This window comes from Picosynechococcus sp. PCC 73109 (genome assembly GCF_001521855.1).
In the GTDB taxonomy this organism is placed as follows: Bacteria; Cyanobacteriota; Cyanobacteriia; order Cyanobacteriales; family MRBY01; genus MRBY01.
Genome location: NZ_CP014002.1, coordinates 1 through 47076, shown reverse-complemented (window position 1 = coordinate 47076; position 47076 = coordinate 1). Strand labels below are relative to the sequence as shown.

General features: G+C 45.3%; 50 protein-coding genes. 36 read left to right on the top strand and 14 right to left on the bottom strand.

Annotation, left to right across the window (positions count from 1 at the left end; translation table 11 throughout):
- Positions 1-755: 755 nt before the first annotated feature.
- Positions 756-1175, bottom strand: a complete 420-nt coding sequence (locus tag AWQ23_RS14910) for a hypothetical protein (protein ID WP_062436943.1) — start codon at positions 1173-1175, stop codon at positions 756-758.
- A 197-nt stretch (positions 1176-1372) separates the two neighbouring features.
- Here AWQ23_RS14910 and AWQ23_RS14905 point away from each other — a divergent pair, with 197 nt between their 5' ends.
- From AWQ23_RS14905 to AWQ23_RS14870, 10 genes are all read left to right on the top strand, one after another.
- A complete protein-coding gene (locus AWQ23_RS14905) occupies positions 1373-1717 on the top strand; it encodes a hypothetical protein (protein WP_062436941.1) in 345 nt (114 codons plus the stop codon).
- A gap of 14 nt (positions 1718-1731) precedes the next feature.
- Entirely contained in the window at positions 1732-1929 is a 198-nt protein-coding gene (locus AWQ23_RS14900; protein WP_062436940.1) for a hypothetical protein, read from the top strand.
- Positions 1930-1990: 61 nt separating this feature from the next.
- A complete protein-coding gene (locus AWQ23_RS14895) occupies positions 1991-2545 on the top strand; it encodes an antirestriction protein ArdA (RefSeq protein ID WP_062436938.1) in 555 nt (184 codons plus the stop codon).
- Between the two features lie 41 nt (positions 2546-2586).
- Positions 2587-2802, top strand: a complete 216-nt coding sequence (locus tag AWQ23_RS16085) for a hypothetical protein (RefSeq protein WP_198158737.1) — start codon at positions 2587-2589, stop codon at positions 2800-2802.
- A gap of 128 nt (positions 2803-2930) precedes the next feature.
- Positions 2931-3440 carry a siphovirus Gp157 family protein gene (locus AWQ23_RS14890; protein WP_062436936.1) on the top strand — a complete coding sequence of 170 codons (510 nt, stop codon included), beginning with the start codon at positions 2931-2933 and terminating at the stop codon, positions 3438-3440.
- A 34-nt stretch (positions 3441-3474) separates the two neighbouring features.
- Positions 3475-3657 carry a hypothetical protein gene (locus tag AWQ23_RS16080; RefSeq protein ID WP_198158736.1) on the top strand — a complete coding sequence of 61 codons (183 nt, stop codon included), beginning with the start codon at positions 3475-3477 and terminating at the stop codon, positions 3655-3657.
- Between the two features lie 5 nt (positions 3658-3662).
- Entirely contained in the window at positions 3663-4091 is a 429-nt protein-coding gene (locus AWQ23_RS14885) for a DUF1071 domain-containing protein (protein ID WP_062436934.1), read from the top strand.
- Positions 4092-4151: 60 nt separating this feature from the next.
- A complete protein-coding gene (locus tag AWQ23_RS14880) occupies positions 4152-4574 on the top strand; it encodes a hypothetical protein (RefSeq protein ID WP_062436932.1) in 423 nt (140 codons plus the stop codon).
- A 71-nt stretch (positions 4575-4645) separates the two neighbouring features.
- Positions 4646-4873, top strand: a complete 228-nt coding sequence (locus AWQ23_RS14875) for a hypothetical protein (protein ID WP_062436930.1) — start codon at positions 4646-4648, stop codon at positions 4871-4873.
- A 59-nt stretch (positions 4874-4932) separates the two neighbouring features.
- Positions 4933-5163: a hypothetical protein gene (locus AWQ23_RS14870; RefSeq protein ID WP_138071136.1), complete on the top strand. Its 231-nt coding sequence runs from the start codon at positions 4933-4935 to the stop codon at positions 5161-5163.
- 134 nt (positions 5164-5297) lie between these two features.
- Here the strand turns inward: AWQ23_RS14870 and AWQ23_RS14865 are convergent, their stop codons facing one another.
- Together AWQ23_RS14865 and AWQ23_RS14860 are read right to left on the bottom strand one after the other, a co-directional pair.
- Positions 5298-6398, bottom strand: coding sequence for an IS4 family transposase (locus AWQ23_RS14865; RefSeq protein ID WP_062433311.1), 1101 nt, complete (start codon positions 6396-6398; stop codon positions 5298-5300).
- Positions 6399-6540: 142 nt separating this feature from the next.
- The gene (locus AWQ23_RS14860) at positions 6541-7641 is read right to left on the bottom strand and encodes an IS4-like element ISSysp2 family transposase (protein WP_062432013.1); all 1101 of its coding nucleotides are present in this window, start codon (positions 7639-7641) and stop codon (positions 6541-6543) included.
- Between the two features lie 219 nt (positions 7642-7860).
- Here AWQ23_RS14860 and AWQ23_RS14850 point away from each other — a divergent pair, with 219 nt between their 5' ends.
- From AWQ23_RS14850 to AWQ23_RS14845, 3 genes are all read left to right on the top strand, one after another.
- Positions 7861-8673: a DNA cytosine methyltransferase gene (locus AWQ23_RS14850; protein WP_071884968.1), complete on the top strand. Its 813-nt coding sequence runs from the start codon at positions 7861-7863 to the stop codon at positions 8671-8673.
- Entirely contained in the window at positions 8579-8971 is a 393-nt protein-coding gene (locus AWQ23_RS16075) for a hypothetical protein (protein ID WP_157072257.1), read from the top strand. The genes AWQ23_RS14850 and AWQ23_RS16075 overlap by 95 nt, the downstream gene beginning before the upstream one ends.
- 89 nt (positions 8972-9060) lie before the next feature.
- Complete coding sequence (locus AWQ23_RS14845) at positions 9061-9321, top strand: hypothetical protein (protein ID WP_062436922.1); 261 nt, start codon at positions 9061-9063, stop codon at positions 9319-9321.
- A gap of 29 nt (positions 9322-9350) precedes the next feature.
- Here AWQ23_RS14845 and AWQ23_RS15805 read toward each other — a convergent pair whose 3' ends face one another.
- Complete coding sequence (locus AWQ23_RS15805) at positions 9351-9641, bottom strand: HNH endonuclease (RefSeq protein WP_071884967.1); 291 nt, start codon at positions 9639-9641, stop codon at positions 9351-9353.
- A 401-nt stretch (positions 9642-10042) separates the two neighbouring features.
- Here AWQ23_RS15805 and AWQ23_RS14835 point away from each other — a divergent pair, with 401 nt between their 5' ends.
- From AWQ23_RS14835 to AWQ23_RS14825, 3 genes are all read left to right on the top strand, one after another.
- Entirely contained in the window at positions 10043-10792 is a 750-nt protein-coding gene (locus AWQ23_RS14835) for a hypothetical protein (RefSeq protein ID WP_062436919.1), read from the top strand.
- A 95-nt stretch (positions 10793-10887) separates the two neighbouring features.
- On the top strand, positions 10888-11592 hold the full coding sequence (locus tag AWQ23_RS14830) for a hypothetical protein (RefSeq protein WP_232309015.1): 705 nt from the start codon (positions 10888-10890) through the stop codon (positions 11590-11592).
- A gap of 104 nt (positions 11593-11696) precedes the next feature.
- Complete coding sequence (locus AWQ23_RS14825) at positions 11697-12731, top strand: metal-dependent hydrolase (protein ID WP_062436917.1); 1035 nt, start codon at positions 11697-11699, stop codon at positions 12729-12731.
- 348 nt (positions 12732-13079) lie between these two features.
- Here AWQ23_RS14825 and AWQ23_RS14820 read toward each other — a convergent pair whose 3' ends face one another.
- Together AWQ23_RS14820 and AWQ23_RS14815 are read right to left on the bottom strand one after the other, a co-directional pair.
- Positions 13080-14096 (bottom strand): tetratricopeptide repeat protein, encoded by a 1017-nt coding sequence (locus AWQ23_RS14820; RefSeq protein ID WP_062436915.1) that lies wholly within the window; start codon positions 14094-14096, stop codon positions 13080-13082.
- Positions 14097-14405: 309 nt separating this feature from the next.
- Positions 14406-15125 carry a hypothetical protein gene (locus tag AWQ23_RS14815; protein ID WP_062436913.1) on the bottom strand — a complete coding sequence of 240 codons (720 nt, stop codon included), beginning with the start codon at positions 15123-15125 and terminating at the stop codon, positions 14406-14408.
- A gap of 585 nt (positions 15126-15710) precedes the next feature.
- Here AWQ23_RS14815 and AWQ23_RS14805 point away from each other — a divergent pair.
- The 8 genes from AWQ23_RS14805 to AWQ23_RS14775 all read left to right on the top strand — a co-directional run bounded on the left by AWQ23_RS14805 (position 15711) and on the right by AWQ23_RS14775 (position 23464).
- On the top strand, positions 15711-16652 hold the full coding sequence (locus AWQ23_RS14805; RefSeq protein ID WP_083500758.1) for a hypothetical protein: 942 nt from the start codon (positions 15711-15713) through the stop codon (positions 16650-16652).
- A complete protein-coding gene (locus AWQ23_RS14800; protein ID WP_232309014.1) occupies positions 16582-17133 on the top strand; it encodes a hypothetical protein in 552 nt (183 codons plus the stop codon). The genes AWQ23_RS14805 and AWQ23_RS14800 overlap by 71 nt, the downstream gene beginning before the upstream one ends.
- A gap of 355 nt (positions 17134-17488) precedes the next feature.
- The gene (locus AWQ23_RS16070; RefSeq protein WP_157072256.1) at positions 17489-17869 is read left to right on the top strand and encodes a hypothetical protein; all 381 of its coding nucleotides are present in this window, start codon (positions 17489-17491) and stop codon (positions 17867-17869) included.
- Positions 17870-17929: 60 nt separating this feature from the next.
- Positions 17930-18217: a hypothetical protein gene (locus AWQ23_RS16065; protein ID WP_157072255.1), complete on the top strand. Its 288-nt coding sequence runs from the start codon at positions 17930-17932 to the stop codon at positions 18215-18217.
- Positions 18218-18293: 76 nt separating this feature from the next.
- A complete protein-coding gene (locus tag AWQ23_RS14790; protein ID WP_062436906.1) occupies positions 18294-19160 on the top strand; it encodes a DNA/RNA non-specific endonuclease in 867 nt (288 codons plus the stop codon).
- 24 nt (positions 19161-19184) lie between these two features.
- Positions 19185-19601 (top strand): putative toxin-antitoxin system toxin component, PIN family, encoded by a 417-nt coding sequence (locus AWQ23_RS14785; RefSeq protein ID WP_062436904.1) that lies wholly within the window; start codon positions 19185-19187, stop codon positions 19599-19601.
- On the top strand, positions 19602-19829 hold the full coding sequence (locus AWQ23_RS14780) for a toxin-antitoxin system HicB family antitoxin (protein WP_030008266.1): 228 nt from the start codon (positions 19602-19604) through the stop codon (positions 19827-19829). It begins immediately after the preceding gene.
- A 314-nt stretch (positions 19830-20143) separates the two neighbouring features.
- Positions 20144-23464: a hypothetical protein gene (locus AWQ23_RS14775; RefSeq protein WP_157072254.1), complete on the top strand. Its 3321-nt coding sequence runs from the start codon at positions 20144-20146 to the stop codon at positions 23462-23464.
- Positions 23465-23626: 162 nt separating this feature from the next.
- On the opposite strand, the gene AWQ23_RS14770 is transcribed toward AWQ23_RS14775, so the two are convergent.
- Positions 23627-24442, bottom strand: coding sequence for a MauE/DoxX family redox-associated membrane protein (locus AWQ23_RS14770; protein ID WP_062436900.1), 816 nt, complete (start codon positions 24440-24442; stop codon positions 23627-23629).
- 193 nt (positions 24443-24635) lie between these two features.
- Between AWQ23_RS14770 and AWQ23_RS14765 the strand changes: the two genes are divergently transcribed.
- Positions 24636-25073, top strand: a complete 438-nt coding sequence (locus AWQ23_RS14765; protein ID WP_062436898.1) for a heavy metal-responsive transcriptional regulator — start codon at positions 24636-24638, stop codon at positions 25071-25073.
- Positions 25074-25206: 133 nt separating this feature from the next.
- Here the strand turns inward: AWQ23_RS14765 and rppB are convergent, their stop codons facing one another.
- The gene (rppB, locus tag AWQ23_RS14760) at positions 25207-26583 is read right to left on the bottom strand and encodes a two-component system sensor histidine kinase RppB (RefSeq protein ID WP_062436896.1); all 1377 of its coding nucleotides are present in this window, start codon (positions 26581-26583) and stop codon (positions 25207-25209) included.
- Positions 26573-27271 (bottom strand): two-component system response regulator RppA, encoded by a 699-nt coding sequence (gene rppA / locus AWQ23_RS14755; RefSeq protein ID WP_062436894.1) that lies wholly within the window; start codon positions 27269-27271, stop codon positions 26573-26575. The genes rppB and rppA overlap by 11 nt, the downstream gene beginning before the upstream one ends.
- A gap of 85 nt (positions 27272-27356) precedes the next feature.
- Here rppA and AWQ23_RS14750 point away from each other — a divergent pair, with 85 nt between their 5' ends.
- The 5 genes from AWQ23_RS14750 (at position 27357) to AWQ23_RS14730 (ending at position 31328) form a co-directional block, all read left to right on the top strand.
- Entirely contained in the window at positions 27357-27734 is a 378-nt protein-coding gene (locus AWQ23_RS14750) for a hypothetical protein (RefSeq protein ID WP_062436892.1), read from the top strand.
- Positions 27735-27840: 106 nt separating this feature from the next.
- Positions 27841-28140, top strand: coding sequence for a hypothetical protein (locus tag AWQ23_RS14745; protein WP_062436890.1), 300 nt, complete (start codon positions 27841-27843; stop codon positions 28138-28140).
- Between the two features lie 70 nt (positions 28141-28210).
- A complete protein-coding gene (locus tag AWQ23_RS14740) occupies positions 28211-30142 on the top strand; it encodes a copper resistance system multicopper oxidase (protein ID WP_062436887.1) in 1932 nt (643 codons plus the stop codon).
- Positions 30139-30978, top strand: coding sequence for a copper resistance protein B (locus AWQ23_RS14735; RefSeq protein WP_062436885.1), 840 nt, complete (start codon positions 30139-30141; stop codon positions 30976-30978). The genes AWQ23_RS14740 and AWQ23_RS14735 overlap by 4 nt, the downstream gene beginning before the upstream one ends.
- Positions 30979-31028: 50 nt before the next feature.
- Complete coding sequence (locus AWQ23_RS14730) at positions 31029-31328, top strand: hypothetical protein (protein ID WP_138071107.1); 300 nt, start codon at positions 31029-31031, stop codon at positions 31326-31328.
- Between the two features lie 49 nt (positions 31329-31377).
- Here AWQ23_RS14730 and AWQ23_RS14725 read toward each other — a convergent pair whose 3' ends face one another.
- A complete protein-coding gene (locus tag AWQ23_RS14725; RefSeq protein WP_138071109.1) occupies positions 31378-31557 on the bottom strand; it encodes a hypothetical protein in 180 nt (59 codons plus the stop codon).
- A gap of 155 nt (positions 31558-31712) precedes the next feature.
- Here AWQ23_RS14725 and AWQ23_RS14720 point away from each other — a divergent pair, with 155 nt between their 5' ends.
- Positions 31713-33752: a heavy metal translocating P-type ATPase gene (locus AWQ23_RS14720; protein WP_062436880.1), complete on the top strand. Its 2040-nt coding sequence runs from the start codon at positions 31713-31715 to the stop codon at positions 33750-33752.
- A gap of 334 nt (positions 33753-34086) precedes the next feature.
- Here the strand turns inward: AWQ23_RS14720 and AWQ23_RS14715 are convergent, their stop codons facing one another.
- Complete coding sequence (locus tag AWQ23_RS14715; protein ID WP_062436878.1) at positions 34087-36222, bottom strand: DUF262 domain-containing protein; 2136 nt, start codon at positions 36220-36222, stop codon at positions 34087-34089.
- 399 nt (positions 36223-36621) lie between these two features.
- Between AWQ23_RS14715 and AWQ23_RS14705 the strand changes: the two genes are divergently transcribed.
- Genes AWQ23_RS14705 through AWQ23_RS14685 form a run of 5 tightly spaced genes read left to right on the top strand, consistent with a single transcriptional unit; the run spans position 36622 to position 44416 of the window.
- Positions 36622-40056, top strand: coding sequence for a helicase-related protein (locus AWQ23_RS14705; RefSeq protein WP_062436873.1), 3435 nt, complete (start codon positions 36622-36624; stop codon positions 40054-40056).
- 37 nt (positions 40057-40093) lie between these two features.
- Positions 40094-40321 carry a hypothetical protein gene (locus tag AWQ23_RS14700; RefSeq protein WP_062436871.1) on the top strand — a complete coding sequence of 76 codons (228 nt, stop codon included), beginning with the start codon at positions 40094-40096 and terminating at the stop codon, positions 40319-40321.
- Positions 40314-40727: a type II toxin-antitoxin system VapC family toxin gene (locus AWQ23_RS14695; RefSeq protein ID WP_062436869.1), complete on the top strand. Its 414-nt coding sequence runs from the start codon at positions 40314-40316 to the stop codon at positions 40725-40727. Before AWQ23_RS14700 ends, AWQ23_RS14695 begins: the two co-directional genes overlap by 8 nt.
- Before the next feature lie 11 nt (positions 40728-40738).
- Positions 40739-44032 carry an Eco57I restriction-modification methylase domain-containing protein gene (locus AWQ23_RS14690; RefSeq protein WP_062436867.1) on the top strand — a complete coding sequence of 1098 codons (3294 nt, stop codon included), beginning with the start codon at positions 40739-40741 and terminating at the stop codon, positions 44030-44032.
- A gap of 3 nt (positions 44033-44035) precedes the next feature.
- Positions 44036-44416, top strand: a complete 381-nt coding sequence (locus AWQ23_RS14685; protein ID WP_062436865.1) for a DUF2513 domain-containing protein — start codon at positions 44036-44038, stop codon at positions 44414-44416.
- A gap of 337 nt (positions 44417-44753) precedes the next feature.
- Here the strand turns inward: AWQ23_RS14685 and AWQ23_RS14680 are convergent, their stop codons facing one another.
- The 3 genes from AWQ23_RS14680 to AWQ23_RS14670 all read right to left on the bottom strand — a co-directional run bounded on the left by AWQ23_RS14680 (position 44754) and on the right by AWQ23_RS14670 (position 47076).
- Positions 44754-45494 carry a hypothetical protein gene (locus AWQ23_RS14680; RefSeq protein WP_062436863.1) on the bottom strand — a complete coding sequence of 247 codons (741 nt, stop codon included), beginning with the start codon at positions 45492-45494 and terminating at the stop codon, positions 44754-44756.
- Between the two features lie 168 nt (positions 45495-45662).
- A complete protein-coding gene (locus AWQ23_RS14675; RefSeq protein ID WP_062436861.1) occupies positions 45663-46469 on the bottom strand; it encodes a ParB/RepB/Spo0J family partition protein in 807 nt (268 codons plus the stop codon).
- Positions 46470-46476: 7 nt separating this feature from the next.
- Positions 46477-47076: a ParA family protein gene (locus AWQ23_RS14670; RefSeq protein WP_062436859.1), complete on the bottom strand. Its 600-nt coding sequence runs from the start codon at positions 47074-47076 to the stop codon at positions 46477-46479.

Below are 47076 nucleotides of genomic sequence, written 5' to 3'. Positions count from 1 at the left end.
TGATCCAAAGTTTTTAGAGTTCGATATCTCTAAGAATAAAAGCTGAACCTCAAAAAAGGAAAAAGTTTTACATCAATATCGACAATGATGGCGATCACCCCACATCCCTGGTTTAAGTTCGAGGGGACAGGAAATAAGGTGTCGTCCGCGCAAAGCGCCGATGACGGTTGTCTTTGATTATTCAAAAAGCCGCATACTGCCGCTTTACCTGTCCCCATTCAGGTTATTGCCTACCTTCCGCTCACTGCCCACCAAGTCTCATCCTGCTGTCCCAGAAAGTCCTGTTCCCGAAAGGTTACTTGCCGCCAACGTGACTGCTACTTTCTAAACCCCAATCCCCTACTGATGGGTATAGGCGGAGCGACAGGATAGAAATAAGGATGCCGCACGATTGCGGCGTAATTACGCTTCCTTAGCCGCGAAAAGGCATTTTAGCAACACCAGTCCGCCGGAGTCCGTTAGCCCGTGTCTTTTTACGTTGGCCTCCTACGTCGGCGATCTTCGGCTGTCGGGCAGTTTTTATACGTTGGGGCCTAAGCAAGCTACGTCCCTATCCCGGCGTTTGTGGCGTGCTTTTTTTGTTTCTTGGGCGGCACGTCGCTAGTAGAAAGAGAGAGGGGTGGGTTGGAGGGGGTAGGGGCGCGCGTAGCGTGTGCTTTTGCCCTTTTGTGTGTTGGTCGGCTGTTTTCGTGGTCGGGGGCTGTTTGTTTTTGCCGTAGCCCCCTGCCGCTCGTGGGCCTTGCGGCCCTGCGGGTTTAGATCAAAGTTAGCTGTCTTTGTTCTGCCCAGCTCGGCACTTGGCTACCGTCGAGAGGGTAGATTGTCACCCTTAGCCCTTTCTTTACGGCATAGGCGATCGTCCCCCAGGTTCCTGACCCATGGCCGCTGAAGGGTTTAGCCGGGGTGCAGCTTTCTGGACAGGGTTTATTCGGGAAGGCGATTAGCTCAGTGGCATCGTTTACCATGCGTTGACTGCGAGCGGCGAACTGCCATCTTTCTCGGCCTTCTACATGGTAGATGGTGAGGTCTGTTTTTCCTGCGTAGTGTTCTGCTACTAGGGCGTCTAGTCCTTTGGCATCTCCCACCCCGACCGCTGGAGGGTTTGCGGGGAGTAGGTTTAGCACTTGTTTTGTTTCTTGCGGTGTGAGTTTTCTAGGGCCGCTAAATGCGAGCATAGCTTGTTCTCTCTCTTTATTAGCTACCTCTATATTTTACCTTGTATACAAGGCTTATTAGTTTATTTTTATATTAGATTTTCTTATCTATTTTTTGTTTATTTTCCTTGTATACAAGGGTATAATGTAAGAACAGGCGAGGAGAGAACTGCAATTCTCAACCCCGCCCTAACAACCACAACTAGGAGAAGCTAGTTATGACTGCTTTAGATATTTTACGGCAGCTATCGGAGATGGCTGACCGGACGGCCTATAACACTACGATTGGCCGTTACCAGTTCGAGACTAGAGACGTAGAGCTTCCGGCAGGGGTTCGGGTTTGCTGGAATACCCGTTATCGTTTCAACTTTACTGCTGTTACCAGTTTTCATGGGGAAATTTGCGCCGAATCAGACATGGAGTTTTCCCAGCCCCTCACCAACGCAGACATCGAGAATGAATGGCGTGACCTTGCCTATGGTTGCAGCTATTTTGAGGCGCACAGCTTAGAGATTAAATATCCTTGCTGTGACCTGTTTCCTTCTGATTGGTTGCCTTACTAGGGGAGGGATTAGTGATGCTTTATTTCGTCCATGATTCCCAGGGCGGCCACTTAACCACTAGCCCCCATCCCGCTGACTTTGCCGAGCCTATTGTGATCATCCGACGCGGCGATCGCCCGGCCATTGTTGACCACGGCAAAGCAGTGATCGCCCTATTCAAACAACATCCCAAAAGCACGGCATTTATCCCCTTAGAGGATCTGCCCTTTTAGTTCATTGGGGGCATTGTCCCCCACCGCTTCAATTTTTCAAGAATTTTAGGAATTAAAAATCATGTCTACTCTGACCGATACCCCCCGGATCTATGTAGCTTGCCTTGCGGCCTACAACAACGGCTTCCTACATGGAGCTTGGATCGATGCTGACCAAGACGTAGATGACATCCAAGCAAAAGTACGGGCCATGCTCAAGACTTCCCCGGCTTGGCAACTTGGCGACATTTGCGAGGAATGGGCGATCCATGATTATGAAGGTTTTGGCGATATTCAGCTCAGCGAATGGGAAGATTTCGAGACGGTTGCTACTTTGGGAGAGGCGATCGCCGACCATGGCCCAGCTTTTACCCAGTATTACGCAACGTTCACCTATGGCGATTGTGTAGCGGATACTGTCGCCCAGTTCAAAGAAGACTATCGCGGCACTTGGAACAGTGAATCGATGTTTGTCGAGCAGTGCCTAGAAGACGACGGCACCCTAGACGCAGTAGAGGCCGCAGGCTTAAACCCCAGTTACATCGATCTAGAGGCGATCGCCCGTGACTGGTTTATTAACGATTATTTTTCGGCCCCTGCTCCGAATTATCAAGTCTTCGTTTATCACCGCAGTTAATCATAATCACCGTGGGGGACTCGTCCCCCCACCCTAACCCCATGAACAGAAAACGCCTGAACGACTTTAGATATTTCTGCCTAGAAATGCACCACCGATCCTACTGGCACGACAGCGCCCTTTATTGGGTCGGTCTAGCGAACCTCGCTACGCAATACCTACGCCCCAGCCCGATCGTCCGACTATATCCCGATCTTTTTATCAATCCAGAAGAAACCGCCCGATTAGTCGCAACCATGAAAACCTATGGATTTTAATCTCATGAATAACTACAACCGAGTAACCGACGAAGCCTATTTTATGGCGCACAAATAATCCCCCCAATAAACACAGCCCCCACCTTGGGGGCACTATCCCAAACATTTACTTTTCAGGAACTAAAATCATGAACACTTTATTTGAAATCACCACAGACATTCGCCTACTTGAAGAACTCCTAGAGAACGCCAACGACCAAGACCAAGAACAGACGATCCTTGATTTTCTCGCAGATTCCCAGACCAACCTGCAAGAGAAAGTAGACAACTATGTTGAACTGATCCAGGAATTACAAGCCCGTGCCACTGCCCGCAAAGAACGAGCCAAGCAGTTACAGGAGTTAGCCCGTAGTGATGAGAACAAAGCCCGTCGCCTCAAGACCCTACTGCAAACCCATCTCCAATCCCTTGAAATCAAACGCCTAGATACCCCTAGACACCGGATTACCCTTGCCAACAATGGCGGGAAAGCTCCCCTGATTCTACGGGAAGATCTCAATGTAGAAGCCTTACCTCAGCGGTTCCAGAAAATTGAACTTGACACCACTGCAATCCGTGAGGCCATTGAAGCAGGCGACGAGGAAGCCTTAGAAATTGCCCACCTTGGCCAACGAGGTCAGTCCATTCGTATTAAATAACGTGCCGTAAACTTAGCCCTCCTCAGTGGGGGGCATGACAAATCCCATGAACAAACCCAACGCTAAAGCCTTAGCCCAGGAACTTATCAAACTCCGCAACTACATCGAGCAGCACTATTCCCGCACCTGGAATGTAGAACAAGCCCTTGGTAAACCTGGCACCACCCGACTCTACAAACTTTTTGAACAAGCAGAAGAAATTCTATTGGAAGACTAAATACTATGACTACCACCACAACCCCTCAAACCCAACGCCCCAGCAGCATTGGCGAATGGACATTGAAGCAAACCATTGAGACTTTATCCCGACCTATCCCCGATGCCCTCCTAGGCATCAAAGATCGGAATATCACTTACTTACCCTGGCACAATGCCGTGAAGATTCTGGATAAATATTGCCCTGCCTGGACTTGGGAAATTGTGAAGATGGAAACCACAGGCGATCGCCTATTTTTGACCGGACGATTAACCCTCGCCGTTGCCGAGGGACGAGTCTATCGAGAAGCCACTGGCACCGAAACTCTCAAATTAGTCAAGCGCAGCGGAGAAGTGGTCGAGCATCCCTATGGCGATCCATCCAGTAATGCCGAGAGTATGGCTTTCCGACGAGCCTGTGCCAAGTTTGGCTTAGGACTATATCTCTACCAATAACGATAAAATTCGACCTGGGTAAGTCATCAAACTGCCTGTCCCCACTCACACAGGTAAAACATGGACACACATGAGCACAAGCAACTAGCGGATATCCTATCTGGCTATTTTGAAGCCCTCGACTTCTGCACTATCGATAACCCGGACTTCTGGGAAGATACCGACATCTCCCAGGAAGACTACCAAGGCTATGACTCTGCCATGAAGTTTGAAGCCACTACCCTATGCGAAAAGTTCTACAAAGATAATCATCCCCACTTGAAAACCCTAGATATAGAGCAATTACGCCGCATTGGTAATGATCTATATTTCACAATCCAAGGCCATGGCGTTGGCTTCTGGGAAAAAGACAGAGGCTATCCCCACGGTGATATTTTCGATGCCTGGATAAGGGTAAATTTCCCCAAGGGCAGAGATACAGAATATCTCTCCGATGATGGACATCTTTGCTCAACAGCAGGTGATGCCATCGAATATTTATGATCACCTTGCAAAAATCTGACTTGGGCACAACCTTTTGCTAAAGTGCCCAGTTTTCTCTTGATACAAACGATATGGATACGAACACAGCTAAAGCCCTTGGTTATGAGTTCACCCGCACCGCCCTCACTGAACTCAACCCAGACGATGACCCCACAGCATTTAAGCGGTTCATCCTTGGCCACCAAGCAACCCCCCAAATTCGTAACGCCCCACCCCCAATCAAACAAGCATTCAAAGAGGGCATTATCGAAGCGATGCTTGAAATCGCATTAGTAGAACATGAAAATATTCAAGAATGATATTATGTCCTTGTAGACTAGGCTTTTTGTGAATAAATATGCGCAATCCTCATCCCACAATGACTGAAAAGTTTTGGGAAGTCGCCGAACGTAAATTATCCGATCTCGATAAAAAAGAAAAGATGGCCTCAGTCAATTACTGCATTCGAGTGCCCCAGGATATTGCTGATGTCCTCACTCGCGAAGATGGGACTAAAAATACACCCTTGATGCGGCGTATCCTCGTTAAGGTAATTCGTGAGCATCCTGACCTTCTAGAAGAAATCAAACAGGAATTAGGCGACGTCTAATCCTCAGCTCTCAATTCATTTGTTAAGTCAGGTGTTTTCTAGGAACAGTGAAGTGCTGAACCTGATTGCTCTTGGTGTTGATTTTTGTATATTTGTCTATCTATAATACCTCCGTATCTTTTGTATACACCTATCTAAGTACAGGACAAAAATTGTATGGGGTGAAACCCTGACCCAAGTAGAGGTTGGGTAGAAACGGTAAAAAAGCGACGTAATAAGTCAAAACCATAGCGAAACAAACTCCGCGCTCGACGGCCATGGGCCTTGATAATGCGAATCGGCCTCTGACTATGTCGCCATAAACCCGCTTTCATCGCCCAGACAAACGCAATGGCCAACAGAGCCAGCAGCTTCGACAAACGTCTCTTATCGATAAAATGAGTCGATTCCAAGCAAAAGCCACGGGTTTTGAGGGCTCCAAACAGAGTCTCAATCCCCCAACGCCGACGGTAATCTGTTAAAGCATTTTGAGGCTCATGGGCCGTGATGATAATCAGAAAATCATCATCCGTTTGCTTCGATTTTTGTTTCGAGTCAAGACGAGTAGCGATGACATAGACCAGACGACCCCAGACCCACCGTTTTCCCGGCAGGATTCTTGTCTCACCCATGGCCAATGACCGAAATAAGTGAGCTCCCGCAATCGCTGGTTGTCCTTTACCTTTGCTAATCTTGTCGGTCTGACGGATGCGCAGACGAAAGGGAATGGGCTTATCCAGCATCAGGTATGACAGCCAGGGCTTACCAATAAACTCTCGGTCCCCTGTAAGATAGGCAATTTCCGCATCGGGGAATAAGATTTCAAAACGCTCGAACAAATCCATGCGCTCTGTACTGTTGCTGTTGCCCTTCTTCTTCTCCAGCATTGTCCACATCAGTGGATAACCGATGCCTTCATGGACAACACCCAGCATCAAGATATTGAAATCCGTTGTTCCGAATGACCAGTTGGTGCGGTCAATACTCAGGACCCAAGGTTGCGGGATAGCCGCGATATTCATCACCATCTGGGCGATTTTATCCAGGTTGACCTCAAAGGACTTGAAGAATCGCTGCATGCGCTTGTAATTGGACTCCTCAGTGGCGTCACCTCCCCAGACTGTGGCGAGTTCGGCGAGATTGACGGTTTTCGCCCGGAATAATGCTATCAGGAACATCGCAACGAAGGAGAGTCTGGCTCCATGCCATCCAATATGGGGTCGCAATTGGTCGCGAATTTCGCTAATCTGACTCATGAGGGTTTGCTTGGTTATCTTCTAATTCCTATCAAACCCTCTCCCTCTATCCTTTTCAAGTTTTTGTCCTGTACTGAGAACCTAACCATTCCAAACTGACTCGGATATGATGAAAGAAATTTCTTTAACTTGTAAGAATTATCTAAGTACAGGACAAAAGTTGTATGGGGTGAAACTCTGACCCAAGTAGAGATTGGGGAGAAGCGGTAAAAAAGCGACGCAATAAGTCAAAGCCATAGCGAAACAAACTCCGAGCTCGACGGCCATGGGCCTTGATGATACGAATCGGCTTTTGGATATGTCGCCATAAACCCGCTTTCATCGCCCAAACAAAGCCAATGGCCAACAGAGCCAGCAGCTTCGACAAACGCACCTTATCGGTAAAATGGGTCGATTCCAAGCAAAAGCCACGGGTCTTAAGAGCTCCAAACAGGGTTTCAATTCCCCAGCGACGACGGTAATCTGCTAAAGCATTTTGAGGGTCATGGGTGGTGATGATAATCAGAAACTCATCCTCATTTTTACTAGCTCTTCGTTTCGAGTCGAGACGAGTGCCCATGACATAGACCTGACGACCCCAGACCCACCGTTTTCCTGGCAGTATTCTTGTTTCGCCAATGGCTAAGGAGCGAAACAGATGTGACCCCGCGATGGCGGGTTGACCTTTGCCTTTACTTATTTTGTCGGTCTGACGTAGGCGCAGACGAAAGGGAATAGGCTTATCGAGCATCAGATACGATAACCAGGGCTTGCCGATAAACTCTCGGTCTCCCGTGAGATAGGCAATCTCGATATTGGGAAATAAGGTTTCAAAGCGTTCGAGCAAATCCATCCGCTCTGTACTATTGCTGTTGCCCCTCTTCTTTTTGAGCATCGTCCACATCAATGGATAGCCGATACCCTCATGGACGACGCACAGCATTAGGATGTTGAAGTCAGTTGTCCCCAATGACCAGTTGGTGCGGTCGATGCTTAAGACCCAAGGTTGCGGGATAGCCGCGATATTCATTACCATCCTGGCGATTTTGTCCATGTTGACGTCAAAGGACTGAAAGAATCGCTGCATGCGTTTGTAATTAGACTCTTCTGCTGCATTGCCTCCCCAGACGGTGGCGAGTTCGGCGAGATTGACGGTTTTAGCCCGGAACAGTGCCACCAGGAAGAGGGCGATAAATGACAGTCTGGCTCCATGCCATCCGAGATGAGGTCGCAATTGGCGGCGAATTTCGCTAATCTGATTCATGAGGGCTTGATTGATTTGTGCTTATTTCCATCAAACCCTCTCCCTCTATCCTTTTCAAGCTTTTTGTCCTGTACTGAGTACACCTATACATATTTTTACGGAGGTTCCCTTTTTTTCAGGGTGCATAGACATGGGTGAAGAAAGATTTGAGCAGTGGCTAAAATCCCTCCCACCAGAACCTGGGATACCATTGCTCGACTATCTGAACGATCTACAACAATGCTCAGACACTGCGAACTCTTCGGCGGCATTGGGGGCTTCTCCCACGCAATCGCCAAATATTATTCCGAAAGCATCAAAACCATGGACTACTGCGACATCGACGAACAGGCGCGCAGCTTCGCTGTCCCCGGAGGGAGCGCCGTTTACTCGGAATTCTTCCCCAAAGTCACCATTCACAAAGACATCCGCACCTACCACCCCCAACAAAAAGCATTCGACCTCATCACCTGCGGCTTCCCCTGCACCGGAACCTCCCATGCAGGCAGCAAAACTGGACTCCATCACCCCGAATCACAATTATGGCGCGAAGGACTGCGTATCCTCTGCCAAGTCCGGCCCCAATACTTCATCTGGGAACAACCTGTGGGCATTGCCACTAGAGGTTTACGAGCAATCCTTGGGGGATGCCGAATGGCTGGCTATCAAACAACAGGCTTTACAGTCGCCGCTAGTGAACTCGGCGCATCCCACCGACGGGAAAGAACATTTGTTATTGCCTACCTTGACGACGGGCAGCGGCACGAAGCGCAATGCTGGTCAGACGAAGTTAGAACAAAGGCTGAAGCAATTAAGCATTATTCCCCCTGGCTATCAATTCAGCCCCGAGGCGATGGCGATGTATATGGGTTTTCCATGGAATCTCTTCAGCTCAATCACCGGACAACGCTTTACCCAACTGCCTACCTCGTTCCCAGTGGCCTTAAAGGACGTAACGATGTCCGCAGACTTGCCGGAAAAACCGTTACCCCAGCCCAAGCGGCGATCGCCCTCCACTTCGTTGACTGGCACCAGCAACAAAAGGCGCGGTAGACCACGGGGCAGTAGCGGGAAAGCCTCTGGTTGTTTAGTCCCATTCACTGAAGCCCGCCGTGGTAAAACCTATCCCATCATCCAAGGGGAACGGGTACCCAAAGATATTGCCCTTGATTATCCCCATCACTACCGCTGGTTTTATCAATGGAGAGAGTGGCAGGAGAATCAGCAACGATGGTCAACGAGGTCGAAGCGCATCAAGTTTCCCCAGGTCACAGCGGTATATCAATTGATCCAAGCCAATCAAAATGTGGTTCGTATCTTGAACTTTATTGAGACAGGCAGACTTGAATAATCTGGTGTAAGACAAAAATTCCCGCCTCAATTGCCAAAGTCCGTCCGGTTCCGGATTTGGTGTAAGACAAAAAATAATCGTGCAGACAGATGAACAACAACGACATTCTCCAATCCCTAATCAACAACGACTCCAAAATCCCCCTTTCCCTAAGTGCCTTTGAGATATTCGTGCTCGTTGCCTATCTCCAGACAGCACAACACTGGATTCATGGTGAAAGTGGCCTCATGGTTCGGGGTCTTGTGGAGAAGCTGATCAATGCTGTTTCCCAATCGATTCCAGAAGCCGGGGCACTACTTGAGCAGGGAAATCAGCCCGGTCACGACATCACCAAGGAATATTTTGAGTAAAGGCTTTTTCAATGTCCCTCAGCCCGTCCCTATGAAATCAGTTCTAGTTGACCGATGGTAATGGAACCGCGTCTTCCCTGATGCTTGGCGCAGTGGCAGGCACTACAAAGGGCGATCAGGTTTTCGGGACGATTGTCTTCGGGTTTGTAATTCTGGTGGTGGACAGCGAGGCAATGTTTAGCGATCTCACTACGGCTCAGTCCTTTAGTTTTTTGCCCGGGTTCAATACACTTCAAACCGCATTCCTGGCATCGCCATCGGGCTGCTTGTTTCACTTTGAGAGCAATGTCAGGCCAGTTCTCAGGATACCGATTTTTCATCTCTCGTTCCTTCAGACTTGATGATTACCATCGTACTTTATGCTTCCTTTTGTACGGAAAATTACTGCGTGCTGATGAGGCATATTACCGGGCCTTTACTACTGCTTTTTTCTGAGGATTAAATATCTCTATCTTTTTTAGCACTCTCTCAAATGACAATGAGGCGATCTCCGCAATTCTCAACTAACCTTCTTTCGTCATTGGTCACCCCGGAAAGCAAATATTCCGCTGATAATTATTTTTCTAGTCACTATTAAATTTCCGGTCTGGTTAGGAGGGGATCAACGCTTTGGTTTCCGGTTATGCTTAAATATGGCCGGAATCAGCACCGGAATGTTTACCGGAAAGTCCACCGGATAATGCGGCCATATTATGGATCTATAGAAAATAAAAAAATTTTCATGTACGACCGGAATCAAGCCCAGCGGAAACTCGGTATCGGAAAGTCCCAATATTATGCCTATCTCAAGGCCACCGGAATCAAACCGGAACGTCGTGATGGCCGGACAACCATTACCCAGGCGGAACTGGAAACGTTATTGGCCTACAAGGAATCTCTAAACGCACCGTCGGAATCTACGCCGGAAACTACTAAAGATTTACTGGAATCCCAACCGGAATCTATGGCCCCAATGCCACCGGAAAAAGAAGATTCCACTTCTCTAAATTCGCTGGAAGCTCAACCGGAAAAGTCTGATGTAATTCCTCCACCTCTTCCAAATTCCGGTGCTATTCCAGACCATCAGCATGATGATATTCCAGTCACTTCTGATGAGGCTATTACTGATAGTCCGGTCGCCCAGGGTGGAGAACTTTCAACAGATTCCGGTGATGAGTTTCCGGTGCTCTATGAAGAGGGGATAATCTCTGAATTTCCGACCACCTCCATGGATAACCTCGACCTTTCCGATGAGTCCGATCTTGATGCTCTCATTCGCATTGCCCAGGCTAAGAAAGCAAAGCAAATCCTCCAGCCGGAATTGGTCATGGCCCACCTCGTCGAGCAAATGACCGAGGATGATCTACCGGAAGATTTACGCCGCAAGATTGAGCAGACCCGGAGGGCGATCCGTGACCCTTTAGCCAATCCCGCCGCGATCGCCAGCCAGATCCTTACCAAATATCGCAGCGGGTCAATCCAGAAAACTTAAGCCAGATTATTTCCATCATCCAGGAAGGCCACCATTGTCTTGTCCTGGGGGAAGCGGGCTTATTCGAGGGACTACCGGAGGCGATCGCCGCCGCGGTGGACATTGAACCCTGGGCGATTGTCGCCTACCAAGGCAGTACCAAAACCTTCCTCATGGAGCTGGCCAAACAATTTCGGGTGGACACCGTTGAACCCAAGTACAACAAGGATGGGGAGGTGATTGGCGATCGCCAGTTGACGGCGGATGAAATTAAGGAGAAGTTAGCCCAAGAAATTGAGAAGGGTAGCCTGCTGATTATCCCGGAAGCAAAGCGGCTACCTGCATCTATCCGTTATTGGCTAGAAACCCTCATGCGCATGGGTAAGGTGATTGTCGTGGCGATCGCCGTCGCAGTGATTAAGCGCGACATCTACCTACAGATGCTGGAGGTGGAATTAGAGCGGCCCTCTATTGAGGCGATCCGAGGTGTGATTCTGGAGGAGGCCGAGAGGAATAATCTAACCCTTAGTGACCACCAAATCGCCAAACTATTAACTGTTGCTGGCCGGAATCCTTTGTTAGCCCGTAAAGCAGTGCGGAACGAGAAGCTAGGTTTAAATCCAGAGCCGGAGCATAGTTTGTATCTCGACATTAGCCCAATCATCATCTCTGCTTTGATGGCCTTTTCCATCGTCCGGTTCATTGGTCTAGGCACTGGCGATCGCGGTCTCTATGTCATCGGCGGGATCGCCCTGGTGCTGGGGGTGATGCTGCGGCAGATCGGCAAAATCCGAGGCGCGAGGCGGAAGTATGGTCAATAAACTTCTCCCCTTGAGGGGAGCTAGAGGGGTGTTCTCCTCTCTGGGGAGATGCCGATAGGCAGAGGGGGTATTTTTTGTCTTACACCAAACTGGAGGAATGAACCATGATGAGTGTAACCCATGCCATTATTGGCGTTTGTGGCACTACCCTACTGTTGCAAACCGCTGACCCAGTGGTGCTAGGCTTAGCGATTATTGGCTCACAAATTCCTGACCTCGATAGCTCCCATAGCCTGGTGGGTCAGGTCTTTTTTCCTGTCAGTCATTGGCTTGAAGACCGTTACCCCCACCGCACCGTCACCCACTGCCTTCTGTTTAATGCCGTCCTCAGTGCGATCGCCGGAGCACTCTGGTATTTCCTCGGTATCCCGACCCCCTGGGCGATCGCCTTACCCTTGGGTCACTTTTTAGCTATTTTTAGTGACACCTTCACCAAACAGGGCGTACAGTTGTTTTATCCTCTCCAAGCCTGGTGTGTATGCGGGATGAATCCCAAGCGGCGCATGAAGACCGGGGGCAAGGCTGAATACTGGGTGCTGGGGATCGCTGTCTTAATTCTGTTCCTCAACCTGAATCTATTGAGTAATGGCGGTTTTCGGGATGTTGCCAGCCGCACCCTCAATCTACGAGACCACAGCATCAAAGCCTACAATGCCAATGCTGCCCAGTACGCGACCTGGCTCCATGTGGAAGGGGTTTGGGCCAGTGACCGTAAACCCGTCAATCAAACATTTTTCATCGTGGCCGAGGATAATGGCTATCTGGTTACTGATGGTCAGGGCGTTTATAAGGTGGCTGAGAATGGCGATATTATTCCCACCCTTGTGCGCCTAGATATTCGTAATGAGCAAACGACCGAAACCTTTACCCAGGGTTTTAATGATGAGCCGTTAGGGGAAACCTTGGAGGCGATCGCCCAGCGTTATTCCAACAGTCTTGTTCTGGTTTCTGGCAGCGTCACCATTGATTTCCCTGATGAACTGCCCAGTTCCTTACCATCAGAAGTTCAGGTCTATGGGACTAGGATTAACCTAACCTATGCTGACCTGAATCAGGCGATTTCAATTTTCCAAGACCAGTGGGCGATCGGTCAGCTCAATTTCAAAGCTTTTTCTCCAGCACCCACTTTTCTGTCCTAAAAAAGATGAGTGGTAGTCTTAAAAGAGTAAGGAGAAAAGCTATATTGTCCCGGTTGCAAGGTTACGTCAACTGGAAATATAAATCCGTGCCTCAAGAAATTCAAAGCACATCAAACAAAGGCAAATTGACGATTCAATGTGATGAGATGTAGTCATTTGTGGAAAATAAAAGCAATAAGCAATGGGTTTGGTTAGCGATGGATGTGAGTACCCGCGAGATTATCGGTGTGTATATTGGTGAATGCTCAGAGAAAAAAGCAAGAAAATCACGTTGGAGCGATTTGGTTTTTCATCCATCACTACAATACATCCTTGTTTCTTTAGAACTACCTATTTTTCTTTCTCCTTTCATTCAGATTTTTGTATTTTTTTAATCTCACTAATACGATTTAATGAATCTTGAAAATCAGAAATTTTACCTTGTTGCTTATAGAAATTAGCGGCTTCATCATAATCATTTAAAGCTTGTTGATAATATTCAAGGTGAAGGTAGGTATAAGCACGGTTAAAATAAGCGTCTGCATCGTTACTTTTTAATTCAATCGCCTTATTTAAATTTTGAATGGCATTCTGATAATCTCCTATCATAGAAAGAGCAGCTCCTAGATTAAGATATGCATTGTTTGAACTAGGATTGAGTATTATTGCCTTCTCAAAATCATGGATTGCATGGCTTATTTTTCCATAATTGAAAAATGTCATTCCTCTCTCAATATATGTATCAGAATCTCCGGGATTTATATCGATAGAGATATTGAAGTTTTCAAGAGCTTTTTCATATTTTTTTTCTATTTTAGAATAATAAACACCTCGATTATGGTAGGCAAGAGCATGATAAGGATTGAGAAAATTTGCAAGATTAAATTTTTCCATTGCTGCATTAAAATTTCCTAGATTATACTGGTAGCAACCTTGATCAGAACAAATATCAGCTTCTCGATTACTGGGCTGAATTTTCTTAAGTTTTGCCCATGCTTGTTCAAACATAGGTATATTTTTTTCTTCTAAATAAAGCTTAGTTTGGCGCTGTAAATTTTGAATGGTAAGGTATTTTTCAGAAACTTCTTTTTGAAAAACTAGCTTATCAAAAACCAGCGAAAATTTTAGGGTTGATTCATGCTCTATTCTATAAGCAATCTGTTCTGTGGAGTCATATTGCCACCCCGGTATATAGCCCTCTAGCAATGCTCTGCTTGCTCTAATTTTGCCATCTTTTCCTAAAGATGCAATGCCAATGTCACATATATGTTTCTCAATATGATCTGCAATAGTAAATGATTTTTTTTGCATTTCAATGCTTTTAATATAGCTTAAACCTTTCTTGGATTTTTTTTGTTTTTTCTTATTCTTTGCTTTATGTTTCATTGAAATTAACTTCTTATTTAATATTTTGACGGCAGGCTTTATGAGATTTTTCTATCATTCAGTGACCAAACTATGTACACTTTTGCATGAAGATCGCCCAGTGACTTAAACTACCAACAATAAATTTTACTTGCATGGGTTTTAATCATATTTTGCTCGGAGTCCTGTAAGGTACGGAAAAACGAGCGGAAATTAAGGTGCATTTTTAGCATATAGTTTAATAGCATATATGAGCAAAACATAGTGTATATCCAATTAAAGGAATCAACAAAATAGTGCATTATATTTCATTAGTTTACTCTACAAGATTTACTGATCTGGTTTTACAATTTGCATCTTAAATACTGGAGAACTCTTAATTACTTTGCCGCTTGAATTTCTAAACCTAGCGGTATTGAGAGGTCTCCCTAAAGTCTTCAAATATGATTCGTTTTCTTCCCCAGCAGCTAGAGACTGCATTTGATCATAATGATATGACAAATTAGGATCAGAATGATACTGTTTTCCATTGTGCATCTTTGGATATAGAAATGCGCAAATTTTTATGCATGAAAAAGCCATGCGATATTCCCTGAATAAACACAAAAGTTTTGCAAGTCCGTACCACAGCATGAACCAAGTCTGGTTCATGTCAAATACTTGATTATAGTACTTAAATGCTTGATTCAGGTCTCCATTTCTTTTCGACATGATAGATTTGTCAACTAGACTCAATAAGTCACTGGGAATTTTAGTTAAATCAGATATTGACTTGACTTTATTAAGAATATAGCTGGCAGACTCTTCTTCATTATCAACAGCATTTTCAATAAATTGCCAGAGTGTGCTTTCTTGAACTGATTTATATTTATGATGCTTTGGAAGTTCTTTCTCAAAAGCACCTCCTTGATTCAGATAGAAGTCGAGATTTTTAAAGTATTCCGCTCTGTCGCCGTAACAGGCATAATTCTCTTCTTGCCAGGTATTACTAACTGGTTTGGGTTTTCCGTAATTAGGATCTAACTTCTTACGTCGTCTTGCTTCTCCCATAACTTATCTCCTAAAGTTTTTACATCTTAGTTTAGTCAACTCTACCAGAATCTTACCGCAGACTTTCCCTACAGAATGGCGATTAGGAGGTAGACAGATCATTGACAGGCTCCTTAATATCATCCAGCCCAATCCGTAGTCGTTTCCTAATGACCGCCGCTGCTTTTTCCATGCTTTTTAGCGTTACTGAGGTATTTTCAGGATCAAGCAATCTTTGCAAATAAGAACAGCTCAAGCCTTGTCGCTCAGTTGCCAAGCCAATACCCGCTTGAGAGCTAAAGCGTTAACCTCAGCCAAAATCCCGTCTTCTTTTAACAGGCCATCCAATGAAGAACCAATATGCTGATTGTCTATCATCTTATTGTCTCCAGATTACCCACATCGACCATTGCCTCTTTTTTAGTACACTCTGCAACCAATTATCCTCCCTTGGGGGAGGTGGCTGAGAGCCGGAGAGGGTATTTTTTGTCTTACACCAAACCAACGCACCCTTAGAGAATCGTGAATTTCCCTTGAATTTCACCGTAAATTGGCATAAGAGAGAGTTAGGTCGCTGTTTTGTGATTTTTTGTCTTACACCAGAAAATGATGCTGAATTTTGCCGCACACAAACTAAAGCCCAGTGAACCCATCCGCTACCTGTTTTCAGTGATGGTGATCTTTATGAGTTTCGGTGCCTTTCTCCTCCCCCTTGGTTCCATCGCCCAACAGCAACAGGATGACGAGCTGGAGGTAACTGAAGAAATCGCCAACAGTCCTAGCCGCTATACGTTCAAGGTCAAACTCACTGAACTGGACGACCTCAAGGTGAAAGAAGGAGATACCGTGGAAATTAATCAGGTCATTGCCGATCGCCCCCAGGATCGAGATCGCCTTCTGGTGGAAAAACAGCGATTACAATTGGCGATCGCCCGCCTCGAAACCCTTAAAGTCACCCCACCCTTAGCCCCCCGTGCTGTTCCAATGACCCCGGAACTACCTCCGGTGAGTTACGAAACCCACAAGGTCAATATCGCTCAGGCCACTACCAAATTAGAATTAGCCAAATTAGCTGTTGCCGACCAGAAATCCCTCATTGAAGAAATTGCCCAGCTCAATGAGCCACTGCTAGTCACCCACGAGAAAGCCAAACTCGAAACCCTTAAGATTGACCAACAGACCGCCGAATTAGAACTCAACAAGGTGATCGCCGCCCTCAAGGATGCCCAGGCCCAGCGGCAGCATCAGGAATATCTTTCCTCCCTGGCGATCACCGAACGCATCGAAAGAGCCAATGCCAACGCCCTTGCCTACCAGCAGCAATTACAGGAGTTCGAGAACCAACAGCGCAGCCGTGCCTACCAACTCAGTGACCTCAATACCAAACTCGCCGATGTGGAAAGTCGCCTTGCTCAAGTCTCTACCGTCCGTAGCCCTTACCCTGGTACTGTGCGCCGCATCAGGTGGTTGGAGCAGAGTGAAGGCACAATCAACGCCGAAATTACCCTACGACTTGGCGGCCCTGACCCAGTGCCAGGTCGAGGATGACCCCGATTTACAACTGATTGCCCAGGCTAAAAATGTTGAAGTAGCTCGTTTAGAGAATCTTGAAGCCTCAGCCGATTACCAACGCGATCGCCGCTGGACTACTTGGTTAAACCCTAATCCCATCAGTATCATTCAAAATCTTTTTGGTGGTGGCGACCGCCAACGGGCCGAGTTACAAATCCGCACTACCGAAGCCCAGGCCGATGCCAGTCGCCTCAATCTAGTGGAAGCCGATATCAGGACTGAGATGAGAAGACAGGCGATCGCCGACCAAATCCAAGCCGACCTTGATCAACTGGCCGACCTAGAAGCAGAATTAATGGCCGAGCAAAAACGCCTTCAACTTTTTGAAATCTACTTCCAGCGTGGTCAGGGCAGCCCTGCCGAATATCTCAACTTTCAGAATCTTTTGGCCCAGCTAACCGCAGAAAAAGAGAACCTAACCGCAAAAATTAACAATATTTGCGAAGATGAACAGTAGAACAAAAACACTGACAGACTTCCTTGGGTATCTAACAGCCCAAGGATTTTTCATTTTTTCCCTAGTCCTTAAAATATCGTGCGCTATGCGCAATTTATAAGCCCATCGCTCTACGCCGCGAAGGCACGTGCCCCCTTGGGGGCTTTATGCTGGCGAACTTGAATATTCCCAAAAAGTTCACTGCCTCGCCACAGGTTATTGAGGCCACACAGGTTTTCTATTTTCCCCGCCAAATACCCGCTACAAAGCCTATACCGAGCTGCGGCGCTGATATTGATTTCGGTCTGGCCCAATGCGCGACTTCCAGAGGCACCGTTACTGGTGATTTGACAAGGTTACTTTCCGCGCGGCCAGGGTGCATTTTCCTCGCGCACTCCGGGCTTTCCGCTGGTCGTCACTGAATTGCCACAGGTTACTGAGCGGGGCTGAAAAACCCTTGCGGTGTGGCCGCATTGTTGTTTTTTTGGGGGTTTTGCCCGTGTTTTTGCTCTGTTGGTTTCTCGTTTCTGTCTTGTTTCTTGTTGTCTTTGGCCGTTCTGGTTCTGCTGGCTCGGCTCCTGCTGTTTCTCGTTCGGTGCCCGTGGTTGTTTCTGGGCCTGCTTGTTCCCTGGCCGTCCGTGCCGCCGTCGTCCCTTCGTCTTGCTGTCTGCTGCTTTCTCGTTCTGGTCGCCCGCTTTCTGGTGGGGCGTTGTCGGCCCGGGTCGGTCGGCTCCGTCGCTCCGGTGTTCTTGTCTAGTTTTTTCCTGGGGGTTCGCCCCCTTTTGTTTTTTATCCTTTCGTTGCTGAGGTTTTTGCCGTGATTCGTCGTTCTTTTTCTGTCGGTCGTTCTGGTTCCCGTGCTCTGGTTCCGTTCCGCCGTGTTTCTGGCCTTGCCTTGTCCTGTGGTTGTGTCGGTTGGTCGGTGCGGGGTTCGTCTCGGTCATTCTCTGGTTCGGTGGTCTGGGCTGAGTTCGCTTCCCCTGGTGCTGCGGCTCGGTTCGGGTTCCGGGCTTCCCGCTTGGTGGGTGTTCCGGTCTGGGTGCGTCCCGGGGTCTGCTCTGTCTCTGGGCTGGTCTGGGTCGTTTCGGTTCCTGTTTCTCGCTAGTTGTTCTGCTGGGGGCTTCGCCCCCTTTTTTTGGCAGTCTCCCTAGATAATGGAGAGAGTCAATATTACAGCATCCATGAGAGACATCAAGTGGGCGATCGCCTTAGCCAAATCAATCATCAAGCATCCCATCCGAGCTATCCCTTTATTGATTGGCATCGGCCTAGTCTTTTTTGGCGCACAAAATTACGCCCCCCCCACGGAACCCAATGAGGCGCAAAACTCTACTCCAACTCAATCCCAACCGACAGACTCCCAGGGTGCAGCTCCCCCCCAAGCGGCGATTGCCAGCAATAACCCTTGCCCCATCCATCTCCCCAACGGCTTACCTACTGGAACACCAGCCACTAATGACCTAGTGGTGAGAGATATCTACTGCCTCAGTTCCAACGACAATACTAAATTCGCTGATTGGGTTGCTTTCCGTTTAGACCGAGCCACCATCACTGGCAGTTCTGACCAAGACCGCGAATGGGAAGCTGATCCGGCGATCGCCCGTGACCAGACCTTGGAACCCGAAGACTTCCGAGGTGCTTATAAATGGGGTAATTATGACCGGGGTCATCTGGCTCCCCTCGCCTCATTCCGAGGGAAGAACTGGCAACAGGTGAACTACCTATCAAACATTACTCCCCAGAAGGCTGCCTTGAACCGGGGTGCTTGGAAGAAGTTAGAGGATTATGAACGGGATCTCGTCCGACAGCATGGCGAGGTTCATGTGATTGTCGGCACTGCCTATGATAATCAGCCTCTCAGCCTGATCAATGCCGACGAACCGAATGATATTCCTGATTATTTCTGGCGGATCATCCAATATGACGGGAAACTCGAAGCCTATCTCTTTCCCCAGGACACTCCATCCGGCACTGACTTTCGCCTGGGTAAAACCACTGTCCATGAAGTAGAGCAGTGGAGTGGCTTAAATTTTGGCTTACAAAAATGATGGCATATATGCTATCTTTTGAGTATGGCTACCCGTATTGTTGTCGATACTAATGTCTTTGTCAGTGCTCTAATCAGTGCATCTGGAGATAGTCGAAAGATTCTCCGGTTTTGTCTCCAGGGAAAATATCAGCCTTTAATGGGCAATACACTTTTCACTGAGTATGAGTCTCTCCTCAATCGGGCAGACATCATGGATAAATCTCCCTTAAATCAGCAAGAGATTCAGGCATTGCTGGCAGCCTTTATCAGAATATGCGAGTGGATATCTGTTTATTATCTCTGGCGACCCAATCTAAAGGACGAAGGAGATAATCACTTGATTGAATTGGCGATTGCCGGAGACGCAGCAATAATTGTGACGAACAATACCAAAGACTTCCAAGGTGCAGAATTAATCTTTCCCCATTTATCCATCCTCAAACCCGTGGAGCTACTCTGAATGGCAACTCTGACAATTCGCTTACCCGATGATAAACACTTACGCCTCAAGCAACTTGCAAAAAGCCGAGGGATAAGTCTGAACAAGCTCATGGAGGAATTTTCTAATATTGCCCTCGCGGAGTTTGATGCCTATACTCGCTTCAAAACCATGGCGGTTATGGGAGATCCTCAAGTCGGCCTAGCTCTGTTGGATCAACTTGATCAGCATTTTGCCACTGAAGACTGAAAAAACTAACATATCCCTTTTCGTACAACTGAGTAGGCAATTCCCCCTGGATATAGTAAAAATCGATGTGCCAAGGCGAGAAATTTATAGTAATTTTATTATTAACACTAAAACTCGTAGAAATTACGGGTGAATATCTCCAAAAGGGAATAAAAAACCATGCCTAAGCTGCCGAGGCAGCAAAAAACCCCTCAATCATCCGCCGTCGCCAAACATTGGAATGATAAGAAGGGCTTTTTGACTGTTATTCATTTGCCCCATCTCTGGGGACTTACCGCTCAATTATTAAAACTGAATCAGCGGGGGGTACTTGTATGTTAACCCCTCAGCGAACTTTTGACGATAGAAATTCCTTAAATTTTGCCGGAAAATTCATTCCGACGAAGCGTCATCACCCCTGTCCCATCTGCCATGACACCTCCGGCAAGTGTCGCACCAAAGAAAATTCAGACCTTGTCCTCTGTATGGTCTGGCCCGATGGGAATGTTCCCGGCTGGCATTACCACGGTCTCGATTCCTCCCAGGGCCTCTGGGGTCTTTACTCCCCCGACCAAGGCCCAGGCTTTAACGCAGATAAGCATAGAGCAGAACTCCAACGTCTAAGGGCAGAACATCAGGCGAAAGAAGCACAACGACTAGCTAGTCTTCCTACCATCCCAAAACGCCATCAGAAAATTCTGGGTTATAAGGCCCAACTCACCCCGACCCAGAATGCTGATTTATTACAGCGGGGACTAACCCAAGCTGAGATTGACTTTGCCCTTTCCCACCATTGGCTCTTTGCCTGTCAGGGTGGTTATGGCATCACAGCGCTAGATTCCATCACCAGAATGTTCTGCGGTGCCCAGCGAGCTTTAGACGACCGTACTCAACGGAAATATGACTGGGCCATTTTTGCCGGACGTAACCACCTCAAGGAAACAGGTGAAAATCCACTCTTTGTGTGGCGATCGCCTGACTTCAATCCGGATCAGCCCTACGAACTCAAATTCTGCGAAGGTGCGCTAAAGTCCCTAATCCGCGCCCTCCTGGAATGGCGAAAAAACCCCCAAGTCATTCTTGTTGGTGCTGCGGGAGGTCACTTCGGGGAGCAGTCTGTCCAGCGTTTGTTAGGAGTTTATGGTGGCGCAGAACGGTTCACTCACTTCCCTGATGCTGACAGCCAAAACCTTAAGAAGAAGAACCTCTATGCGGGCTACAGTAAACTTGCCCAGGCCATCCCCGCGCTTAAGTTCGCCGATTGGGGCCAATGGCGGGATAAGACTAAGGGCGACTGTGATGAATACTTTGGCCGCTACAGGAGGAGATCGCCCTGGGATTGGCTTAAACCCTTTGCCTTTGAGGAAACTCGAAGAAAAGCCAAGGAAAGACTAGCAACCAGTGACCAGCTCACCGCTGACTTAGTACTTTCCCAGGAACAATTTGAAGCCCTCAAGCGGGGTGATATTTCCCTGCGAGACTTAACCAACCAGTCTCGGGATGTATTCCTCCAAGCAGCACGAGGTCTTGGCAAAACGGAATTTGCGGGACGCTATGTTAACGCTTGGCTCCGAGGCATTGCTCCATTCCACCGAAAAGCTCTGGCTATTGATGGCGGTGGTAAATTGGGCTTTACCTACCGGACTGACCTGACTATTCACAATGGTCAATTGTTTGATGGCCATGGCCAGTTCACCGACCACCTCGCCTACTGTTCTGAATCTCGCCTTAGCCTAACCCGTCCGATCAATAATCTTCTAGACCGGGGTGCGGGTTGCTTTATTGATGAGTTTGACCAACAGCTTAAAAACCTGTTGATGTCCGCCACCCATGGCAGGGATGGTCAACGGCAAACCAATATCCAAAATTTTTGGCAAGATACTATCCGCGCTAAGGAGACCCTCTGCGTCAGTGCTGACCTCACTGATTTTGAGGTGAAACTCTTTGAGAAACATACAGGCCGCAAGCCTTTTGTCGTTAAGGTCGAACATGTCAAAAAACAACGAATTGATACAGTCTTTGAACATGAAGCCCAATGGTGGCAGAAGTTCTACCAGTTACAGGATGAAGGCCAGCGAGTCTTGGTTCTCTGTAGCCGTAAATCTGATGCAAAACTTCTCGCCCATGCCTGCGGTGCCATGGCCATCCATGCTGACAATGCCCATGGGTACAAAGATTTTCTGAGTAATCCTAACCAATGGTTACGACAAAACCGCCCGGGACTATTAGCCGTTTCCCCGATCCTTGGTACTGGTTTTTCCATCACTGCCGATGCTTTTGATGCGGTACTGCTCTATGGCTGGGCTGATAACCTCACTGCGGCTGATTTGATGCAGTTTCTCGACCGCTATCGCCTTAATGTTCCTCGCTATATTTGGGTAGAGGAAACCAACCATCAATATAATCAGCTCACCCCAGACGCTTGTTTTAAAGCTCGACTGGCTAAAGCGAAAGCAAGTCGTCTTGATGATGAGTGGCGCTGGATTGATCCAGGTGATCCCTACTTCCACTACCAGGCGGAAAAGAATTGGTCACTGGCTCACCTCCGGGCAGACCTGCTGGCTCGACTGGAACGGGATACAAAGACCGTCAACTATGAACTGTGTCAGCTTCCAGCGGATGAGGTCAAAGACATCATAGCCGGGGTCGCTGCTATCCGTAGCGAGTTTAAAAAGCATGATGCAACCCTCACAGCCCAAGCCAATAACCTCACCCGAGAACAGGCTAAACAATACCGAGACAGGGAAGATGAACTGACAGAAGTGGAACGGCGATCGCTCTATAAATTTGACCTGGCTGATTGGCGTGTATCTGAACCCGAAACAGTCACTGCTGATGATGTCCTTAAAGACCGGAAGGGGCGGCGGCGAAAGGAATTAGAAAAGCTAGAAATGCAAGCTTTCCCTCAAATTGCTCAGGCCCTCGACCAAGCCAGCATCCACAAACAAAAGGGTGGAGTCTGTCAGCAAGATATTTCCCACCATAGCCTCAGGGTTCAAGCCCTCGAAAATATCGGCATTGGCAAAATCCTTGACCACGTTTTATCAGGCCAGGAGTGGCATGCCAATCACCCCATCGTTAGAGAAGCCGCGCAGATTCTGGCGAGTCAGCGTGATGAACTAGCTTTGATGGGAGTTAGGCTGACCTGCGGGAAAAATGCCACCTCATCAGCCTACTTTGGAGCACTGCTCAGAATTTTTGGCTTACGGACTGAATCAAAGCAAATTACGATGAACAATCGCCGAATACGAGTCTATTGTCTTGATGGAGACAACTTAGCTCTCACCAAAGCGGATTTAATTGCTCGATTACCCCGAAATATTGAGCGGTATGGTGAATTACAGATGAACTCCGAAACCCCGTGGATACAGGAGATTTATAGTTTGCACACACCTTTTGAAAACAATAATAATCAGGGGTGTGTGCAGCCATTCAATTCACTACAGGATATTAGTTATAGTGATCTTGAGCCTGAGCCTAAACCACTACCTCCATTCATAGAAAGAATCCAAAAAGCACCCATTGAGCTTTGCCATGGGTCAAGAACTGTCATCGAGGGTTTAATTCGTGCCTACAACGTTAAAACTATCAGGAAAATTGCTCTGTGGTTCGACAATTATGCTGGCTCTGAGTGGATTAATGCCTTTAATTTATGATTTTTACTGTGCTAAAAAAACTACAAAAACTAGATTTATATCCCTATACTCCTGAGACATCATAAATCTTCATGATTAAAAGGTTTCTCGTCGGGAGAAAGTCGCTTCTGGAAGAAGGATTTCATCAAAATAGAAGCGACTTGTGCACTATTTTGGGGCAGTCTACTTATTTTTCATTGCTTCAACTTGGGCGATCGCCGCTTCTCGAAAGAAGAGAGTCGATTGTGTTTCCACTGGACGAGCACTTACGGTTGAGAAAATGAGAGTCGCTCCCATGAGCACCATGATGGCATTTTCAGTGAAACTGATAACACCTAACGGAGCTTTAGAATTCCCACCAATGCAAGCACAATTCAACGCAATTTTATCAATATAAACTGCCTTGAAAACCGATACCGCACCACTCACACCAATTGCCAAAGAGCCGATACCGGTTGCCAAAGGAGCGATCCCTGAAAGAAAGCCCAGACCGACCAACAATTCCGCAAAAGGATAGACCTTGCCATAGGGTTTAAACTTTTGAGTCACGAGATCGTATTTCGCAAAGCTTTCCGAAAAGGAATTAATATCCATCAACTTCAAGGAAGCCAACATCGATAAAGAAACACCCATAAAACCAGAAACACCGATCGATGTCGCCGCAGCAATCAAACCAGCAGTGGAGAATAAAGCCGCCACAGGTGTATAGGAATAATCTGGTTTTTCAGGTTCAATATCAAAATAATCAGCTAAATCGCTATACCCACCAATGCGATAGTCACCAAAAAAGATTTGTGGCGTTGTAGGTACATCATGCTTTGTCTTAAAAGCAGCAACTTCTTCTGGTGAAGTTAAGCGTACATCTTCAAAATCAATGCCATGTTCGTTAAGAAGATTAATTGCCCTCAATCCCCAAGGACATTCATGTTCAGAAGTTGACATGCGATATAGTCTGACGGCTTTTGGCTCAATACTTACGTTGCCGTGAGGGCTTGTCATAGTTTTTGTGATTGTAGACATGGGTTTGTCTCCTTCAATAGAAAAGGTAGTTGTTAGTTCCATGCATTAACCCTAAACCCTGTAGTGAGCTGTAGAGTCAAGAGGATCAATAGCTTTTTTTGAAAAAATCTTTTTGCTTTACTCTCTAGTTAAGTGCAAGGTTTAAGATGGAAGAAAATAAAAGGAATTTTCTATGGCGGTTATTACTGGCTTGAAAATTGGCGATGTGGCGAAACAAACAAAAGTAGCTGTAGGAGCATTACGCTATTACGAAGATCAAGGACTGATCAATTCGGAGCGGGGTGATAATGGCTACCGTTACTACTCACCAGACATTGTGCAGCAGGTGCGATTCATTAAAAAAGCCCAATCTCTTGGTTTGTCCCTAGGAGATATTCGAGAGATTCTCACGGTGCATCGCCGTGGTGATCTGCCTTGTGATTTTGTCCAGCACCTATTGCAAGAAAAGATTCAGCAGCTTGAGGTAAAAATTCAAGAAATGATCCTTTTTAAAACTGAGCTAGAGGCTTATCGCGACCGTTGGAGCAGTGATCAGATTCATCCACAGCCGGAAGATATTTGTCCTTTGATTGAAATGGTTCCCTTAACGCAGGTATCTGATCGTAAATAGGTGTGACGAGAATGTGACATTGTCTTTTTTGGGTGGCCAATGAGTCGCTTTGGTAATGTTCCCATTCGGTTGGCGATCGCCTGTGGTGCTTGACGGATAATCTCGCAAAGGACAGTAGATAGCTTAGGCCCAACTAAGTATTGTGATTTTCTAGAATGGTTTTCCTGCGAGGTAAAGGTAAGTGAAGAGTAAATGTACTACCTTGGTTAGGGCGACTGATGAGGTGGATATTGCCTTGGTGAGCGCGGGCGATCGCCTGGGCAATGGCCAGCCCTAAACCCGTACCTCCGGTATGGATGGCACGGTCTGCATGCACGCGGTAGAAACGATCAAAAATATATTTCTGGTCAGCAAGGGGAATCCCAACCCCTGTATCGGCGACCTCTACTAAAATTTCTCGGCTTTGACGTTTTAGGGTGAGGGTGATTGTGCCGCCAGCAGGGGTGTACTGAATGGCATTGGCGATCAAATTGGCGAGGAGCCGATATAACTGTTCTTCATTGCCGAGGCTGTCAAAAGGATCATCTGGAGGGATCTTGGCGATGAGGGTGAGGTGAGCGGCGATCGCCATTGCGGAGAATTCTTCGATCAAGTCTGTGGCGATGGTCGCCAAAGAACAAGACTGTGGGAGGGGTATTGGCTCCAAATCCAGGCGCGACAACAATAGTAAGTCCTGTACTAAATGGGCAAGGCGATTATTTTGACGCTCGATAATTTTTAGGGTTTGACGGCTGTCTGACTCCGTGAGCTGGGGTTCCCCAAGGGTAAAGTCAATGGTGGAACGAATCACCGTCAGCGGAGTGCGGAGTTCATGGGCAGCATCGGCGGTAAATTGTTGAATTTGTAGATAGCCTCGGTAGGCGGGTGCCATCGCTAGATCAGATAGCCACCAACTGGCGGCAAGGACTAAAACCATGACGGTGGGCAATCCCAGCAGCAATTGCCAGCGGAGGTGGTGGAGCACTATTTCATATTCTGTGAGCGATCGCCCCACTTGGATATAACCCCAGGGTTGCTGATCATTGGTTTTAAGGAATAGTGTAATTTCGCGATAGGCAATTCCGCCAGTATCTATGCGAGTTTGAGGTTGTTCTGACGAGGGAGAATAAGCATTTTGTTCGTAATCTGGCACCTGACCCACAGTTGCCAACAGTTTGCCTGTCTGATCAATGAAACGCACATAATAATTTTCTTGTTGTACGATACCAACCATGTGACGTTGCCCACCAGCGATTGCTGTTTCACATGACTTATCCGCGACACACACCACACCGGGTAAAAAATGTTCCACCACAGGCTCTACTTGGCCCACCTCTGCTAAAGCGGGTTCAATGCCATCATGGAGGGTTCCGGCAATGGTCACTAATTTCCGGTTCAGAGATTGCCACTGGTCATGGGCGATCGCCCGATAGAACCCCAGCCCAAAGACCAATAAAATCAGCCCCGTCGTCCCAGCATACAACCCCGCTAGTCGTTGTCTAGTCCGTAAAAAAGCCGGGTTATGATTCATTGACCACCTTTCCCAGAGCCAAGCGATAGCCCAAGCCATGTACCGTTTCGATCAAATCTTCCGCCCCACAGGCTATCAATTTACGCCGCAACAAACGCATCTGTGCTGATACCACATTGCTTTTTAGGTCAGCATCCATCGACCACACTTGATACAAGATTTGATCCCGGCTCAAAATTTGTTGGGGGTGTTGCATCAAAAATTCTAACAATTGAAATTCCTTTGCCGTCAGCGTGGCTGTTGTACCGTTGTCAGCCCTAATCGTAAAACTGTCATAGTCCAAGGTGAGGGGCCCCAAGGTTAAGCGCCGTGATTGGAGGTGGGGCGATCGCCGTTGTAAGGCCCTCAGTCGCGCCAACAATTCCGCATTACTAAAAGGCTTTACTAAATAATCATCCGCCCCAGCATCCAGACCCTGCACGCGATCTTCTACCCGATCCTTTGCCGTCAACATCAACACCGGCAATGTATAGTTTGTCTCCCGCAACCGCTGACAGAGCGCTAACCCCGACAACTTCGGCAGGAGCCAATCCACCACCAATACCGTATATTGCGCCCAAGGACTTTGCAGATAATCCCATGCCGCCTCGCCATCCCTCGCCCAATCCACAATATATTTTTCCCGCGTCAGGGTGCGCTCAATAATTGCCCCTAAATCTGGCTCATCTTCTACCAATAAAATTCTCATTGCCCTCGTTTCTACAAAATTTCATTGCCATTTCATTTTTGCCCACTACCATCAAGACCATCATCACAAATTTAATCGAGATTTCATGCGTCAATATATCTTTGCTCTCTTAACTTCCCTGGCTGTTCTCCCCACAATCACACCAGCGGCGATCGCCCAGCCGACCCATGACAACATGAACCCCGCTACACCCATGGAACATATGGAACATATGACCCATGACGAGCAGATGGAAAATATGCACCATGCTGAACAGATGGAGTCCATGGAAGAAATGAACCACGCAGAACACATGGAAGGCATGAACCATTCTGAACATATGGAGCATTCTCCAGAAGCAAATCCTGACTGTTCCCATAAAACCATGGCAGAACCTACTAGCAGCCTGAACAATACTGATCTCGTCGCCCATGCTGGCCATCAACATGGTCGCCGTAAAACTCCTCCCACAAACAACGGATAACCCAATTCATTAGTTCGGGCTAAATTAGGTGGGGGTTATTCGCCCCTACCCAGGCCCCCATAGCCCCCGTTGTTCCCCTGGTATTTAAGAGATCTAGCCCAAGACCATGCGTTTTTTTAATCAGTCTTATATTCGCTATATTCACTATGCTCTTGTGCCTATTATTCTCCTGCCTTTCCTCCTGACTCTGATTACAGGTTCGCTCTTTCAAGTTGCTGTCCTAACCGACAAAGTTGATCAGTACATTTGGCTGCTGGACTTGCATCGAGGCACATTCGGTAATGTCAATCTTGATTTTATCTATCCATTCTTAAATGCTTTTGGCCTGCTTTTCATGGTCGTGACAGGTTTTGTCCTGTGGCTTTTGAAATTTTTGAAAATGATCCAAAAAAGAAAAACAATTTAATTTTTTTAATCCAATTAACTAACAAACAAAAATTAATCACAATCAACCCCTACGGATAACAACATCTGTGATGAAGGAACGATATACAGCCATCAGTCGGCGACAACTATTAAAATTAGCGACGGGATTTGGCGTTAGCGTCGGTTTACATCCCCTACTCCAGCGATCAGCCCGTGCCACGGGGGTTGCTTCACCGATGTTAGGGGAACTCCTGCCGATAGGTCGCTATCCAGATCAGATTGATCTCAGAGTCTTTCAGGAGCAAATCAAAATCGGCGATCGCCAAAGCAATGCCATCACCGTCAATGGCACAGTCCCCGGCCCAGTGATTCGCCTCAAAGAAGGACAAATCGCCAAGATTAATGTGAGCAACGAACTCGACAGCGAAACATCGATCCATTGGCATGGGTTAATTTTGCCCGCCACTATGGATGGTGTCCCGGGCATTAGCTTCAACGGCATCAAACCCAAAACCACCTTCAGCTACGAATTTCCCGTCAACCAAAACGGCACCTACTGGTATCACAGCCACAGTGGCTTACAAGAACAACAGGGACATTTTGGTGCCTTAATCATCGACCCCCTCAAACCCGAACCCTTTAGCTATGACCGGGATTACGTCGTCATGCTCTCGGACTGGACAGCGGAAGACCCCCAGCAAATTCTCCGCAATCTCAAGAAAGTCAGCACTTTTTATAACTACCAACAACGTACGATCGCCCATTTTAGCGAAGATGCTGACTGGGCAAAGATGCGTATGGATCCCACCGACATCGCCGATGTGACCGGGGCGACCTATACCTATCTGATGAATGGTACGGCTCCAGCAGATAACTGGACAGCGTTGTTTAAACAGGGAGAAAAAATTCGCCTGAGATTTATTAATGCCTCTGCCATGACCTACTTTGATGTACGGATTCCGGGGCTAAAAATGACGGTTGTACAGGCAGATGGTCAAAACGTTCAACCTGTGTCCGTAGATGAATTTCGGATTGCAGTGGCAGAAACCTACGATGTGATCGTCGAACCCCAGGCGGATAAACCCTACAGCATTTTTGCAGAAACCATGGATCGTAGCGGCTATGCTAGGGGAACTTTGTCGCCTCAAGTGGGCCTAGTTGCGGCGATCCCTCCCCTGAGAACTCGCCCCCTCCGCACAATGGAAGACATGGGCATGGATCACGGTTCCCACGGTGACCACGGGGGACATGGCCCGAAACAGCAAGCCAAACCCACTGACCATAAGAACTATCAAATGGAGCATTCTGGGCATGAGATGAATGCCATGCCCAATGAGGATCATTCCCATTCTGGGCACAATATGCCTGAGATGAGTCCGTCATCAGCGATGGATCACTCCAGCCACGATATGCACAACATGGATACAGCACCAGCGACGGATCATTCTGGACATGGTATGCACCAGATGGATCATGGGGGGCCTGATTTAGGTGAGGCGGTGCCCCATGGTCCAGATCACCATGGGGTCGGTAATGCAGGTGTACCGATGATGGTGAAAAATCGTCTCCATGAGCCGGGAATCGGTTTAGAAAGTACCCCCGACCATAAAGTCTTGGTCTATACAGATCTACGTAGTTTAGAACCAGGATCTGATCGGCGATCGCCCGAGCGAGAGTTAGAGCTACATCTGACGGGCAACATGGAACGATATATGTGGTCTTTTGACGGCAAAAAATATTCTGAATCACCCATTTTGCAGTTCTACTATGGCGAACGGTTACGCCTAACTTTTGTTAATGACACCATGATGGAGCACCCGATCCATCTCCATGGCATGTGGATGGAAATTGACAATGGCTCAGGGGCTTATAAACCTCGCAAACATGTCCTCAATGTCAAACCTGCCGAAAAATGTTCCGTTGAAGTCAATGTGGATGTGACAGGAAACTGGGCTTTCCATTGCCATCTGCTCTATCACATGGAAGCAGGTATGATGCGCACCGTCGCAGTTGTAGAACGTCCCCTGGGAGAACAGTCGTGAAGCATTATCTTTTAAACAAAACCCTAGGGGCGATCGCCTTCAGTTTAGGACTGCTGCCCATGAACCCAGCCGCCGCTGAACACGGTCCATTACCAGAAACGGCGATCGCCCAACATAATCATGGCGCTGATCATTCAGATATCCCCCCAGGATTTACCCCCCTCCCCGGCGTAGAACCGAAATATCATGGCGATGAAACCTATGGACTCTTGCTCTTTGAACAATTGGAATACCGTAGCCAATCAGGGGAAAACAGTGTGAATTGGGAAGTTAACGGCTGGCGTGGCGGTGATTACCAGCGGCTATGGCTTAAATCTGAAGGTGAAATTGGTACGGAGACAGGCGACGGCGAACAGGAAACCCAAGTGCTCTATTCCAAACTAATCGCACCATTTTGGGAACTGCAAACGGGACTTCGTTATGACTCCGAATGGGAAGAAAACGGCACCAAAGATCGTTTTTTAGGCGTGATTGGCCTTCAGGGTTTGCTGCCCTACAAACTAGAAACCGATGCTGCACTATTTATCAGTGAAGCTGGGGATATTTCTGCCCGTTTTAGTCTAGAACGACAATTACTGCTCACCCAACGACTAATTCTGCAACCAGAACTAGAAGTGAATCTTGCGGCTCAATCCGTGGAGGAATTCGGCGTCGGTTCTGGTTTGAATGATATTGGCCTGAGTGCCCGTCTCCGCTACGAAATTAGTCGCAATGTTGCTCCTTATGTGGGAATAGACTGGTCACGCAAATTTTTTGGATCTGCGGACTACAGTCGAGCAGAGAGTGAAGACGTGGAAACTTGGGCGGCTGTGGGAGGAATAAGACTTTTATTCTAAAAAAACGATAAATCGTTCACTAATGAATTGGAAAGAACTAAATGATTAATATGAGAACAGCATTATTAATGTTATTAGCTACACTGGCAATTCCTCATTCGGCTTATTCTCATAAGCAAAAATATCATATCAAGAAGCCAAAATCTTCTAAGTCAGTGCTTAAAAAAGATGATGTTTTTGAACGACAAGAAGTACATCAAAATATCACTAAAAATCATAAAGTGGGTGAGCAAAATCAAAAGAGTCCCCCACCAAATACCCAAATCCCAGATGGTTTAGGAGAACTCCTATTTGCGATGACTATCGCAGTTCCGGCCACTCTCTATGGTCTCAGTAGCAGCAACGATTAATAGATTTTGATATGAATAAGTGTTTACTTAATAATCTATTTGAATCACATTAAGATGCTGCCGCTAAAATCACTGGGGGGATGTTAATGCTGGTACATTCCCAGCTCCAGCCTCGCATTATACCGCCACGCCCGATCATTCCCCCCATCAATAGAACTCCAACAAGTAAAGAAACAAGAACACCGCCAGCAAATCCAGCTGCAATAAAAGCTAAAACTTTGGTATCCATGGTCAAACCTCTTTTTAATTTAAGACTCCTAAAGAGAGACCTGTAATGGCCTAAAAGGCATACTATGATCATAGATCCAATAGTCAGCTTTAATCTTTCCCCTAAAGAAAAGGTAAGACAACGCAAAACAATGTAGAATTATCTCGAAAATTGTAATGAATCATTCCCATTCTCAGGATCACCATTCCAAGCATCAGAATCATCATAAAGGCAGTAAACATGGGCACCATGGTGGCCACAGCGGCCATGGACACCACAGTCCAGGGATGTTTAAACAGCGTTTTTTTGTCTCACTAATTTTGACGCTACCAATCTTATATTTTTCCCCACAGCTTCAAGGCTGGCTGAACTATGAAGCGATCACCTTTCCTGGCTCTGGGTGGATTAGTCCAATTTTGGGTATCGCACTCTACTTCTATGGGGGTTGGCCTTTCCTCCAGGGAGCATGGCACGAATTTAAAAGCAAGATTGGCATGATGACGCTGATTGCTCTGGCGATCACCGTGGCTTTTATCTACAGTGTGGCTGTCTCCCTAGGTTTAGAGGGCATGCCTTTTTACTGGGAACTGGCAACATTAATTGACATTATGCTGCTAGGCCACTGGATCGAAATGGCTTCGGTACAGGGAGCCAGTAAAGCCCTAGAAGAACTCTCTACTTTAGTACCTAATGAAGCTCACCGTATGCAGGATGGGCAAATTGAGGATGTGCCCGTAGATGAAATTCAGACCGGAGATGTGATTCTGATTCGTCCAGGAGAACAAATTCCCAATGATGGGGAAGTGATTGAGGGGCACACCAGTATTAACGAGTCATTTTTAACGGGGGAATCAAAGCCTGTTCATAAAGAAGTTGGTGATGAAGTTGTGGCTGGCTCTGTGAATACAGATGGCTCTGTGCAAGTGCGAGTGACGCGGATTGGAGAAGATACCGCCATCAGTCAAATTATGCGACTGGTGGAAGAAGCTCAATCGTCCCGAAGCCGCTACCAAGTATTAGCCGATCAAGTTGCCTACTGGTTGACAATCATCGCGATCGCCGCTGGTACCCTCACGTTTATTGTCTGGCTCAGTCTCACTGATCTCATTTTTTCTATCAATCGAGCGGTCACAGTCCTAGTGATTACTTGTCCCCATGCCCTAGGGTTAGCGATCCCTTTGGTGATTGCCAATTCCACGGGGTTGGCTGCCCGCAATGGCATTTTAGTCCGCAATCGAGACTCTTTAGAACGAGCAAAGGATATTAAAATTGTCGCTTTTGATAAGACAGGAACATTGACCCAAGGCCAATTTGGGGTTCAAGCGATTACGACAGATGGCATGGAAAATGATCAGGCATTGGCGATCGCCGCCGCCTTAGAAAATCCATCTGAGCACCCCCTGGCGCAGGCGATTGTCGGTGCAGCTAAAGCTGATCAATTGGATTTTCCACAGATGCAAAATTTTCAAACGATTACTGGACAGGGCGTAGAAGGCACAATTGACGGTCAAACCTATCGAGTGGGGCGTCCTGAATGGGTAAAAGAAAGCAACTTATCTTTTCCTGATTCGTTACAACAAGCTCTAGATAAGGCGGATAATCGTGGCGAAAGTGCTGTTGTTTTGATGACTGATGATCGCGTTATTGCCGTAATCTCCATGGCTGACCAAGTAAGGGAAAGCGCTCGTAAAGCTATTGATCGTCTCTATCAAATGGGTATTCAGACAGTGATGATTACTGGTGATGCAGAGGCTGTTGCCCGGGCTGTCGCTGAGGATTTAAATATTGATCGTTATTATGCCCGTGTTTTACCAGAAGACAAGGTTAAGCGTATTAAAGACCTCAAAAAAGATGCCCCTACTGCGTTTGTCGGAGATGGAATCAATGATGCAGCTGCACTCCTGGAAGCCAACATGGGGCTGGCGATTGGAGCAGGTACTAATGTGGCAATCGAATCTGCTGACTTGGTATTAGTGGAAGATGATCCCTTGGATGCGGTGAAAGCTCTAGTGCTAGCCAAAAAGACCTACAGCAAGATGCTGCAAAATTTATTTTGGGCCACAGGGTACAATATTGTCACAATCCCCTTAGCAGCGGGGATATTTTCGAAATGGGGAATTGTGCTCTCCCCTGCAGTGGGAGCCTTACTGATGAGTCTTTCTACTGTAATTGTGGCGGTTAATGCTGTGCTGTTGCGCCGTGTTAAGCTGGCATGATGATTACCTAATTCTTCTTTCGTGTGACCTAATTTTAAAGAGAGAAGATAACTACTTGATTGAGTTGGCGCTTACCACTGTTTTTACTTGTAAATAAACGAAGTCTGATTGTGTGTGATGAAATTTGGTGAGAGTGCTTTAACACGTATTATCGTAAGCTTGCTGAAATCGCTGAAACTATTGCTACATAAGAGTTTTACTGGCAATAGCTACAAATTATCGTAAGCTTAAGCTATTTTTTGTCTACTCTTAAATTAATTCTATCGTTGGGGATCATTGCTCCATAAGCTTTTCAGGGGGGCGATCGCCGAGAAATATGCTTTGTGGAACGTTATTAGATTTCATCATCACTGCTACTCATTTGCTTTTCAAAAGATTGCCGTACTAGACCAATGACATAGGGAAGTTGCTCTAAATTTTCTAAACCAACTTCGACATCACCATTTCCCCAACGACCTAAATTAGTTACATCTTTGCATAAGCCTTTAGGATCACTGATTTCAGGAAATTTCATATTAAGGGATAATCTTAATCGTTTGGCTTGAGGTACGACATCAACAAAGTTAGTTTCTGCTTTATAAGCCACATAAAGCTTTAAAAACTCTTCTGCAATGCAAGGGTCGAGAGCTAAAACTTGATTTCTGAATTCTTGAAATAGTTTTTTAATATTACCGGAAAGTAAGTGCGGATGATCATCAATGGAATAATTGTCATTACTCTGATCCTTTTGTTGATAAACATCTAAAATATCCTGACCAAGTTTAGGAGAAGACCAAACTACAAGTGCTTTATTGGATAGTGTTTCAGCTCTTTTGATAATTTCTTCTTCAGTCCATTCTTTAATTTGACCTAATCCCTGATTTAGTGATAAAGGACTATATTTAAATCCAATTTCTTTTGCTGTTCCACCATCAACTTCTATTGTTAATTCTCTTTTTTCTGGAAATGGACGATCACTATATTCTGAGTTATAAGCTGTAAGTGTTAGGTTTCCCAATGTATGTAACCATTTCGCTTGAATTGCTTGCCAATTTTCGCCAAGAGCTTTCTGCCACTCGTCAGATAATTTTTTATTCTGTGGCATGATATGCTCGATTGTGTATTCATCTACAACAACTAATTCTTTTTTGTTGTGGTTTTCTAAACGACGTAGCCAATAGGAACGATTGCGAAAGTTATATAAATCACGAATTTTTAACTCTCTTTTAAATTCTTCATTATTAGGAAATCTTCTGTAAGATGGCAATGTTAAAAATCGGGCTTTAATGCTTTCAAGATATCGATCTTTTTTGAGAAACTTGTGAAAATTGGCAAATGTTTTATTCAATGAGTTTGTGGGAATTGAACAAATAGCTCTACGAAAAACATAACTTTCAATGAGCCTCGTAGCTTCTAGCAATTCATTTTTAGAAAGAATTTTATTCTGATAATCAGCGTACAATTCGAGGAGTAGTGGGTAACATACATCGACTTTTAATTCTCTTAAATCTCTGAAAGCACTTTTCAAGTCTTTGTCTGTTTCTCTCCCAAGAGCAATGGCACAATAATATTTTGAGAATCGATATAAATCTTCGACGGTTTTATTTATGATATTGGAATCTATAATCTTTGAATTTATAAGTTTTTTGAATGTGACATACACATCCGTTTTCTTAGGCAATTCGCCTAACTTTACTGTTAAATAATATCGCATGAAGCTGTCAAAGTAGCTACTATAAGCTTCTTGACCAAATTCCAACTCCATTCTACGCCAATAATTTTCATAGAGACTCGTTTGCTGTTCCGGTTCGAGTCCCATAAGGATAAAATTACGTATTAAATCAGCTTGGCTCAACTCTCGCCCTGTTGAGTTCATGCTTTCAAATATGAGTTGAGGATTATCAGATTTTCGGTCTAAGGCAATGTCAACAACCATTAATTTTTTCAGACCCTTGCACAACTGGTAAAGATTATTATTAATTCCCCTAATCTTTTGAGTAAAAAAATCAAAGTTAGTGGAAATTTTAAGAGATTTGTTATGTGGAAAATCCTGATTCTTCAGCAACGATAGCCATGTATCTTTATCTGTTTGAGTTAATATTAGCTTATATTTTTCAGAAGGATCATCAGGATAAGGATTCGTGAGATATTTGCCACGAATTTGAGAAGAAGAAAATCCCTTTGGTATTTTTTCTTCGGAATAATTTTCCAATTCTCTTGCTAAAGCTTCTAATAAAATAGAAATAGTTGTCAGTCGTTGTTGACCATCAATGATCAATAGGGGAGAAGTTGCACTTTCATTCGACATTATATAAACAACTGAACCTATAAAGTGTACTTCTATTTTGTCACTTTTTCCTGCTCTAATAATGTCATCCCACAACTGTTGACATTCTTTGATTTCCCATGAATAAGTACGTTGATAGATGGGGATATTTAATTGCAGTGAGGTTTGCAGAAATTTTAGTAACTGTGTTGCTTGTGCTTTCATTGAAATTTTGAAATTATTAAGAATCTTGGATGATGTATGTAATCGCCGTCTATTTATGAATTCTGCTTTGTGAAGTAATCAGTCATTACTCGCTCTACCAAATCGGACATATCTTCTTTTTGACTGACAGCGTAAAGTTTGATTTGGTGATGTAGCTCGTTACTGAGATAGAGAGTTGTTCTGGTGAAATCAGGACTAGCACTTTTCCCAATAGGTCGTTTGTTCTTGTTGAAGTGTGTTTTCGGAGGCATTCTGTGTTCCTCAAAGGCGATCGCCACCTATACTTTAACCTTTATTGCAATTTATAAATGTTTAAATGTTTAAAGTTTTATTCGTATTACACTATGTCTTAAGTGACATTTTGTATGTCGGCGATCGCTCCCATTCCACGTCTAATTAATGTCGGCTATCTACGATAACTGTGACTTTCCATTACTCCCAGAACTTAAGCACTGCCTGAAGGAAGGCTACCGCTCTGATTTTTGCGTGGGTTACTTCAACCTGCGGGGTTGGCATGAACTCGAAGATGAAATCGAGCAGTTTGGGGTAACAGGAGGACAAAATTGCCGCTTGTTGATTGGCATGCAAAAGCTCCCTAATGATGAGTTAAAGCAAAAATTTGCGATCGAACGTCGTAAAGAACGTATCTCCAATGAAACAGCCAATAAATTAAAGAAAATTATGGCCCAACAGTTTCGGGCGCAATTGACCTATGGTGTTCCCACTGCAAGGGATGAGGCAACTCTAAAGCGTCTACAGGCGCAGTTACAGGCCAATAAGTTAGAGGTACGTTTGTTCTTGCGTCATCTCCTCCATGCCAAACTTTATCTGATTTATCGCGAAGATAAAATCACGCCACGCATTGGTTATGTGGGTAGCAGTAATCTTACTTTTTCTGGTTTGAGTGGTCAGGGTGAGCTGAATGTCGAGGTTACTGACCGAGATGATACAAAAAAGCTGGAGGGATGGTTTCAAGACCGCTGGGAGGATAAGTTCTCTCTCGATATTTCCCAAGACCTGATTGAGGTCATTGACGAAAGTTGGGCTGGTCGCCAGCTCAAGCCCTTTTACATTTATCTCAAGATGGCTTATCACCTCTCACAGGAGGCACGGGATGGTTTAAGCCGTTACCAGGCTCCCCAAAATTTTGGCTTATTGGAGTTTCAGGAACAGGCTGTACGGGTGGCGATGCAGCATATCGATAAACGCAATGGGGTGATTATTGGTGATGTGGTTGGTTTAGGAAAAACCTTAGTGGGCACAGCGATCGCCCATGTATATGAAGAAGAATATGGGACAAGCACTCTAATTATCTGCCCTAAAAATCTAGAATCGATGTGGCAGAGTTACGTGGAACGGTATGGTCTACGTGGAAAAGTAGTTCCCATTAGCCAAGTGGAGAAAGTCTTACCAGAGGTTCCGGCTCGTTTTCGCTTGGTACTGATTGATGAAAGCCATAACCTCCGTAACCGTGAGGGGAAACGTTACCAGGCGATTAAAGAATACATGGATCAGAGTGGGGCACGGTGCATCATGCTCACAGCAACGCCCTACAACAAAGGCTACTTAGATTTATCGTCTCAACTACGCTTATTTTTGCGGGAAGAAGCTGATTTAGGGATTAAGCCAGAAGCTTATATTCGCGAGCTTGGGGGGGAAATGCAATTTCGGCGGCGTCACCAAGCCCCTGTGCGATCACTCATGGCATTTGAACATAGTGATGAGCCAGAAGATTGGCAGCAGCTCATGAGTCGCTATATGGTGCGACGGACGAGGGGATTTATCAAAAACACCTATGCCAAGCAAGATGAGCGCGGTTCCTATCTGGAGTTTCCTAATGGCGATAAATTTTATTTTCCTATCCGTCGCCCCTGTACGGTGAAATTCAATACAGTCGGTGATTCAGACCCCTATGCGCGGTTGTATGGCGATCGCGTGGTGGACATTATCAATAGCCTTTGCTTACCTCGATATGGTCTAGGTAATTACGTGATTCAACCGCCTAGCAGCCGCAAAAAAGCCCGCACTAAAGCCCCCGGTCAGATGAGTTTAGAGACGGGGTTTGAGCATTTGGACATTACTGAAGCGGAGCGAAAAATCCTCGCGAATCTTTCCCATGCGGGCCAGCGGTTAATGGGCTTCTGCCGGACAAATCTGTTTAAACGTCTCGAAAGCAGTGGAGCCGCATTTATCCAGTCCATTGAGCGCCATATTCTGCGAAATTATGTTTATCTTCATGCGATCGCCAATGAATTAGAGATTCCGATTGGGACGCAGGATGCCGCATTGCTGGATGATACTACCGATGAAGATCAAGATTCTTTGTTGGGACAGGATTGGGAAACAGCAACGGAATCAAGCGAAGATAGTTTTGATGAAGATGCTTTTACGCCGAGTGTGGAACTGAAACAACGGGCTTCCATTATCTATGAGCTTTACAAAACCCAATACCCCCGTCGATTTAAGTGGATTCGTTCTAATTTATTTCAGCCAGAGTTGGCCCAGGATTTAGCCCAGGATGCCCAAGCTTTGGTGCAGATTCTCAAAATTGCAGGACGTTGGGAACCGGATCAAGATGGAAAATTGACGGCTCTCGCGGAGTTGTTAACGCAGCAACACCCCGATGAAAAAATTCTAATTTTTACGCAGTTTGCAGATACCGCCCGATATTTAGCAGAGACTTTAGGGGCTAAGGGCATCACCCATATTGGGCTCGCAACGGGAAATACGCAAAATCCAACCCTGTTAGCCCAACGGTTTAGCCCGAAAAGTAATGGCAAGAATATTCCACCGGCGGAACAGCTACGGATTCTCATTGCCACGGATGTGCTGAGTGAAGGCCAAAACCTACAGGACAGCAGAATTATCCTCAACTATGATTTGCCCTGGGCGATTATCCGGCTTATTCAGCGGGCAGGTCGTGTAGACCGAATTGGACAGGAAGCTGATGAAATTTTTTGTTATTCCTTCCTACCAGCAGAGGGGGTTGAACAATTAATCAATCTGCGGGGTCGGTTGCGCGATCGCCTTCAGGAAAATCAAGAAGTGGTCGGTACAGATGAAGCTTTCTTTGAGGATGAGGAAGAGCGGTCAATGCTACTCAATCTCTACCATGAAAAATCGGGTGTCCTCGATGATGATGACGATGAAGGGGAAGTCGATTTAACTTCTGAGGCTTTACAGATTTGGCAAACGGCAATCGATGCGAACCCTAAATTAAAACGATTAATTGCAGAACTTCCGGATGTGGTGTTCTCGACCCGCCGCCATGAACCAAATACTTTAGATCCAGAGGGTGTCTTGCTTTATTTGCGCACCTCGGAGGGAACAGATGCTTTGGCCTGGGTAGATAAGTATGGTAACAGTGTGACCCAATCCCAGATGCGTATTCTGCGGACGGCCCGCTGCAGCATTGAGACTCCAGCTCAAGCACGCCACCCCCAGCATCATCATTTAGTCCAAAGAGCGTCCCAGTTGATTACAGAACAAACCAAAAAAGTGTCTGGTGTTATGGGGAGTCGGCGTGGAGTCAGAGCAAGAGTCTACGACCGTCTGATGTTTTACTGTCAAAAAGTGCAAGAAAAAACACCCTTATTGGCTCAAGGTCAGACTTGGGAACAGTTGGAACAAGCTATCGAGATGATTCACACCTATCCCCTGAAGCAAAATGCGATCGCCTCTTTGAACCGAGAATTGAGGGCTGGAATTTCTGATGAAGATTTGGCCCAAAAAGTGACTTACCTCATGGAGCATGATGCCCTCTGTGTGGTGACAGCGGACGGTACATTCGAGGGGGCGAGGGTCATTTGTTCGATGGGCTTATTTCAGGGCTAGGATCGTCAAATTACTGCTTAACTACATTGAGGAAAAAATGATGACAACAACACAGATGGAAATTGTCGAAATGCTGGAGGCTTTACCAGAAAAAGCTTTGGATGAGGTGCGTGGATTCTTGCTGACATTACAGGATCGTTACCGTACAGAACGTGCCACAACGCTCAGTGAGGGGATGGCCTATATCGAGCAAGTTCGCGGACAGATGAAATTTGATATGACCACCGATGAGATTATGGCGTTGACAAGGGGTGAGGATGATTAAGATTTTGGTAGATAGTAACGTCTTAATTGATGTCTTTTCGGATGATTCTGCTTGGTTTGCTTGGTCACATCAACAGCTTGCCCATTTTATTGATCGGCCTGAAATCTATCGGCTTGTGATTAATCCTGTGATTTATGCGGAAGTATCCATTGGGATTGAGTCTACCCAGAAGCTTGACCAACTCCTACCGCCCAAATACTACACCAGAGAAACACTGCCTTATGATGCAGCTTTTATTGCTGGGAAGGCTTTTTTACAGTACCGACGCAATGGCGGCAAAGGGCGATCGCCATTACCAGATTTTTATATTGGAGCGCACGCTCTGACGGTGGGTTATCGGTTGTTGAGCCGCGATCGCCAACGTTACCAAACCTATTTTCCTGATCTTGATTTGATTGCACCCTAGGGGAACTACTGATGAAACTAAACCGCAAGCGTACTGAAAAATATCTCAAGGATTTTGATTTTGAATCCCTTTTTATTGAAGAGTTGGGCTGGGATACAGTCGATGCGGTGACGGTTCCCCTAGAGGTGGATGAGGCTTATTTTGAGGCGGAGGCGATCGCCCAAAAGCGTGGGTTTACGGTTTACCAGTGTATTTGTGATGAGATCCCCCAGAGACGAATTCGCGTCAAGCTAGATCGAGAATTGACCACAGTTTCTAAATCTCATTTATTGATTTTTGGAGATGAGGCGCAAGCAAGCCAAGTCTGGATGTGGGTCAGACAGGAACTAGGTAAACCCCTGACACCTCGTTTTGAAGAGTATCGAGTGGGACAGTCAACAGAGCGAATATTACAGAAATTAGAAGCTCTGGCAATCGCCTTTGAAGAAGAAGATGAGTTGACTTTGGTTGAGGTCAACCGGCGGGTCAGACAAGCATTTGATGTAGATAAAACAACAAAGAAATTCTACAAAGAATTTGAAAGACAACATAAGCAGTTCTTAAAGCATATAGAAGGTATTGATAATGAGTTTGATAAAAATTGGTATGCTTCTTTAATGCTAAATCGTTTGATGTTTGTTTATTTTATTCAACGGAAAGGATTTTTAAATGAAGATATTAATTATTTACAAAATCGTTTAAAATTATGCCAAAATAGATTTGGTGATGATAAATTCTATTCGTTTTATCGATATTTTCTACTGCGTCTGTTCCATGACGGTTTAGGTAAATCAGATCGAGATCAAGAGCTAGATGAATTACTGGGAGTAATTCCTTATCTTAATGGTGGCTTTTTTGATATCCATCAGTTAGAGATTAAATATAAGAATATTGAAATTTCTGATGATGCTTTTGAAGAAATTTTTACTTTCTTTGGTAACTGGGATTGGCATTTAGATGATCGTGCAGCGAAAAATCAGAATGAAATTAATCCTGATATTTTAGGTTATATCTTCGAGAAGTATATTAACCAAAAGCAAATGGGAGCATATTATACGAAGGAAGATATTACGGAGTACATCAGCAAAAATACAATCATTCCTTTTTTCTTTGATGCGGCGAAGAAAAAAGGAATGATTGCTTTTGACCCCAATGGTGAAATTTGGTCTTTGTTGCAGGAAAATCCTGATCGCTATATTTATGATGCTGTGCTAAAGGGTGTAGATCTTGAGTTGCCAGCGAATATTGCGGCAGGTATTGATGATGTTTCCCAGCGGCAGGATTGGAATAAGTCGGCATCGGAAGAGTTTGCTTTACCGACTGAAATTTGGCGGGAACATGTCGCCCGTCGTCAGCGTTGTTTGGAAATTCGTGAAAAATTACGGTCTGGGGAGATCACCAGCATTAATGATCTGATTACCTATAACCTTAATATTCGTCAGTTTGCTCAGGATGTGATTACAGGTTGTGAGGGGTCTGATTTTCTCTTGGCTTTTTATCGGGCGGTCGCTTCTGTGTCTGTACTTGATCCAACCTGTGGTTCTGGGGCATTTTTATTTGCCGCTTTGGAAATTCTGGAACCGCTTTATTCTGGTTGTTTGGGTCGGATGCGGGGCTTTGTAGAGGAGGATGATCGTCGGATTCGAGGGACAGATCATAAGCCTAGATATGTTGAATTTCGGGAAATTCTTGCTGAGGTGGAGAAACACCCGAATAAACAGTATTTTGTGCTGAAATCTATCATGCTTAATAACCTCTATGGTGTGGACATTATGGAGGAGGCGACGGAGATTTGTAAGTTACGGTTATTCCTGAAACTTGTGGCACAGGTTGAACCTAATCAAAAGTCTAAAAATTTAGGTTTGGAGCCTTTACCGGATATTGATTTTAATATTCGTGCGGGAAATACGTTGGTTGGGTTTACGTCGCGGAATGAGGTCTATGAATCGGCATTTCGCGACTCGAATGGGCAAACTAAATTGTTGTTTGATGATGGTTTTCTAAAGCGAATTGAACAGGGAGCCGTTGCCGTTGATATGGAGTTTAAGCGGTTTAAATCATTGCAGACTCAAATTGATATAGATGGCAAGGAGTTGGCTTCTGCGAAATCTCAGTTAAAGCAGTCGCTAGCAGAATTACGGGTTGAGTTAGATCGGTATTTAGCTGAGGAGTATGAACGAGATTTATCTAAGAAAGCGAGTGCTTTTCAACAATGGAAGGAAAGCTATCAGCCTTTTCATTGGTTTGTTGAATTTTATGGAATTATCAATAAAGGTGGTTTTGATGTCATTATTGGCAATCCTCCCTATGTTGAACTAAAAGATGTTAAAACATATACTCTAAAAAATTTCCAAACGTTAAATTGTAGGGATCTTTATTCTTATACAGTTGAACAAAGCTATAAAATTTTAAATAAAAATAGACGTGTAGGGCTAATCATTCCAATCTCGATGTTTGGAACAGATGGATTTAGTGAATTGCAATCATTATCATTAGATTCATTAAAAGAATTTTGGGTTTCTTGTTTTGCAAATCGTCCATCACAATTATTTAATGGGGCACAAAAAAGGTTAACTATACTTCTTGGATGTCTTGAAAAAAATAATCACCACAAAACTTTTAGTACATCATACTTGAGATGGAATTGTGATGAACGCGAAGAATTATTTTTTAGCCGTATTCATTATATTTCTTTAGAAAAATACTTTAACGTTTTTCCTGCTTCTTTAGAAAAAATAGGAAACTTTGTGGAGATCGCTATTTTTCAAAAAATGCTTGCTAAAAAAGAACAATTAGGAAAAGTAATTACACAATCAGAAAATCATCTATATTACACTCGTAAATTCGGATATTTTTTATCATTCCTCAATTTTGTGCCAGAAATTATTGAAATTGAAACAAATATACGTAAACTACCCTCTGAACTCAAAATTTTAGATTTTAATTCATCAGAATCAGTAATTATTACTATTGCTGCCTTAAGCTCTTCAACATTTTTCTGGTTTTGGAATATATTATCGGATTGCCGTAATCTTAATAAAAGAGATTTATTAGCTTTCCCTTTTAATCCGAATAACTTATCTACTCAACTTAAATTGTCGTTGCTTGAATTTGGAAAAGAATATTTAAAAATCTTAAAATCTTCTTCAAAGAAAATGGTTAAGAGTGGACTTTATATTCAAACATTTGAATATTCAAAATGTAAATCTATCCTTGATGAAATTGATAAAATTCTTGCTCAATACTATGGTTTCACCAATGAAGAGCTAGACTTTATTATTAATTATGATATTAAGTACCGTATGGGTCGTGATTTTGAGGGATAGAATATGAAAAGAGATATGGAATTAATCAAGAAAATCTTACTTGCTTTAGAAGCGAATAATACTATTAACCAATATCTGCATTACTCAAATCTAAATCTTGAAGGATATGACGACAATGAAGTTGCATATCATGTGAAGCTAGCCCATGAAGCAGGATTAATTGAACTTGCAGGTAATAAACCAGTGCAAACAATTGGCTCACCTCCTATATATTTTATTCAATGCTTAACTTGGGAAGGGCATGAATTTCTTGATGCAAGCCGAAGTCCTAAAGTCTGGAATAGTGCTCTCAAAATTATCAAAGATAAAGGACTTGGTATTAGTTTTGATGTTCTTAAAGCACTACTTAGCGCTTATGCCCTCCACGAAGTGGGTTTGAAATAAAATAAAGTCTAAGTACAGGACAAAAGTTGTATGGGGTGAAACTCTGACCCAAGTAGACCTAAAGGTAGCGAAGCTGCAACGAAGTGCCACGCGACCTCTGTAATTCTTTCTGCATAGTCGTTTCAGAAAAATTTTCATGCTAAATCCCCACCATTCATGGCGGGGATTTACAAAGTCAAGCAGCGGCTAGATCTAACCTTTGATCCATATCAAGGTCGAATAACCCATATGGGGTCACGCCATAAAACGGAAAAAATTGCACGCTAAGAAGGTGTGACTAATGCCCTATAGTCTGAAATTTTTTCGATTCGCCAAATGAGTAGGCGATCGCCCCTGACTAAAGCGTTATTAAAAATCCGTTCTTCCCTTTTTCCGAGAAGAAATCTGCACCTCTAGCTTTTGCCGCGTTACTAAACCCTTTCACCTCCTTGGGAAACTCAGTCTTAGTGTTTGTATTGATTAGAATGGCTAAGTCCTCTAACCTCCTGGGGTGATTGGCAACGGCTTCACATATCGCATCAATAATTGAACTAGCAGCAGCATCAGCAAAGGGTGCTATCGGTGCGCCGCCACGGTAAATCCCTGATGAGAGCATCGTGATACGGAAGCCACTGATTTTTTTATCACTCTGGGTAATCTCATTCATCGCGTCCCTATAGATTTGGGTATAACAAGCGTATTCATTGGATGTCAAACCTGCTGCGGTTAGCCTTGGCCCCACGGAATACATCATACCGATACACTCTTTTTTCACTTCTTCAGAAGGCTGGACTGATACCAATAAAGATGTCAGAACTGGGGGAGATGGTGGATTGTTAGAGTGTTTTGCCCAACAACCGTCACCGAACTTTGCATCATAGGCCAACCTAAGTTCTTCGTTGACTGTCGAGATTTGACTTCTCAGCCCTTTTGCAAAGGCACCATTCAGCCCTCCACCACCGACTTGATAGTAGATGCCGTAGTTTGTACTGCCAGCATTTTGCGAAACGATGGGGCCAGATACTAATGTACTTTCAGACAATGCGTTGATGTATCCACCTTCAGCGTTACTTTCAAAAAAAAAGGAGATTTGTACCATGGCTAACTTTATTACAGCAATTTTAGGGAGAGATAGAATAAGGCGATCTCCCAGGAAACCAGAGTCATGTGCCCTGAGTTCATCCTAACCTCGATTTTCCTGCCGAGCTAAAGCCTGTTCAATTAGATTTGGATTCTCCTCAAGTTGGTCTAAAAAGGTGGCGATCGCCTAAAACTCATTATCACTTAAGTTCTCTTTAACTCTCTTATCAATCAATGTCTCCAAATTTTTGATTATTCTGCCTAGATCACGCCGAATTTTCTGTAGTTCTGGAGCTTGAGTATCCTCCATAGTTCGCTCCATGATCTTCCTATGGAATTTCTCAGATTGTCGAAGGAAGGTCTCATACTGTTTAAGGTCTTTAGAAAGTGCGCATGGGTGCTCACTTTTTTCTGAGGGTTCATTTAAGATTTCTGTAATGCGACGGCGACTCAGACGAAAAACAGACATCAGCTCCCTATTCAAAGACTTTTGCCCATCCGCTGGTCTGCCCCGAAGCCGTTCATATCCAGCTTCTTCTAACTTTCGGGCAGCTTCTCGAATTTCCTCTGTTGTGTAATTTTTCCGTTGCGTATTTTCTTCTACTTCAATTTGCAGCGCATCAACAACATCAGTTGTGGCATCAATATCAATGACATAAACAGGAACGCCATTTTTAAATAACTCGGCGAATCTATCAGGCCATGCTTGCCTAATGAATTGCAAGGCAACTCTACGATGCCCCCCAGCTAAAAGTCGATAATGGCGGTCTACTGTCAGTGGCGCAATCAAACCAATAACAGCGATGCTTTCTGCTAACTCTTGGGCGTGTTTTTCGTTAATCACTCTTGTATCTGACCCGATGCGATCTGATATTTGTTCTAAAGGAACAAATTGTTTGTTTTGATTCTGTTCTGTGAGAAGAGTACGGGCTGCATCAGGGGTCGCTGACCGTTTGATTGCCTTACTAAGATCTAGGGGAGAACGTTTGGACATAACTAAATTAAATCTCTGTTTTAAGCCAATTCCATACTTGAGTAATTTCTTGTGCTGCTTTTCCTTCAGGGGCAAGTTCAGTAACGCCAATGCCTTGGGTAGCAGCGGTTTGAAAGTCTGCTCTAGAACAAATTGCTGTAGGAACAATTGGAAATCCCAAGTCCGCTTCTTGGAGATTCTTGATTAGATCTTGGGCGTTACTGTTGGGATGAAGAAGATTGAGAACAACTGCTGCTGGTTTTTGAGTGAGTTTCACAGCCGATAGGGTTGTCGATACAGAATCAAGCTCAAATTGTCCATAGCGCAAAACGACTAGGGCAAAATCAGAGGCTTGGATCACTTCGATAATATTGGCATCGAGAGTACCCGGAGTATCAATAAAATTCCAATCAGTGTTTGTTTGCTTAATCGTAGCAACTGCTCGTCTCGCTGGTATCGCAATCACTGGAGGAGTATCTTGTTTGCGGCGATCGCCCCAATCAGCCAGGGAAGCCTGATCGTCACAATCAAGGATTGTTGCATCTCCAGCAATTACAGCAAGATTGGAACAAAGGGTACTTTTCCCTACTCCTCCTTTCCTGCTGACAATTGAGACTGTTTTGGGCAT

Bases quoted from the DNA above. Each gene is read 5' to 3' on its own strand.
- AWQ23_RS14900 (WP_062436940.1), top strand. From the start codon at position 1,732: ATGCTTTATTTCGTCCATGATTCCCAGGGCGGCCACTTAACCACTAGC.
- AWQ23_RS14875 (WP_062436930.1), top strand. From the start codon at position 4,646: ATGGATACGAACACAGCTAAAGCCCTTGGTTATGAGTTCACCCGCACC.
- AWQ23_RS14820 (WP_062436915.1), bottom strand. From the start codon at position 14,096: ATGAAACATAAAGCAAAGAATAAGAAAAAACAAAAAAAATCCAAGAAA.
- AWQ23_RS14790 (WP_062436906.1), top strand. From the start codon at position 18,294: ATGAGAGACATCAAGTGGGCGATCGCCTTAGCCAAATCAATCATCAAG.
- AWQ23_RS16085 (WP_198158737.1), top strand. From the start codon at position 2,587: ATGAACAGAAAACGCCTGAACGACTTTAGATATTTCTGCCTAGAAATG.
- AWQ23_RS14740 (WP_062436887.1), top strand. From the start codon at position 28,211: ATGAAGGAACGATATACAGCCATCAGTCGGCGACAACTATTAAAATTA.
- AWQ23_RS14765 (WP_062436898.1), top strand. From the start codon at position 24,636: ATGGCGGTTATTACTGGCTTGAAAATTGGCGATGTGGCGAAACAAACA.
- AWQ23_RS16075 (WP_157072257.1), top strand. From the start codon at position 8,579: ATGTCCGCAGACTTGCCGGAAAAACCGTTACCCCAGCCCAAGCGGCGA.
- AWQ23_RS14745 (WP_062436890.1), top strand. From the start codon at position 27,841: ATGCGTTTTTTTAATCAGTCTTATATTCGCTATATTCACTATGCTCTT.
- AWQ23_RS14730 (WP_138071107.1), top strand. From the start codon at position 31,029: ATGAGAACAGCATTATTAATGTTATTAGCTACACTGGCAATTCCTCAT.
- AWQ23_RS14720 (WP_062436880.1), top strand. From the start codon at position 31,713: ATGAATCATTCCCATTCTCAGGATCACCATTCCAAGCATCAGAATCAT.
- AWQ23_RS14870 (WP_138071136.1), top strand. From the start codon at position 4,933: ATGACTGAAAAGTTTTGGGAAGTCGCCGAACGTAAATTATCCGATCTC.
- AWQ23_RS14805 (WP_083500758.1), top strand. From the start codon at position 15,711: ATGATGCTGAATTTTGCCGCACACAAACTAAAGCCCAGTGAACCCATC.
- AWQ23_RS14680 (WP_062436863.1), bottom strand. From the start codon at position 45,494: ATGGTACAAATCTCCTTTTTTTTTGAAAGTAACGCTGAAGGTGGATAC.
- AWQ23_RS14880 (WP_062436932.1), top strand. From the start codon at position 4,152: ATGGACACACATGAGCACAAGCAACTAGCGGATATCCTATCTGGCTAT.
- AWQ23_RS14690 (WP_062436867.1), top strand. From the start codon at position 40,739: ATGAAACTAAACCGCAAGCGTACTGAAAAATATCTCAAGGATTTTGAT.
- AWQ23_RS14835 (WP_062436919.1), top strand. From the start codon at position 10,043: ATGTACGACCGGAATCAAGCCCAGCGGAAACTCGGTATCGGAAAGTCC.
- AWQ23_RS15805 (WP_071884967.1), bottom strand. From the start codon at position 9,641: ATGAAAAATCGGTATCCTGAGAACTGGCCTGACATTGCTCTCAAAGTG.
- AWQ23_RS14700 (WP_062436871.1), top strand. From the start codon at position 40,094: ATGATGACAACAACACAGATGGAAATTGTCGAAATGCTGGAGGCTTTA.
- AWQ23_RS14815 (WP_062436913.1), bottom strand. From the start codon at position 15,125: ATGGGAGAAGCAAGACGACGTAAGAAGTTAGATCCTAATTACGGAAAA.
- AWQ23_RS16080 (WP_198158736.1), top strand. From the start codon at position 3,475: ATGACAAATCCCATGAACAAACCCAACGCTAAAGCCTTAGCCCAGGAA.
- AWQ23_RS14780 (WP_030008266.1), top strand. From the start codon at position 19,602: ATGGCAACTCTGACAATTCGCTTACCCGATGATAAACACTTACGCCTC.
- rppA (WP_062436894.1), bottom strand. From the start codon at position 27,271: ATGAGAATTTTATTGGTAGAAGATGAGCCAGATTTAGGGGCAATTATT.
- AWQ23_RS14715 (WP_062436878.1), bottom strand. From the start codon at position 36,222: ATGAAAGCACAAGCAACACAGTTACTAAAATTTCTGCAAACCTCACTG.
- AWQ23_RS14750 (WP_062436892.1), top strand. From the start codon at position 27,357: ATGCGTCAATATATCTTTGCTCTCTTAACTTCCCTGGCTGTTCTCCCC.
- AWQ23_RS14890 (WP_062436936.1), top strand. From the start codon at position 2,931: ATGAACACTTTATTTGAAATCACCACAGACATTCGCCTACTTGAAGAA.
- AWQ23_RS14905 (WP_062436941.1), top strand. From the start codon at position 1,373: ATGACTGCTTTAGATATTTTACGGCAGCTATCGGAGATGGCTGACCGG.
- AWQ23_RS14785 (WP_062436904.1), top strand. From the start codon at position 19,185: ATGGCTACCCGTATTGTTGTCGATACTAATGTCTTTGTCAGTGCTCTA.
- AWQ23_RS14895 (WP_062436938.1), top strand. From the start codon at position 1,991: ATGTCTACTCTGACCGATACCCCCCGGATCTATGTAGCTTGCCTTGCG.
- AWQ23_RS14775 (WP_157072254.1), top strand. From the start codon at position 20,144: ATGTTAACCCCTCAGCGAACTTTTGACGATAGAAATTCCTTAAATTTT.
- AWQ23_RS14695 (WP_062436869.1), top strand. From the start codon at position 40,314: ATGATTAAGATTTTGGTAGATAGTAACGTCTTAATTGATGTCTTTTCG.
- AWQ23_RS14675 (WP_062436861.1), bottom strand. From the start codon at position 46,469: ATGTCCAAACGTTCTCCCCTAGATCTTAGTAAGGCAATCAAACGGTCA.
- rppB (WP_062436896.1), bottom strand. From the start codon at position 26,583: ATGAATCATAACCCGGCTTTTTTACGGACTAGACAACGACTAGCGGGG.
- AWQ23_RS14770 (WP_062436900.1), bottom strand. From the start codon at position 24,442: ATGACAAGCCCTCACGGCAACGTAAGTATTGAGCCAAAAGCCGTCAGA.
- AWQ23_RS14885 (WP_062436934.1), top strand. From the start codon at position 3,663: ATGACTACCACCACAACCCCTCAAACCCAACGCCCCAGCAGCATTGGC.
- AWQ23_RS14825 (WP_062436917.1), top strand. From the start codon at position 11,697: ATGATGAGTGTAACCCATGCCATTATTGGCGTTTGTGGCACTACCCTA.
- AWQ23_RS14685 (WP_062436865.1), top strand. From the start codon at position 44,036: ATGAAAAGAGATATGGAATTAATCAAGAAAATCTTACTTGCTTTAGAA.
- AWQ23_RS14910 (WP_062436943.1), bottom strand. From the start codon at position 1,175: ATGCTCGCATTTAGCGGCCCTAGAAAACTCACACCGCAAGAAACAAAA.
- AWQ23_RS14725 (WP_138071109.1), bottom strand. From the start codon at position 31,557: ATGGATACCAAAGTTTTAGCTTTTATTGCAGCTGGATTTGCTGGCGGT.
- AWQ23_RS14860 (WP_062432013.1), bottom strand. From the start codon at position 7,641: ATGAATCAGATTAGCGAAATTCGCCGCCAATTGCGACCTCATCTCGGA.
- AWQ23_RS14850 (WP_071884968.1), top strand. From the start codon at position 7,861: ATGCTCAGACACTGCGAACTCTTCGGCGGCATTGGGGGCTTCTCCCAC.
- AWQ23_RS14845 (WP_062436922.1), top strand. From the start codon at position 9,061: ATGAACAACAACGACATTCTCCAATCCCTAATCAACAACGACTCCAAA.
- AWQ23_RS14865 (WP_062433311.1), bottom strand. From the start codon at position 6,398: ATGAGTCAGATTAGCGAAATTCGCGACCAATTGCGACCCCATATTGGA.
- AWQ23_RS14705 (WP_062436873.1), top strand. From the start codon at position 36,622: ATGTCGGCTATCTACGATAACTGTGACTTTCCATTACTCCCAGAACTT.
- AWQ23_RS14670 (WP_062436859.1), bottom strand. From the start codon at position 47,076: ATGCCCAAAACAGTCTCAATTGTCAGCAGGAAAGGAGGAGTAGGGAAA.